This is a genomic window from Rhizomonospora bruguierae (genome assembly GCF_018397995.1).
Lineage (GTDB): Bacteria > Actinomycetota > Actinomycetes > Mycobacteriales > Micromonosporaceae > Rhizomonospora > Rhizomonospora bruguierae.
In genome coordinates this window covers 1-42146 of sequence record NZ_BBQH01000053.1, presented here as the reverse complement: position 1 = coordinate 42146, position 42146 = coordinate 1, and the positions used below count along the sequence as shown (strand labels likewise).

Here is a 42146-nt window from a genome sequence, read left to right as displayed (position 1 = left end):
CCGGCGCCCACCTACACGGCCCCGCCGCCCTGTTCGACCCCCAGTTCGACAACGTCTTCCCGCTGCCGGCCCGCGACGACGAAGGGGCGGCCTGATGCACACCACTGCGCCCGCCTACCCGATCAGCCGACCCGGCCGCGGCAGCAGCGACAGCCGGTTCACCGTCGGGCTGGCCCTCGACGTCGCCGCCGTGCTGGCCCGCCACGGCTACCCACCGCTGACCTGCGGCGCCGACCTGCTGCGCCTGCAACAGGCTCTGTTCACTCTCATCTACCAGGAGCAATCGTGACCGTCATCGACGCCGCCCTGCACGCCAGCCTCCGCACGCTGAAGCTGTCCGGCATGCTGGAAACCCTCGACGCCCGCCTCACCCAGGCCCACGCCGGCCAGCTCGGACACCTGGACTTCCTGCAAGTCCTCTGCCAGGACGAGATCACCCGCCGGGAGACCATGTCCATGCACCGCAGGCTGCGCCGCGCCCACTTCGACGAGCAGACCACCCTGGAAGGCTTCGACTTCGCCGCCAGCCCGAAACTGCCCACCGCACAGATCCGCGACCTCGCCGCCCTGCGCTGGCTCCACAGCGGCGAGTCGGTCCTGCTGCACGGCCCGGTCGGCGTTGGCAAAACCCATGTGGCGCAAGCCCTCGGGCACCTCGCCATCCGCCAAGGCGCCGAGGTCCGCTTCAACAAGACCAGCCGCGTCCTGGCCCACCTCGCCGGCGGCCACGCCGACCGCACCTGGCCCAAACGCCTCGCCGAACTCACCCGACCCCACCTACTGATCCTGGATAACTTCGCGATGCGCGAGCACACCCCGCAGCAGGCCGACGACCTCTACGAACTGATCTCCGAGCGAGCCCAGGCCGACCGATCGCTGATCACCACGTCCCAACCGCAACCCACCCGACTGGTATCCGCTGTTTCCCAACCCGGTCGTCGCCGAGTCCCTGCTCGACCGGCTCATCAACACCAGCCACCAGGTCTTCATGAACGGCCCCAGCTACCGGCCAAACAAACACCCTGGGCGCGCCGTCCCCCAGGCCACCAAGAACCCGAAGTAGCGAAGTAGCGTCATCCCACAGGGCCAGCACCGGGGGAACTGCGTGATCGCAGCCCGGGGGAATTACTCGATCGCCCACAGCCGAAGCGGTTGGTCGGTCGCTGCCACCGGGCGATGGACGGCTGCCCCTCGACGAGCAGCGGACGCACGGGGAGGCGTTCCAGCGGCTGGACGCGTTCGAGACGGCGCTGCGGCAGGCCGCGTCGCTCGGTGCGGACCTGGTCCAGCTCACCGCCGACGGGCTGGCTCGCGGCACGATCCGGCCAGGCGGGGAGTCGCGGTGAGGCCAGACCTCCAGGAACTCGGGTCGGCAGGGTGGCACGGCTACCGTGGGCGCACCCTGTAGGTCAGGTGCGTCACCCGCGACGACGGCTCCGAACGGATCGGCTCCAGCGCGATTCTGGAGGCGTCCACGCCGTCGAACAGGCGGGTGCCGGCGCCGAAAAGCACCGGTGAGAGCGCGATCGAGAACTCGTCGACCAGGCCGGCGTTCAGGTGCTGCAGGATCGTCTCGCTGCCGCCGGCGATGCGGACGTCCCGGTCGCCGGCGGCCTCGCGGGCCTGGCCCAGCGCGCTGTGGATGCCGTCGTTCACGAAGTGGAACGTGGTCCCGCCCGGCCGTTCCCAGGGGTCGCGCTGCTGGTGCGTGACGACGAACACGGGGGTGTGGAAGGGGGCCTCCTCCGGCCATGCCTGCTCGCCGAGGTCGAACATGCGCTTGCCCATGACGCTCGCGCCGGTGCGCTCGAACGTCTCCCGGGCGATGTCGTTGTCGCGCCCTTCCTCGCCGCCTTCGCCCAGGTGGAGGTTCTCCCGGAAGAACCGCTGCGGGAAGATCCACGCCTGTAGTTCCGTCCACTGTGCTATCCAGCGGTCCAGTCTCGGGTCCTGCTCCCGTTGCTCGGGCGTGGCGAGAATGCCTTCCATTGACTCGGGCGCGCTGTAGCCGTCCAGCGACATCGACACGCTGAAGAACACCTTCCCGGCCATCAGCGGTCCTCCCCCTCTTCCTTCTTCGGGGCGATTTCGGTGACGTAGGCCGCCAGGTTGCTCAGCGTCTGCTCGCCGCCCTCGATCGCGTGGTACTGCTGCACGGCCTGGTCGCGCAGTTGTTTGGTGGGGAAGACCGTGCGCATCACGATCCGGGTCGCGGTGCCGTGCGGCGCGAAGGCCAGGGTCGACTCGAAGGCGTTCGGGTCGTCGCGGGACTCACCGTGCAGCAGCGCGATCCGCTCCGGTGGGACGATCTCGGTCCAGGTGATCCACTCGGAGTAGTCGGTGCCGTCCGGCCCGTGCATCACGAAGTCCCAGACTCCGCCCTCGCGGAACTCGAAGGACCGTGTGGTGGTCGTGAACCCCTCCGGACCCCACCACCGCGACAGGTGCCGGACCTCGGTGAACGCCTCGAACACCAGCTCCCGTGGGGCGTCGATGACCCGGGAGATCACGATCTCCCGGTCGGCCGTCGCCGGCTTCGTCCGCGTTTCCTGCCTTGCCTCTGCCATCGGTCATTCCTCCTGCCGTGTCTGCTTGAGGTCCCGCACGTAGGTGTCCAGCCGGTCGAAACTCTCGTTCCAGAACCGCTCGAATCCGCCGACCCACTCGTGGATCGGCCGCAGCCCGCGGGCATCCAGGCCGTAGAGGCGCTGCTTGCCCGCCCCGCGGACCCGCACCAGCCCCACCTCCCGGAGCACCCGCAGGTGCTTGGACGCCCGCGGCTGGCTCATCCCCAACTCCTGGGCCAGGTCGGTCACCGGCCGCTCACCCGCCCGCAGCAGCGCCAGGATGTCCCGGCGCTGCGGCTCGGCGATCGCGTTGAACGCGTCCGACGTCGTCGCTGCTCGTGCCACGGCAGCCATCGTATTCCCATAACGGAATACGTCAAGCCGGGAGCCCGCCGCCGCCCGGTCTCGGGCAGGCGTCACCGGCGGGTGCGCAGCTCCCGCAACGCGAGCCGGGCGTCGTCGGCCTCCGGCCGGTCGAGGTCGTCCAGGATCGTCACGGCCTCCTCCAGGGATCGGGCCGCCGCGTCGACGTCGCCGAGCGTGCGCTGGCTCCGGGAGAGTTGGACGAGCGTCTCCGCCTCGCAGAGCCGGTCGCCGCCCTCCCGGTGCAGGGAAAGCGCCCGGCGGCAGCGGTCGATCGCCCGCACCGGGTCACCCAGCTGCTCGTGAATGACGCTGAGGCTGTCCAGGGTCGAGGCCTTGCCGTAGCGATCGCCTGTCCTCTGTTGCAGTGTCAGCGCCTCCTCGCACGTCACCAGCCCCGCGTCGGGTTCACCCAGCCGGGCTTGGCACCAGCCGACCGCGTTCAACGCGATGGCCTCGCCGTTCACGTCGGCAATGCCACGGAAGATGGCGAGGGCCCGGAGCGCCTGTGTGTGCGCCGGCGCGAGGTCGCCCCGCATCTCGTAGATCTGCCCCAGCGAAAGGTGCCCGTGCGCCTCGCCGGCCCGGTCGCCGAACTCGATGAACAGCGCCAGCGCCTGGCACAGGTGCTCATGCGCGTCCTCGAAGCGACCGAGTTCGCGGTAGGCCCGGGCCAAGCCGCGGTGCGCCCAGGCGAGTTCGAGGCGGTCGCCGAGGCGTTCGACGGCGCGCAACGCCACGAGCCTGGTCTCGGCCCATTCGTTCAGCCGTCCGCTGCGGGGAAGGTAGCCGCCGAGCGCCCACGCGAGCTGGACCGCGTGCTCGTCCAGCCCGGCGTCCACCGCCGCGCTCAGGGCGGCCTTCAACACCTGGCGCTCGGTCGCCAACCAGGCCAGCGCCTGCCCGGTGTCGCCGGGATTCTCGGGTGTCACGCCGACCGGCCGTTCGGATCCCCCCGGTTGTGGCCTCGGTGGGTGGGGGCGATGCGGATTGAGCTGATGACTCGCCGTCAGCGCGCTGTGCAGGTAGTGGTCGAACATCCGCCCGGTCGCGTCCGCACGCTCCGGCGCCCGCTCCTCGGCCTCGACGAGCTCCATCGCGTACGCGCGAAGCAGGTCGTGGAACGCGTACCGGGCCTGGGTGTTCTCGGTCAGCAGGTGCAGGCGGGACAGCTCGGCCAGCGCCACCCGGGCCTGCGCCGCGGTGACTCCGGCGATGCTCGCGGCCGCCGCAGTCGACACCTCCGGACCCGGATGGAGGCCGAGCAGCCGGAACATCCGCGCCGCCCGGGCGGTGAGCGTCCGGTAGGAACAGGCGAACACCGCGCGCAGGTCGGTCGCCAGGTCGCCGCCGGCCAGCGCGTCCAGGCGGTGCGGTGGTTCAGCCAGTTCGGCGGCGAGCGCCGCCAGCGGGAAGGCGGGGCGGGCGGCCGCCCTGGCCGCGACGATGCCGAGCGCGAGCGGCAGCCGTCCACATCGGTCGATGATCTCGGCGACGGCCCGCGGTTCGGCCGCGGCCCGGGCCCGGCCGAGGCGGCGGGACAGCAGTTGGTGCGCCTCGTCCGGCGGCATCACATCCAGCGTGAGCAGCTGCGCCCCGTCGTACGCGACGAGCCCGGTCGGCTCGTTGCGGCTGGTGACCACGACGACGCAGCCGGGCGTACCGGGAAGCAGCGGTCGGACCTGATCGGCGTCACGGCTGTTGTCCAGCACGATGAGCATCCGCCGCCCGGCCAGCCGGCTCCGATACAGCGCCGCCTGCGCCTGCGGATCCGTCGGTATCCGGGCCGGCGACACCCCCAACGCGGACAAGAAGCCGTTCAGGACCTCCGGATCCGTCGGTATCCGGGCCGGCGACACCCCCAACGCGGACAAGAAGCCGTTCAGGACCTCGCCCGGTGCGATCGGCGGGTTGGCGAGATCGAACCCGCGCAGGTCCGCGTAGAGCTGCCCGTCGCCGAAGCGGTCCACCGCCCGGTGCGCCCAATGCAGGGTAAGGGCGGTCTTGCCCACTCCGGCAGGCCCCGCGATGGCCAGGATGACCAGGTCGGCCGCCTTGGTGGTATCGGAGACGAAGCCGTTCATGCGGGCGAGGATGTCCGCCCGGCCGGTGAACGATCCGGCTCCGGCGGGAAGCTGCCGCGGTGCGGGCGGGGCCGGCCGGACGGGTTCGTCGAGCGGCAGCTCACCGGCCAGAATCCGCCGGTGCACCTGCTGAACCGCGGGGCCGGGCTGCACCCCAACTCGTCGGCCAACGCTCGGTACAGGCGCTGATAGGCGGCCAACGCGTCCGCCTGGCGGCCGCAACCTGCCCGTCACGCGTCCACTTTGCCGCCTCGCCGCACAACCGGGAAGCCGGCGAGAACGCGGATCAGAAGAGCGTCAGGGGTTCGATCGGCTCGGGCTCGGGTAACGGCTCCAGGTCGGGTAGGCGCGCTCGTACGTCGTCGTGGAAGCGGCGGGCGAGCATCGGCGCATCGGCGTTGTCCGGTGTGTGGATGAAGACGGTCGGCGAGCGGCCTTCGCGCAGCCAGTCGACGGTGGCGTCGACCCAGTGCCGCCATCCCTCGACCGTCCGTTCGGGGTTGTCGCGGCCGAGGTAGCGGACGACGGGCCGGTCGGTCAGCGCGAGCGTACGCAGCGGCGCGCGCGGCTTCTTGGTCCACGCGTCCCGCTCCGCGTCGCTGGTGGGAGGGCTTCGGAAGAAGGCGGTCGTGTCGAAGGGAACCCACTCGGCGGCCATGCCGGCGAGCACCTTTTCGAGCAGGTCTGCCGACCGGGGGTCGTCGAAGAAGGCGTGGTGGCGGACCTCCACGGCGTACCGGTACGTGCCGGGGAGGCGGCGCAGGAAGCGGGCGAGCGCGGGGACGTCGGAGGGCGCGAACGATGGGGGCAGCTGGATCCAGAGGGCGTGGGCCCGCGGGCCGAGCGGCTCGATCGCGTGTAGGAAGCCACGGACCTCCTCGTCGACGTCGGTGAGGCGGCGCTCGTGCGTGATGAGCTTCGGCAGCTTGACCACGAACCGGAAGTCGGGGTCGATCTGCCGTGCCCACGATGCCACGGTCGCTCGCTCCGGCGTGGCATAGAACGTCGTGTTGCCCTCGACCGCGTTGCACCACCCGGCGTAGGAGCGCAGACGCTCGCTGGGCGGCAGCGCGTGCGGGAGGAACCGCCCCTGCCAGGACTTGAGCGTCCACATCGCGCATCCGACATGCAGGCGCATGGCTACGCCCCTTCTCCGTGTTTCGCCAGCGGCGCCAACGGTAGTGCCCGCGATTTTCGCCGGGCCCGGGGCGGCCGGCGCCCGGGTTCGGTCTCCACCGGCCGGGCGGCGGCCGGAGCAGGAGTTGTTAAATAGTTACGTAGTTACGTAGTATCTGGGCATGGATCTTGCCGAACGCCTTGCGGACGTCGAACGTCGCCTCGCGGTGCTCGAGAGGGCGGACAGCGCGGCGCGCTCGGCCCCGGAGCCGACCGATTCCGACTTCTGGGCGCTGGAGGGGTTGAAGGCGAAGCTGGCCGAGGGCGAGGTCGCCGCTGGCGGTGTGCTGTTCACCGGGGCGGTCCGGCTGCCCACGAACGAGCGGTACGAGTGGCAGTACGGCCAGGTGGCGGAGACGCTCCTCGACGAGGACTGGTCGGATGCCGCTGAATCCCTGGCGGCGCTGGGCCAACCCGTACGGATGCGACTGCTCCGCGAGATCCTCCGCGGGTGCCGTACGGTCGCGGATCTCGCCGCCGTCGAAGGGGTCGGCACGACCGGTCAGATCTACCACCATCTGCGCCAGTTGACCGCCGCCGGCTGGTTGCGCACCGGCGGCCGGGGCCGCTACGAGGTTCCGCCCGGCCGGGTGATCCCGCTGCTGGTGGTACTGGCGGCGGCCCGGCCCTGAACCGACCCACCCGATACCGACCAACACGACCCGCGCGGGGGTTACCTGTGCAGAAGACGCTCATGATTGCGTATCGCTGGTGCTGGATCGCGTTCATCGCGCAACTGGTGGCCGGCTTTTTCGTGGACTTCTCCTGGCTGTGGGGGTTGATCCCGCTGGGACTGGCGATCGTCCTGCAGGCCGTGGTGAACCGGCGGCTCGCCCTGCAATTGCGGCGGGGCACCCGGGGCGCCGTTGAGGTCGACCCGCCCGTCGGCGGCCGTTGGTCCGCCCTGCACAGCCCCGCTGACCGGGTGCCCAGCCACGGCACGCACGGATACGGGCAGACTTACGCCATCGACATCGTGGCGGAGCCGGAGGACCGGGCCAGGCCGCGCTTCGGGTGGTGGCCCATCGTGCGCGGCAACCGTGACTTCCCGGCCTTCGGTTCCCCGGTCTGGGCCGTCGCCCACGCCACCGTCGTCCGCGCGGTCGACCGCCACCGCGACCACCTCAGCCGCAACTCGTTCCCGGCGCTGTTCTACCTGATCGTCGAGGGACTGCTCCGCGACATGGCCGGCCCGGGCCTGGTCGTTGGCAACCGCGTCATCCTCGACCTCGGCGACGGCACGTACGCCCTGTACGCCCACCTCCAGCGCGGGTCGCTGGCCGTCCGCGAGGGTGACCGGGTACGACCCGGCCAGCTGCTGGCCCGCTGCGGCAACACGGGCAACTCCAGCGAGCCGCACGTGCACTTCCAGTTGATGGACAGCCCGGATCTGGACGTGGCCCGCGGGATCCCGTTCACCTGGCGAGGGCTCGGCGTGCCCCGCAACGGTGACGTCTTCGCGATCGACGAGAGCGACCAGAGCGACCAGGGCGACGAGGGCGACGAGGGACTGACCGAGCGCCGGCCGGCGACGGGTGCGTAGGGGCCGCCCGCGAGATCCGAGCCACCGCTCTGGATTTGATCAAGATAGGGGCGTTGGCTATGGTCCGCGCTCGTGAAGAGTTCTCGCGTTGCCACCGCCGTACTGATCTGTGCCGCCCTGATGCCGCTCGCCGCCTGCACCGAAGAGGGCACGATCACGGAGCAGGCCGCGCCGTCCGTCTCGGCGCCCCTCCCCGCCCCGTCCGCGCCGCCCTCGTCGGCCGCGGCGCAAACCGCCCGCGGCGCGAGCGACAAGGAACTCTGCCAGTCGGCGAAGAAGGCGGGGGACGAGATGAAGGCGGCGCTCGTCGCCGCCCTGAAGGCCGGCAAGGACCCGTCGCCGGCCCTGTTCAGGAAGATCCTGACCGAGCTGACCGAGAAGGTGACCACGGTGGCCGCCACCGGGGTCGACGGCAAGGTGGTCACCGCCATGAATCAGTTCGGTGTGGAGGCCGCCAAGGCCGCCGCGGCCGCGGACCCGGCCGAGGCCGCCGACAACCCCGCCTTCGAGAAGGCCGGCAAGGACCTCGCCGCCGCCTGCAAGGCGGCCGGCGTCACCGTCACCTTCTGACGGGGTGTCGCGGCGCGGCTGTGGTCACCCGGCTTTGTGCTCGGGCAGGTCGCTGGGCGCCTCGCGGAGCCGGCAGAGTACCACGCCGACCAGCCGGTCGATCGGGAACGGGCCGGCGGCGCGCGAATCGTAGCTGGCCTGCGGGTTGTCGCCCAGCAGGTAGGCGGTGCCCGGCGCCAGCGTCCCGCGCAGGCCCTCGTCGCCGAGGCCCGGCCCGTCGTCCGGTCGCAGGGCGGCGACCCGCTTCACCAGCCAATGCTGACCCGCCACCTGGACCGGGCCGGTGGCCCCGTCGGAGGGGCCCTGCGGCAGCGCGATGACGAGCCGGCCGGGCCGCAGACCACGGCCCGTCGTGCGCCGAACGAGCACAACATCGCCCTGGTTGAGGGTCGGTCGCATGCTCTGGCCCTCGACGGTCACCCGCACCAGGTACCGCCGTGCCCACCACAGCGCGGCGCCGACCACCGCGATCGGCAGGGCTGTCAGTAGTAGCGCCATGGGACCTCCTGCCACCGGCACACGCGCCGCACCGGGGTGGCCGGTTGATCGTACGGAGGGGGCTGCGGCGGGTGTCCGGACACCCGCCGCAGACCGGTTAGCAGGTGCCAACCACAATGCACCCGGTGTCCTGCGGGCAGCCCAGTGCCATCGGGTTGCAGCAGTAGAACGGGTCGCACCAGGTGCAGCGCCGCGAGTAGCGGAGCCCGCCCTTGCAATAGCACATGCTCCACGCGTACCAGGTGGTGCAGGTCGCCGCGGCCGCGGTCCGCTGCGGAACGAAACGCTCCAGCAGCCGGTCGGCCATCCTTGCGATCTTTGACATCCTTTCACCTCCTTCGATGCTCGACGGGACAGGGACAGTCGTGACGGCGCCGGCCGGCCTACCGCTGCGCCGAGGTGTCGTCGTGGCTGGCTTCCCGCTCCGTACGGTCGCGGTAGCCGTCCGCTTGGCGGTGGAACAGGCGGGCGTAGTCACCGCCGGTGGCGATGAGGTCGTCGTGGCTGCCCCGCTCGACCACGGCGCCGTCGCGCAGCACGACCAGCAGGTCCGCGTCGCGGACGGTGTTGAGCCGGTGGGAGATCAGGAGACTGGTCCGCCCGGACCGATAGCGGCGGGTCTGCCGGTGCAGGTCGGCCTCGGCGTCCGGGTCCAGACCGGCGCTCGGCTCGTCGAGAATCATCAGGTCCCGGCCGGCCCGGAAGAACGCCCGGGCCAGCGCGATCCGCTGCCACTGCCCGCCGGAGAGGACCACCCCGGTGGTCGACCCGGCCTCGTCCTCGCCGCCCTGCTCGCCGAGGAACATCCGGGTCAGCAGGGTGTCGTAGCCGCGGGGGAGCGCGCTGAGCGTGTCGTCCATCCGGGCCAGGGCGGCCGCGGCGCGCAGCCGGTCGAGGTCGTCGTGACCGGCGCCGCCGCTGCCGGCATCGCCGATTCCGATGTTGTCGCGGGCGGACAGGTCATAGGCCATGTAGTCCTGGAAGACCCCGCTGACGCGGCTGCGCAACTCCTCCGGGCGCACGTCGCGCAGGTCGACACCGTCCCAGAGGATGGCGCCGCGGTCCGGGTCGTAGAACCGGCAGAGCAGCTTCACCAGCGTGCTCTTGCCCGCCCCGTTCAGGCCGACCAGCCCCACCGCCCGGCCGGCCGGGATCACCAGGTCGACCCCCTTGAGTACCCAGGGGTGTTCCGCGCTGTAGCGGAACCACACGTCGCGGAACTCGATCCCGTGCCGCAGCGGTGGAAGGCTGGCGGGCGTGGCGGCGAGCGGCAGGTCGGGCCCGGCCCGCACCACCGACAGGTAGTGTCCGAACTGGAGCGCCCCGTGGTGGGCGGCGGCGACCGCGATCACCAGCGACCCGAGCGCTCCCTGGGTGGCGGCGACCGCGCTGACCAGCAGGGTGACGTCCCCGGCGGTCAGCCGTCCCGACACGGCGGCGCTGATGGCCCAGATCAGCCCGCCGCCGGCGACCGCGGCGCCGATCGTCGCCAGCAGGCCCTCGATGACCAGCGCCCGGCGGTCCATCCGGCGCCGCAGCGCCGTCGCGCCACGCAGTTGACCCATCATCCGGTCCCGGAGGAACCCGCCGCTGCCGAAGAGCCGGATCTCCTTGGCCGCGTTCACGTTGGCCAGCAGGTCGCTGTACATGAACTGCCAGCGCTCGAGCGGGCTGAGTCGCCACAGCATCCCGGCGCGCCACCGTGACTCGCGCAGGTGGATCACGAGGGCGGGCACGGCCGTCAGCACCACGATCGCCGTCAGCGCCGGGCTGATGACCAGCAGGGCGCCGACGAACCCGACCAGGGTGAGCGAGGCGCGGGCCGCGCTGAACATGTCGGTCACCGTGCTGCCGGCGGCCGTGCTGCCCTGCTGGGCCAGTCGCAGCCGGTCCAGGAACCGCGGGTCCTCGAACGGCCGCAGCCCGGGCAGCCGGGCGACCGAAGCGAACAGCCGCTCGGTGGTCAGTACCACGAGGCGCCGGCCGATCTCGCCACCCAGGTAGCTGGAGCCGGCCGGTAGCACCGCCGTGGCCACTCCCGCGCCGGCGAGGGCGACGGCCAGTCCCACCAGGCGTGTCGTCGTCGCGGTGCCGTCCGGCGCGCCGGTCAACCCGTCGATGATCAGCTTGGTCAGCCAGGCCGCGGCGACCGGCACCATGGCCGCCGCGACCATCATCAGTACGTAGGCCGCCAGGTGCCAGCGGGCGGAGCGCCAGGCGATCGCGGTCAGGGCCCGGGCCGCCTCCACGAGCCGCCTCGGCGACCCGGCGCCCGCCGGGTACGGATCGGCGCCCCCGCCGTGTGGGCCGCTGCCGCCGGTCATGCCGCGGCGGCGTCCACCGTCGGCACGGGCCCGATGGCGCTCATCGTCGTGCCGCCCGCGGCCACCGTGCCGTCCGCGCCGAGAAGGTAGATCGTCGGGTACGCGGCCAGCTTGAACGCGGACTTCATCGCCCCGTCCGGCCCCTCCAGCACGACCTGCGCGACCGGCGTGAGCCGCTCGACGTACTCGGTCGCCTCGCCCGCGCTGCCGTCGATGACGGCCAGCACGTCCACCCCGGGCAGCGCCTGCGCGTACTCGACGAAGCGGGGCAGTTCGATGGCGCATGGCTCGCAGCCCGGCGAGAAGAACCCGATGAGCACCGGCCCGGTGAACCCCGAGGGGGACACCGTCTGCCCGGTGGTGGTCGTGGCCGTGAAGTCCTTCGGCGCCTCGCCGACCGCGACATTGACCGGGCTCGCCTGCTGCGGCAGGTTGCCGAGGAGCTTGGTGTGCTCCCGGAGCCGGCGGATGATCCCGAAGGCCAGGAGAAGGTTCAGCAGGCACAGCAATCCGACGACGACCACGGCGGCCGCGAGGTAGACCATCTAGAGACTCCTTGTTTCCGATGGCCGCACGCGGGACGTGAGGCCGACGAACAGCAGTAACCCGCTCCCGATCACGCCGGCCACGAAGCGACCACAATGGACATAGTGACGACGACGAGTGGCGCAACGGCCAACGCCGGCGCGAACGGGACCGCGGCCGGGACGGCCAGCGAGCGGGCGCGGCAGGCGCCCAGGACGTACCGCACGGCCTCCCCCGAATCAGCCGACGCTCGTTGCATACGCAAAGTTCCGGTACCACGCCATCGAGCCGCGATCCCGGAGCCGGCATGATCATAAATGACGGGAGTCCGTTGTGCTGCCCCGTCGCGGCCGGCTTCCGCGCACCCCCGAGCCGGCAACCGGCGCCCGCCTCGGTGGCGGTCGTCGATCCGCAGCCCTGCCTCAGCGACCTGCGATCAGGCGGCGGCGCGGAACTCCGCGTACCGCTCCTCGAGCCGCGTCGGGTCCGGCCGGTCCCGGTGGGAGCGTGGCACGAAGATCGCGGACTCGTGCATCGCCTGCAACCCGTGTCGCAGCATCGGTCCGTCGATCTCGATCAGGATGTCCTCGCGGACCTCGACGACCCGGTCGGGCCGGATGCCGATGATGTTGGCGTCATAGGCGGCGTGGTGGATCTTGCACATCGCCAGGCCGTTCGGTACGACGGGCTCTCCCCGGCGGTGATGGTCCGGAAGGATATGAGCGGCATCCAGCAGGGGAGCGTGCCGGAGGCGGCACAGCGCGCAGCGGGACTCGTAGGCCCGGAGCACCTTCGGCCGGAAGATGGCTTGGTGCAGGCGGTGCAGGGTGAGGCGCCGTGCGTAGCGGCGGTCCACCGCGGCACCATCCGCGGCCACGGGCGGCTCGGCGCCGAGGTCCACCGCGAACTCGTGCCGTTCCCGATCCTCCTGCACCAGATACACCGGATAGAGCGCCTGGTAGACGCCGCGAGCCACGGGAACGAAGTAGGCCAGCGGCGCGGCGCATGGCCTCGCGCAGCGCCTGGTTGTCGGCGTGGTCGGGGTCCGTGCCGCGCCACTTGTAGTACACGCTTCCGTCGGCGGCGACCCGGTCCTCGTACGGCGCCTCACCACCGTCGGGGGTGAATGTGGTCCGGATGGTGAGCGCGGCGGACAGCCCAGCCGGTTTGCGGATACCCGGCTGGACACGGTGGTGTCGGGCGAGACCCTCGCCGCGTCGGTGCCGCACGTGCTCGGCAAGGACGCCTACGCCCCCGGGGCGGCATACGCCTACTACAACTGGATGACCCCCGCCGAGTTCGACGGCTTCGTCGGCTACCTGGACAGCCAGGGCGTCTCCATCGGCAAGCCGGGTACCGACGGGCCACTGGTGCTCGCCAAGCAGTCGGCGGCCAAGGCGCGTTCCCTCCAGGCCGACGTCAACCCGATGAACAACTGGTCGAAAGTGACGGTCAAGGTCACCGGCAAGAACGGCGCCGATCTCGCCGCGATCGGGGACGCGCTCACCGGAAAGGCGGGCGAGGTGGTTACCGCCACCATCGGCGTCCGCAACAACGGCCCGGCGTCGCTCGACTTCGGCCGTAGCGATTCGGTGATCACGAAGATCGATGTCACCGTTCCGCCGGGCACCACCGCCGTGGCGGTTCCGGAGGACTGCATGCCGCTGGAGGGGGACCAGGGGGACTGGAGGCATGCCGGTAAGCCGGGTGCCGAGGTGTACCGCTGCTACCCGGGCACGTACATCGCCGTCGGCGAGGAGCAGACCGTGCGGATCGGGTTCCGGATCGACAAGGTCCTACCCAACGCCACCGGCGAGGTGACCATCAACGCCAAGTGCGAGTGTGAAGGCTTCACCGCGGACACCAATCCGGCCAATGACACCGCGAAGCTCGTCGTGAACGCGGTGCCGGGCGGTGGGGACGGTGGTCAGGGCGGCGGCGGCACCCTGCCGCTCACCGGTAGCTCGACCGCGCTGATCGCCGGCATCGGCGGCCTGCTGCTCGCGGCCGGCGCGGCCGGAATCATCATCACCCGCCGGCGCCGCACCCGCTTCATCGCCTGACCGGCGGTCCGGACAACGGCAACTGCCGGGTGCCCGCCGACTGCCACTGTCGGCGGGCACCCGGCGAGGCGCCCGGTGTAGGGTTGCCCCTCGTGTCAGAGGCATCGACCGCACGCGAACGAGCCGCCGAACTCGAACGGGAAGCCGTGACGTATCCGGAGGACCGTGGCGAGATTTTCCTGGAGGCGGCCGAGGAGTGGAAGCGGGCCGGTGAGCCGGAGCGCGCCGTCGCGCTGTGGCGCGAGGTGATCTCGGCCGGGGGCGACGACGCGGGCTACGCCCGGTACAACTGGGCCGAGATGTGCTTCGAGCAGGGCCGGGATGCGCAGGCGTGGGAGCACCTACGCGCGCTCGAAGACGCCGCGGATGCTGGCGTCGCCGGATTGGTCGCCGAGTTGCTGGCCGAGCGGGGTGATGACGAGGCCGCGCTGCGGTGGTTCGATCGGGGTATCGGCGCACTGGGCGACGATGAGGTGGCGGCCACCGGTACGTCCGGCGCCGCGCCGTCGATACACGCGCCGCTGTTCTTCGGCCGGCAGGCCTGCCGGCGCCGCTTGGGGCTGCCGGTGGACCGGTGGGACCGGGTCGCGGAGGTCGCCGACCGGAACCGCGTCGACTTCGTCCGGCGGCTGGAACGCACCGTGAGCATCGTCCGGCCCCCGCTGTCCGCGGATGCGACCACCATGCTGGTGTGGCAGCGCGCGGAGCGGGAGCGTGCCGCCGCCCGGTGGCCGTCGGTGTTTCGCGTCGAGACGGACCATCATCAGCAGGTGGAGCGGCGGCTGCGGGACGTGTGCGAGGAGCACGGACTGACGAAGGTCACGCTGGTTCTCGGCTCGGCCGATGGGTTCGCCGCCTACCTGGAGACCGAAGGGGGCGACCCGGCGGAGGAGGGGGTCCGCCTCGCGTATGCCGAGCGGGCGAAAGAGCAGGGCCGACGGCTGGTGTGGCCGCCGGGGCGGAACGAGTCCTGCTGGTGCGGTTCGGCCCGGAAATACAAGAAGTGCTGCGGCGATCCCCGGTCGGTGTCCTGATCGCACCGGAGGCGGTCATCCGGCGGAACGTCCGCCCGGATCTCCTGGCGCTCATTTCGGCGCGGCGGGCTGGCGGGTTGGGTCGCCGGCGATCGGGGTATTGGCAGGACGACAGGCGCGCCCCCCGCCGAAGGAGGTCTGTCATGGGTATCGGTGCGAGCATTTTCCTGATCGCGGTCGGTGCGATCCTCACCTTCGCGCTCAACGTCACCGTCGGTGGCATCAACCTCGACATCGTGGGCTGGATCCTGATGGCCGTCGGCGCTCTGGGGCTCATCATGACGGCGCTGATCTGGGGGCGGCGCCGCACGGCGGTGACGAACCGCCCGGGCGACTACCGGACGGTCGACCAGACCATTGAGGAACGCCGCGACGGCCCGCCCCTGTGAGCCCCGGCGCTGATCCCGCGGATCACCTGAGACTCGCGGCGCGTCCGGCCGGCTCCGGCTCGCCGATCCGCACCAGGTGGCAGCCGGCCCGCCGCTGCGCGGTCACCGTCAGGTGCAGCACCCGCCCGGCCCGGACCAGCACCGCCATGGTGTCGTTGTCCGCGATGTAGAAGCCCCGTTTGCCCTGCCGCCGCTGGGAGCCGGCGGCCAGCACCGCGGCCCGCCAGGCCGCCGCCGCCAGGTCGTCGCGGTGCCGCCGCCGGCGCGGCGCGAGGTAGCGGCCCGGCGGGTCGGACAGCAGCGCGAGCCCGGTCCGCCAGCTGTCGTGCAGGACCGGTACGAGCGCCGCCTGGTCGTCCGGGGCGAGTGAGATCTGGTAGATGGGGCGTTGCTCGCGGATTCCGGTGCGGGCGACCCGGGGCGTGGCGGGGCAGCCGAGCCGGTGCAGCAGGGCCACCAGGCGGTCGGCGGCCTCGTGCCGGCTGAATTCGACCAGCACCCCGGCGGGGCGGTGGACCTGGGGTGCGCGGGTGGGGCCGCCCCGGCCGGTCCCCGGCTGGGCGCACCTCATCAGCATGGTGGCCTCGAACGCGGCGGTGACCTGGTGATGGAAGTCCGGCGGCGCCGACGCCGCCCGGACCGGCAGTACCTGGGTCACGCCCGCCCCACCTTCGCCGGTGGCACGCTCATCGTCCGCTTCCTTCCCTCGACCGCTGCCTGCTGGACCTCTGTCCCTTTCGATCGCCTCGGGTGCCGCGAGCGGAGCGGGCGGCATCCGGTTGTCAGGGTGACCCGCCGCACCGGCCGCTGCCGCCGCCGCGACCACCGCTTGAGGGAAACTTGCGGGAACCGCCATGCTTGGCCACGAACGGTGCCGGCACCGGCAGGTCGGGAGGCGGGCGTGACGGGTATGCACAAGGTGGGGCGGGCGGGTCGCCGGCGGTGGCGCGTCCCGGCCCGGTTCCTTGCGGCCGCCGGCCTGGTGGCCGTCCTGCTGGCGAACCACCCGGTGTCCGGCCCGCCGGGGGATGCCTCGCAGGCCCGGCTGCGGATCGCCACCGGCAGCCCCGGCGCCGTTTACTACGCGTACGGGCAGGCCATCGCGAACCTGATCCGCGCGGACCTGCCGGGGGTGGCGCCCGAGGTGCTGGTCACCGCGGCCTCGGCCGAGAACGCCCGCCTGCTGACCGGCGGCGGCGCCGAGGTCGGGTTCATCCAGGCGGATGTCGCCGCCGCCTACCGGGCCGGCAGCCCGCTGCCGCTGGCCGCCGTGGCCCGCCTGTACGACGACTACCTGCACCTGGTGGTGCGCGTCAACGGCGGCGTGACGCAACTGGGCGACCTGCGGGGCGCCCGGGTGTCGCTGGGCCCGGCGGGCTCGGGCACCGAGGTGACCGCCCGGCGGCTGCTGCGCGTGGCGGGGATGGCCCCGGACGACTTCACCCTGCGCCCGCTCGACCTGGAGCCGGCCACCGCCGCCCTGCGGGAGGGCAGCATCGACGCGTTCTTCTTCTCCGGCGGCCTGCCGGTGGCGGCGGTCTCCCGGCTCGCCGCCGACCTGCCGATCCGGCTGGTGGACCTGGGCCACTGGGTGACCGGGCTACGCGCGGCGTACGGCGAGTCCTACGTCACGCGGGAGGTGCCCGCCTCGGTCTACGGCATCGAGCGGGTGGCCACCGTCGCGATACCGAACTACCTCGTGGTACCCGCGACGATGCCCGAGGGGCAGGCGTTCGCGCTGACCAGGCTGCTGATCGAGCACCGGGACCTGCTGGGCCGGGCGCACCCGGCCGCGCAGCGGCTCAACCGCCGGGTGGCGATCAGCACGTACCCCCTGCCGCTGCACCCCGGCGCCGCCCGCTACTACCGGGAAAGCAAAATCTAGGCGGGCGGGTCCCCGACCGGGGCGGGCGGCTCGGCGGCGGGTGGCTTGGCGGCGGGTGGCTTGGCGGCGGGCAGCCAGAGGCGCGCGTCCAGCCCGTGCGGCCGGACCGGCAGCAGGTCCAGCCGGCCGCCGGACGCCTCCATCAGCGCCGCGACGATCGGCAGGCCGAGGCCGGCGCCCTCGACGTTCTGGCTGGTCGGTGCCCGCCAGAACCGCTCCGGTGCCCGGGCCCGCCGCTCGTCGCTCAGGCCGGGGCCGTCGTCGATGACGTGCACGTCCGCGCCGCCGTCGGCGGGCCGCACCGACACCCGCACCCGGGCACCCGCGTCGGCGAACTTCAGCGCGTTGTCGATCAGCGCGTCCAGCGCCTGGTCGAGCCCGGTGGTCACGACGCGGACCCACACCGGCGGGGCGGGGTCGGCGGCCAGCCCGATCCGCCGCTGGGCCGCGAGCGGCTGCCAGGCCGCGACCCGGGCGGCAACCGTCGCGCTGGCGTCCACCACCGCCAGCCGGTGCTGGCCCCGCTCGGTGCGGGCCAGGGCCAGCAGCCCGTCCAGCACGTCGCCCAGCCGTTCGGTCTCCTCCAGCGCCAGCCGGTGCTCCTGCGCCGCCGCCTGGCTGGTCAGTTCCTCGCCCAGATCCTCGACCCGCAGCCGCAGCGCGGTCAGCGGGTTGCGCAACTGGTGGCTGGCCTGCGCGACGAAGGCGCGTTGTCGCTCCAGGGCGTCGGTGACGGTGTCCGCCATCTCGTTGAACGCGACCGTCAACCGTTGCAGCTCGGGCGGGCCGAGACCGGGCGGCACCCGGGCGCCGTAGTTGCCGGCGGTGATCCGGTGCACGGTGGCGTCCAGTTCTACGACCGGCTTGAGCGTCCACCGGGCCAGGATGGACGCGACCGCGATGCCGGCGACCACCGCGAGCATCCCGACGGCGAGCAGCTTGAGCCAGCTGACCCGGACCGCGGCGCGCAGCCGGTCCGTGGGCGAGACCGTGACGACGGCCCCGAGCACTTCCCCGCCGCTGCCGACCGGGCTGGCGACCACCAGCGTCCGGTTCCCCCACGGCCAGACGGTGCCCTCGCCGCCGACCTGCTCCCCGGCGAGCGCCCGCTCGATGGCCCGCGGGACCTGTGGCCCCGCGCCCTCGCGCAGCGGGTCGAAGTCCGGCCGGGAGGTGAGTACCGCGTGCCGGTCCACGTCGATGACGATCGCGGCGATGTCGTACAGCTCGTCGTAGCGCAGCAGTTCGCCGCGGATGTCGGCGGTGTCCCCGGTGCGCAGGGCCGGCTCGGCCAGGGTGGCGAACCGGCTGGCGTCGGCCAGCCGGTCGACCGTCATGCGTTCGGTGTCCCGGTTCGCGAGCGAGATCGCCAGCGGCACCTCCAGCGCGGCGAGCACCAGCAGGAGCAGCAGGACGTAGATGGCGGCCAGTCGTTGCCGCATGGCGGGCCGGCTACCCCACCCGCAGCCGGTAGCCGACGCCGCGCACGGTCTGCACCAGGCCGGGGTCGTTGAGCTTGGCGCGCAGGGACGCGACGTGCACCTCGAGCGTGTGGCCGGCGGCCCAGGTGGTCTGCCAGATGTCCAGCAGCAGCCGGTCCCGGGGCACGACCGCGCCCGTCTGCCGGGCCAGCGCCATCAGCAGGTCGAACTCCTTGCGGGTCAGGCTGACCTCCCGGTCGGCCAGCCAGACCCGCCGGGCGTTGACCTCGATGCGCAGCGGGCCCGCCGCGAGGGTCTCCTCGTTGCGCGGGGCGCGGGCCGCCCGGCGCATCACGGCCTCGATCCGGGCCTGCAACTCGGCCATCGAGAACGGCTTGACCACGTAGTCGTCGGCGCCGGCCCGGAGCCCGGCGACCCGGTCCCGCTCCTCGCCGCGGGCGGTCACCGCGATGATCGCCACGTGCTTGTCGTGCCGGCGGATCTGCCGGCACACGTCCAGGCCGTCCCGGTCGGGCAGGTTCAGGTCGAGCAGGACGAGGTCGACCGGGCCGGCCTCGATCGCCTCCGCCGCCGTCGTCGCCTGGGTGACGGAGTGGCCGCGGCGGCGCAGGGCGGTGGACAGCGCCGAAGCGACCCGCAGGTTGTCCTCGATGAGAAGCACCCGCACCCGCGACTCTCCCGGATCGACAACAAGGGTTTCCCGAGAGTCTGTCCGATGGACGCCCCGGGGGACAATCAGACAAAGTCCGGGTAGCGGGCCGATAGGGCGATCCGGGTGTGACCGCGCGACCGGCCCGCTCCACCCGAACGGCCAGCTCAGTCGAGATCCAGGCCGGTCAGGTCGGCGGAGAGCGCCCACAGGCGGGCCGCTTCGCCATCGCGCGGCGGGCCGGCCGCGCAGACGCGGCAGTCCGCGCAGTACTCGCCGCCGCGCCCGTCGAGCTGGGGTGAGGCGGCGGCCCAGGCCAGGGTCGCGGCGCCCTGCTCGGGCGTCTTGAACAGGCCGGGCGCCGGGATGCCCGCGGCGTCGATCCAGCCGGCCGCGACCATCTCGTCCGCCGTCAGGTGCCGCTGGAGCGGGGTGCGGATCCAGCCCGGATCGACCGAGAAGGCCCGCACGCCGCGCGCCGCACCAGGTGCTGGGCGAACAGGATGTTCGCCAGCTTGGACTGGGCGTAGGCGGCCCACTTGTCGTAGCCGGAGGCGAAGTGCACGTCGTCCCAGCGGATGCGCCGGTCCGGGCGGTACCCGGAGGAGACGGCGACGACCCGGGCCCCGCCCGCGGCCGTGAGGGCGGGCCACACGAGGTTCGCCAGCGCGTAGTGGCCGAGGTGGTTGGTGGCGAACTGGGCCTCCCAGCCCGGCCCCACCCGGGTCTCCGGGCAGGCCATGACCCCGGCGTTGGCGATCAGGAGGTCGAGGGTGGCGTGGCCGGCCCGGAACCGGTCGGCGAACGCCCGGACGGAGTCGAGGTCGGCCAGGTCCAGGGCGTCGACCCGGGCGCCGGCGCGGACCAGCGCGCGGGTGGCGGCCAGGCCCAGGCCGGAGTAGCCGCCTGTGACCAGGGCGGTCCGGGCGTCCGGGATGCCGCTGGCCGAGATCGCCCGGCTGGCCCGGCTCGTCCGCGAGGGCGGCGGCAACGAGCGGGAGCGGCTGGCGGTCCTGCGCGAGCACCGGCGCCGGGTCACCGAACAGATCGCGCGGCTGCGGGACTGCCTCGACCTCGTCGACGCCAAGGTGACCAGCTACGAGCGGCACCTCGCGGCGGGCGGCTCGGGCGAACCCTGGTAAGGGCGGCGGTTGCGGGATTGGCCGGCCCGGTGCGGGTAATGGCGCAGTGGTGAGTCGGGGCGACGCGAAGGGCTGCCTGCTGGTGGTGGGCGGCGCCGAGCGGAGGGGAGAGGGCGGTGAGGCCATCCTGCGCCGGTTCGTGGACCTGGCCGGCGGGCGCGCGGCCCGCCTCGTCGTGATCGCGACCGCGAGCGAGCAGCCGGAGCGGCTCGAGGACGCGTACGTGCGGGCGCTCGCCGGGCTCGGCGCCGGCGAGGTGCGCCCGCTGCGCCTGGAGAACCGGGTGCAGGCCAACGGCGACGAGGCCGCGTCGGCGGTGAACCGGGCGACCGGGGTGTTCTTCACCGGCGGCGACCAGTTGCGGATCGCGACGGTGCTGGGCGGGACCCGGGTGGACGCGCTGCTGCACCACCGGCTGCGCCGGGACGACCTCGTGCTGGCCGGCACCAGCGCCGGCGCCGCGATGATGTCGAGCACGATGGTGCTCGGCGGCGACGAGCATAGCGTCAGCACCACGAGCGTGCGCACCGGCCCGGGCATGGAGTTCCTGCCGGGCGTCCTCATCGACATGCACTTCTGGGAGCGGGGCCGGCTGGACCGGCTGCTCAGCGCCGTGGCCCTGTTCCCGCACCAGCTCGGCCTGGGCATCGACGAGGACACCGCGATCCTGGTCCGGGACGACCACTTCGAGGTGCTCGGCAGCGGCTCGGTGACGGTGGTCGACGCCGGCCCGTCCGAGGTGATCCGGGTACCGGACGACGACGTCGACCCCGCGGGCCTGATCGCGCTGACCGACGTCCGGTTGCACGTCCTGCCGTCCGGCTACACGTTCGAGCTGACCGGCCGGCGTCCCGTGGTGGTGTCGGCGGCCGGCGGCACCGAGGAGCGGGAGGAGCAGACGTGAGGGTCGTGGACACCCGGGCCCTGCGCGGACCCAACGTCTACCTCAGCCGCCCGGTGCTCGTCGCCGAGGTGCACCTGGACGACCTGGCCAATGCCACCACCGGCGACCACCCCGGCTTCGCCGGCCGACTGCTGGACGCGTTGCCGGGCCTGGCCGCCCACCACTGCGCGGCCGGGGTACCGGGCGGGTTCGTGGCGCGGCTGGACGAGGGCACCTACTTCGGCCACGTCGCGGAGCACGTGACCATCGAGCTGTCGCAGCTCATGGGGCGCGAGGTGAACTTCGGCCGGACCGAGGAGGCCGGCGAGCCGGGGCGGTACCGGGTGATCGTCGAGTGCCCGGTGGACGAGCCGCCGGAGTCCGAGGTGCCGGGCCGGCTGCTGGACCTGGCGATCGACGTGGTGGCCCGGGTGATCGGCGGCGCGGAGCCCGGTTTCGCGGCGGCCCTGGCGGAGCTGCGCGACCGGTACGCCCGGGACGCGCCGGGGCCGAGCACGCAGTCCATCATCGACGCCGCCCGGCGGCGGGGGATCCCGGTCGAGCGCACGGGCCCGCTCAGCCTGCTGCACCTGGGGCACGGCAGCCGCCGCCGGCTGGTCTGGTCAGCGATGACGGACCGGACCAGCGTCATCGGCGTCGAGATCGCCCAGGACAAGGAGCTGACCCGCCAGGTGCTGACCGAGGCGGGGCTCCCCGTCACCTCGGGTGGCGCCGCGACGAGCCTGGCGGACGCGCTCGCGCTGTTCGCCCGGCTCGGGTCGCCGGTCGTGCTCAAGCCCCGCGACGGCCGGCAGGGCCAGCACGTCTACCTCGACCTGGACGCCGCCGAGGCGGTGGCGGACGCCTTCGCCGCGGCCGGCGGCGACGTGGTCATCGAGCGGCAGGTGCCGGGGCGGGACTACCGGGTGCTGGTCGTCGGCGGCCGGCCGATCGCGGCGACCGAGCGGCTGCCCGCCCACGTCGTGGGCGACGGCAGGACGCCGGTCGCCGGGCTGGTCGAGCGGGAGAACGCCGACCCCCGGCGCGGCGACGGGCACGCCAACGTGCTGACCCGGCTCAGCCTCGACGGGCCCGCGGTGGAGCTGCTGGCGCAGCAGGGCTGCGCGCCCGAGTCGGTGCCCGGTGCCGGGCAGACGATCTGGCTGCGGCGCAACGCCAACCTCTCCACCGGCGGCACGGCCGCCGACGTGACCGACCGGATGCACCCGGAGGTGGCGCACCTGTGCGGGCGGGCGGCGTCGGTTGTCGGCCTCGACATCGCCGGCGTGGACCTGCGCCTGCTTGACATCGCCGAGCCGCCGCCCGACACCGGCGCGGACGGCGGGATCATCGAGGTCAACGCCGGACCCGGCCTGCGCATGCACCTGGCACCCAGCGACGGCCCGGCGCGACCGGTCGGCGAGGCGATCGTGGATTCGCTGTTCCCCGGCGGCGGCGACGGGCGCGTCCCGACCGTCGCCGTGACCGGGACCAACGGCAAGACCACCGTCGCCCGGCTGACCGCGCACCTGCTGGCCGGCTCGGGGCTGCGCGTCGGCCTCACCACCACCGAGGGCGTGTCGATCGACGGCCGGCTGGTACAGCGCGGCGACGCCACCGGTCCCGCGTCGGCCCGGGTGGTGCTGACCGACCCGACGGTGGAGGCGGCCGTGCTCGAGACGGCGCGGGGCGGGATCCTGCGGCGGGGACTGGGCTACGACTGGACCGACGCCGGCGTCATCACCAACATCACCGGCGACCACCTCGGCCAGGACGGGCTGGACCGGGTCGAGGACGTCGCGGACGTGAAGGCGCTCGTGGCCGAGCGGGTCCGCGACGGCGGCACGCTGGTGCTCAACGCCGATGACCCGCTGGTCCGGGGGCTGGTCGACCGGGCGGCGGTGGGCGCGGCACGCAAGCGGCTCGTCTGGTTCGGGCTCGACCCGCGCGCCCCGCTCATCCGGCAGCACCTGGGCCGGGGCGGCACCGCGTACCTGGTCGACGACAACCACCTCATCGAGGCCACCGGGGATGACCGGGTGTCGCTGCTGTCCGCCCTCGACGTGCCGGGGTCGTGGGGCGTGCCCGCCGGCTACGCCGCCGCCAACGCGCTGGCCGCCATCGCCGCGGCGCGGGCGCTCGGGCTACCGCGGGAGGCCGTGCCGGAGCGGCTGGCGAGCTTCACGACCGGGGACAACCCCGGCCGGGGCATGCTGTTCCGGCACCGGGACCGGCACGTGTTCGTCGACTACGCGCACAACCCGGCCGCCATCGCGGCGGTCACCGCCACCCTGCACGGCCTGTGGGGAGCGGAGCACTGCCTGGCGGCCGTGACCCTGCCCGGCGACCGCCGCGACGACGTGGTGACCGACGCGGCGCGGGTCCTGGCGGACGGGTTCGGGCGGGTCGTGTGCTACGAGGACGCGGACGCCCGCGGCCGCGACCGGGGCGAGATGGCCGGCCTGCTGGAGCGGACGCTGACCGACCGGCGGCCCGGCATCCGCTGCGAGCGGGCGGCGGACGGCGCCGACGCCCTGGACAAGGCGCTGGCCATGGCCGAGGCGGGCGAGGTGATCCTGCTGCTGTACGAGAAGGTGGACCACGTCCTGTCGCTGCTGGACTCGCTGCGGGCCACCCCGGTGGCCGCACCCGCCCTGGCCGGTACCGGTCGCGGCTGACCTACCGGGTGGACCGTGATGACGATGGGGCGCCTGCGCGCGGCACCGCTCGTGGTGCTTCTCGGCGCGCTGCTGGTCCCGGTGGCCGGCTGCGGTGGCGGCTGTACGAAGGCCCGGCTCACCGTGGAGCCGGTCCGGGTCAGCGACGTCCACGCCCCGCTGACCCTGCGCGCCCGGCTGACCCGGGACGGCCGGCCGTTCCCCGGGGCCAAGGTGAAGATGGCGGTCAGCCTGCTCGGGGCGGAGGACGCGCGCGGGGAGGCTCGCTTCACCGCCGTCACCGACGCCGACGGGGTCGCCACCGTGACCCGTCCCGAGGGCGTCGCCGGCCTGTCCGTGCCCGGTCGGCAGGTCACCGGCTACGGCGCCTACTTCCAGCCGTGGCGCGACATCGACGGCCGCACGTACTGCTGGTCCAGCGTGGGGGCGCGGATCACCTGCGGCGACGGGTCGTGCCCGCGCGACTCGTTCCCGGCGCCGTCACCGACCGGTTGACCGCCACCGGCCCGGCCGGGCTCACACCCCGTTGCCCTGGCGGACGGATCGCAGGTCGCCGCGGCGCAGGCGGATGTGCACCCGGCGCCCCTCGATCCGCACGACGTCCTGCCACCACACGATCAGGGAGTGCCCGGCCATCGCCCGCAGCAGCCCGTCCAGCGGCCACGGCCCGGTCATCTGGGCGTCCGCGTACCCGAGGTGGTGCGCCGCACCGATCTTGCCGCAGTCCAGCGCGACCAGCCGGTACGCGGGCTCGCCGCTGTCGCCCAGCGGTGGCCCGCCGGCCGCCAGGCGCAGGTCCCGCACGTGCCCGACCACCGCGCCGTCGGGGTCGTAGACCACGCTTCCGATCAGGTCGGCGGCCCTCATCGCCACCGGCTCAACCGGTACCGCGGGACGGTCAACCGCACCTCGGTGCGGTCCACGTCCTCGACCAGGGCGGTGGGCACCCGGTACGGGTCCCGGTCGGCGCGGGCCTGGAACCGGCGCCCGATCGCCAGCCACCAGGCGCCGAGCCGGCCGCCGATGCGGGGGCCCAGCGCGGCGGTGTCGGAGATGAACGCGGTCAGGACCGGCGGCCCGCCGTCGTCCGGCACGGTGAACTCCAGGTCGTCGACCTTGCCGACCGGCTCGCCGTCCACGTCGAAGATCTGCCGGTCGAGCAGCAACTCGTTGACCCACAGGCGCCCGTCGGTGCGCATCTCAACTCCCGCCCCCGGTCAGCAGCAGTAGTGGCACGGCCACCAGCGTGATCACCACCATCGCCAGCATGAGCAGGCTGCCGAGGGCGTTCAGCCACCCCGGGTTCACGTGCTCGCCCATGTACGCGCGGTCGTTCACCACCACCATCAGCGGGAAGTAGGTCAGCGGGACGGCGGCGGCGCCGAGCACCACCGACAGGATCGTGATGGTGAGCGGGTTGACGGTGGTGAGCAGCATCGCGGTCGCCACGGCCACCCCGGAGAGGGTGGCCAGGTGGAAGCGGGGCGCCTCGGCGAACCGGCGGTCCTTGCCCCACGGCCAGCCGAAGTACTGGGCCACGCCGTACCCGGTGGACAGCGCCGAGACCGCGGCGGCGGCCAGCGTCGCGGCGCCGAACCCGACGAGCGCGAGCACGGCGCCCACCCGCCCCAGCGCCTCGGCGGCGGGCAGCGCCACCTGGCTCAGGTGCTCGACCTGGATGCCCCGGGGGCGCAGCGCCACCGCCACCGCCGCCATGATGGCCACCGACAGCACCCCGCCCAGCGAGAACCCGACCAGGACGTTGGTCCGCATCTCGGTCAGCCGCTCCCGGGTCCAGTGCTCCTCCCGCCCGCCGGAGGAAAAGAAGATCACCTGGTACGGGATGACGCAGGAGCCGACGAGGGAGATGGCGTAGAAGAAGTACGCGGGGTGCCCCTCGCCCCGCGGCACCCACGGGTGGGTCGCGCCGTGCCACAGCGCGCCCCAGTCGGTGGGCAGGACGAACAGCGCCACCACGAAGACGATCAGGGTCAGCCCCAGCAGCCCGAAGATGTTCTCCAGCCCCGAGAACGGCAGCCGCCACACGATCAGGCCCGTGACCAGCCCGGCCACCGGCACCCAGACCAGGTAGTTGACGCCGGTCAGCAGCTCCAGCACGAAGGCGACGCCGCCGATCTCGGCCGCCACGGTCAGCAGCGACAGGGCCTCCACCGCGGCCAGGTTCGCCAGCCCGGTGCGTACGCCCAACCGCTCGCGGACCACGTGGAAGACGGGCCGGCGGGCGATGGCGGCGAGCCGGCCGGCCATCTCTCCGTAGAGGATCATCGCGCCGGTGCCGAGGACGATCGCCCAGGTCAGCGTCATCCCGAAGCGCGCGCCGGTGACGCCGCTGGTGACCAGGTTGCTGATGTCCACGAACCCGCCGATCGCGGTCAGCACACCCAAGGCCGGCCGGAAGGCCCCCCGCACTACGCGACCCGCTGCAACTCGCGCAGTTGCCGCGCCGGTTCGACCAGCGCGGCCAGCGCCCGACCCGCATCGGATGCGTTCCGCCCGCGCACGGCGGTGCGCAACTCGGCCAGCCCGGAGACCGCCGCCCGCATCGGCCCCACCGCCCGCTGCCGCAGCTCCATCGCCCGTTCGTTGGGCGGCCGGCGCTTGGCCAGGGTGTCCCAGGACTCGCTGGCGTCGGTCGCCGCCTCCGACACCACGACCCGGCTGAGGGCGAACGCCGTCCGGCCGGACAGTTCCAGCCGGGTCGCCCAGTCCGCGGCCGCCACCGCGCTGCTGACCTGCTTGGCGGTCTGCCGCACCTGGTCCCGGTAGCTGTCGTAGCTCGGCGGGTCGGTCGTCCCGGCGATGACGACCACCAGCGCCACCACCCCGCCGAGGACGCCCGCGAACCAGCCGACCCGCTTCTGCAGCCCTCGCGTGCGCCGCCACCCCGCCACGCGACGGCCTGTACCCCGGTACTGCCCGGGTAAGCGGCGACCGGTCAGCCGAGCCAGTCCAGGACGCGGGTCACGACGCTGTCGGGTACCTCGTGGCCGTCGTCGAACTCGTCGAAGGTGACGTCGTAGTTGAGCGAGCGCAGCCGCGGCACGATCCGCCGGCTGCACCGGTCGATGGGCAGAACCTGGTCGTCGGTGCCGTGCGCGACGTAGAGCCGGGGCCTGCCGTGGGTGATCAGCGGGGCGGCGAACCCGGGCGAGAACGCCACGACCGCCTCGAAGAGGTCGCCGTTGATCAGGCCGAGCGAGAGCGCGTACGAGGCCCCGTCGGAGAACCCGCCGATGACCATGGTGCCGACCGGGTAGGCGTCGAGGATCTCCTGCACCACCCGGTCGATGCGGCGCACGTCCGGGCCGAACCCGATGGTGATCATGTCCCAGGTCGCGGTCGAGGACTGCGGCGCCACCAGCAGCAGCCGCCGCTCGTCGGCGACCCGCAGCATCAGGTCCAGGGCCTGGCGCGGCGAGCCGCCGGCGCCGTGCAGCAGCAGCGCCATCCGGTACAGGCCGCCGTCGGCCGGCTCGGGCACGTACGCCTGCGCGATCATCTCCCCGCCGGGCCCGTCGAACGTGACCAGGCCGGTGCGGCCGGTCGGGGTGACGGTCGGCCCCGGGCGCACGGTGAGCCGTCCGTGCCGGGAGTTCTCCTCCGGCAGCCGGTGCGGTGGGGCACTCTCGTGGGTGATCGGCATGGGCTCGTGGCTACCCTGGCGCCGCCCGATCAACCGCGATTCGCGGCAACGGGCGTTCCGGGACGTGAACGGCTTGATTGGATCACCCGTCTCCAGAACGTTGGGTCACATGTCTGTGACCGTGGCGTCGCGCTACGTGGGCTGGTTGCTGCGCAGCAACCGTCGCCTGGGTCCGCACGCCGAATTCCGGTCGGGCCGCGACTTCGCCCGCGCCTTCCGGCCGGACTCCGCGCCCGAACTGGCGCCGTCGCAGATCACGCGGTGGGAGCAGGGCGCGACGGCGGCCGGCCGGGACGTGCTGCGCCGGTACGAGGAACTGCTGGGCGCCGAGCCCGAGTCGCTCGTCGTGCTGAGCGACACGCTGCGCCGCATGGACCCGCACGCGCCGGCGGAGACCCCGGCCGCCCGCCCGGCCGACCAGCGGCGGCTGTACGACCTGCTGGACCGCGCGCTCGCCCTCGGCGAGATGACCGGCGCGCAGTGGAGCCGGCTGACCGAACTGGTCTCGGCGCAGCCGGCCCTGGTGCTCTACCCGCGCCGGCTGTGGAGCGACCTGGCCGAGCAGTTGCTGCGCGAACTGGTGATCTCCGAGAAGAGCGCGTGGCTGCAACGGCAGGAGGCGATCAGCCGCCTGCTGGAGCACCCGGCGGCGCGCCCGCACGCCGTGGCGGCCTGCGTGGCGCTGGCCGACGACCCGTCCTCGCCGGCCGTCATCGAACCGGTGTCGCTGCTCGACGTCGTCGCGCACGAGGACGGGAACAGGTACGTCCTGCGGCAGATCGAGAACCCGGCCAGCGACCGCGCGCACTACGCCGGCCTGCTGGCCGCGGTGCGCAAGGTGCGGCACGGCCATTTCACCGGCGACGAACGCGCCCGCCTGACCCGGGCGGTGCACCACTCGATAACCGATTCCACCACCGACCCGGCCACCGCGCCGCTGCTGGCCGAGGTGGCGGCGATCCTCGGCGCGTCCGGGCCGGGCCGGTCACCGCGGCGCCGCCGCGCCACCCTCCTGTCCGATGTGGAGCCTGAGCCGGGCTCGGGGTGCCCGGCGGAGGCGCACGCGGTGAGCGAACGCATCGCCGGCCAGGCGCGGATCAGCTTCGACAACGACGGGTACGAACGCGACCCGGTGCTGGCCGACCTGGTGCGGCAGGCGCTGTTCGACCCGAACCCGGACCTGCGCCTGCTCGCCGGCATGCTCATCGCCGCCACCCCGTACCGCGACCCGGTGGCGGTGGCGCTGCTGGGCGAGCTGAAGGCCAGCCTCTCCCGCCGGGTGGAGGAGATGGCGCTGCCGGCGCTGCGCGCGCTGACCACGCTCGGCGTCGACCTGCACCGCCCGCTGATGCGGTCGATCCTGACCAGCCCCGGCTCCAGCGCCACCCTCCGGCACGCCGCCGGCTGGGCCATCCCGCACTGCCCGGGGCGGTACCCGCTCGAGACCTGGGGCCGGATCCTCTCGGCGCAGATCGCGGCCTGGTCGGCCGCGCCGTCGGCGACGACCGAGGGCGTGCTGCGCTGCCTCGCCTACGGCGTCGGCACCGACCGCCACTACGGCCTGCTCGCCGAACTGCGGCAGCGCGGGGACCTGCCCGGCACCGTCCGGCAGACCGCGCACTGGCTGCTGTCCTCGCCCGCCGGCCCCCCGGCCTGACTAAACGGCCTGTTGCACGGTGGTCGCGGCGCTGCAATCGCCGGTCCGCCCGGGGGTGGTTGCCCTTACGGTCTGTACCGGCGGCGGCGCGGTCGCCCGGGATACGTCATCGGCACGGGGGAGGGCAACCGATGCGCATCTACTGATTACCGCTGGCCGCCGCGCCGGGCGCAGGGGCTGTGGCCGAGGGGGACGCAGCCCCGCGCAGGTCCCCGAGACGGTACCCGTCCCCGTCCCGGCGTATTGACGCACATCGCGCCCCTGGGCAGACTTTTCGCCATGGCCACGGTACGTAGCGTCACATTCGAGAACCTGTACAACTTCAGGGATCTCGGCGGCCTGCCGGTCGCGCCCGGCGGCACCACCCGCACCGACCGGCTGTACCGCAGCGACTCGGTGGCGTACGCGTCGGCGTCCGACACGGCGTGGCTGGTCGAGCGGCTGGGCCTGGCGACCGTGGTGGACCTGCGCGGCGAGCGCGAGGTGGACCTGTTCGGCCGGGGTCTGCTCGCCCGCACCGGCGTGCGGTACGTCGCCGCGCCGATCGACAAACTGGCCGAGTACGACGACCTGGCCGGCTACTACCTGGGCGTGCTGGCCGAGCGGGGCGACGTGCTGGTGACCGCGATCCGGGGGCTGCTCGAGCCCGGCGCCCTGCCGGCGGTCATCCACTGCGAGGCCGGCTGCGACCGCACCGGCGTTCTGGTCGCCACGATCCTGTCGCTGATCGGCGTCCCGGACGCCGACATCTGCGCGGACTACCTGCTGACCAGCGCCGCCGTCGCCGCGATCATCGAGCGGGACCGGTGGCTCGCCACCCGGCTCAACCTCGTCGACGCCGCCGACCTCAACCTGGACTACGACGATTGGGTGCTGGCGGCCGAGACGATGCCGGCCACCCTCGCCGGCATGCGCGCCCGCTGGGGGGACGCCGCCGGCTGGGCCGCCGCGCACGGCCTGCGCCCCGAGGAACTGGACCGGCTACGCGAAACCCTGGTCGCCGCCTGACCAGCGGGGACTTGCGCCGCCCGGGGCGCCCGGCCCTCACCCGGCGGGGCTCGGACTCGGCCTCGATGCCGCTGGCCGCGTGATGACCGGCCCGCGCGCGGTCGTGCCCTCGGGCCGGGTGCCCTGATCACGGCAGACCACTGCCTTCCCGGCTGAGCGGCGTCCGCGTGGGTTTCGCCGCCCCGGAGCCGGGGTCGAGGGCGCCCCGCCCGGAGCCGGTCGGGTTTGCCGGGCCCGGAGCCGGGTAGCGGGGGGCGGTGAGCACACCCGCTGATGAGCTGGAGCGGGCGCGAGCCGCCACGGCGAACCACGCGTCGGCCCTCCGTGACCTGGAGCGGTTCCTGGCCGGGCTGCGGGGCGTGCCCGGCCCGTCCGAGATCACCGAGTACGCGACCCTGCAGGCGCGCGAGGAGGAGGCCCGGGCCGACCGGCTCGCCTCCTGCACGGCCGCCGGTCTGGGCGTGGACAGCGTGCAGTGAACGCACCCGCGCGCGCGACGGGTGCGTCGCGCCGCGCGGGCCGGGAGTCGGGCCGGGAGTGACGACCTACAGGTCGAGCAGCCGGTTCAGGAAGTCGCGGTAGCCGCGCACGGCGACCCGCAGCCGCTCGGTCTCGTCGCCCGGCGCGGACGCCCAGTTACCGAGCCGGTCGCGCCGCTCGCCCAGGGCCGCGGTCAGCCGGTCGACCGCCTCGTCGACCAGCGCCTTGGCCTCGCCCGCCGCGCCGTCCGGGTTGTCCACGAAGCGCAGTTGAACCTCGCGCCAGCGGTCCCGCAGGTCGTCCGCGGCGCCGCCCGGCCAGAGGCGGTCCGTTCCGGCGCCGGCACCGGGCGCGGCAGGGGTGGCGCCGGCGCCGCTGGCAGCAGGGGCGGCTTCGGCGGCGACAAGGGTGGCGCCGGTGCCGGCAGAGGTGGGGGTGGCGCCCGGGGTCGCGGACGGGTCACCGGCGCTGTCCGGCCCGGGTTCCTCGACCGTGTGGTCGCCGGGCACGTCGGCGGGCTCGGGCTCGCCGTCGTCCTCGTCGGCGCGGTGCCGGTCCGCCGCCTCGCCACCGTGGGCGGCACCATCCATCATGGAGGCACCGGGGACGGAGGTCGCGCCGGTCGCGGTCGGGCCGGGGCCCGCGGTCGGCGGCTCGACGAACTCGGTGTCGCCACCCGTCTCGCGGACCTTCGTCGCGCCCTCGCCGGCCCGCTGCGCGCCGGTCGGCTGCCCGCTGGCCCGTCGCCGCTCGCCGATTCGCTGCGCGCCGGTTGGCTGCGCGTTGGCCCGGCGCGCGTTGGCCCGCTGCGCGCTGGTCGGCTGCTCGCCGGCCCGCTGCTCGTCGTCGCGGTCGATCGGCTCGTCGCCGACGAGGCGGTCCTCGGCGGCGGCCTCGTGGGCCTCTTCCCGGGCCCGCTCCCGGGCCTCCCGCCGCGCCACGACGCGGCCGGCCTCGTCGCGTGCGATCTCGTCGCCGGGCGCGTCCTCGGCACCCCGGTCGGTCTTGAGGTTGGCCGCCTCGGCGGAGGCAGCCACCGCGCCCGCCACCGAGGGGGCCCCGAACGCGGTCAGCGGATCCGGCACGCGGTCGGGCGGGTGCGGTTCGTCGGGGTCGGCGGTGCCGTCGCCAGGCAGCCGCTCCAACGGGTGGCTCAGCTGCGAGTCCTTGTGGTCCTCGGTGTCGATCGTCGCGGGGCTCCGGTCGTCGGGCTGGTCATCGCGGGCACGGTCGTCGGGGGCGCGGTCATCGCCGGCGCGGTCGTCGGGCTCGTCGCGATCCGTGCGGGCGTCGCTGAAGATGCGCATGGTGGGGTCCTTCACCGCGGAGTGGTGGTGTGGTCGCTCGGCACCGGGTCCTCGCCGAGCAGGTCGGCGACCAGCGCGCGGTAGTGGACCAGCGCCCGGCGCAACTGCTCGGTGCTGGCCTCGCCGCGCTCGTGGGCCAGGTTGATGTCGTGCGCCTGGCGGTAGTGGTCCAGCGTGCGGGCGTGCTCCACGGACAGCTGCGCGACCTGGTCCTCGTACCCGCCGACCGGGTAGCCCCGTTCGGCGATCAGGCGGGTGACCAGTTCGTCGGCGGCCCCGACGGCCTCGTCCGGGGCGTCGACGAAGCGGGCTTGGATCTCCGCCCAGGCCGCCCGGTAGGTGGTCCGGGAGGAGTCGCTGAGCTCGCGCAGGTCCAGCTCGGCGTGGCGGCGCTCGCGCTCGCGCAGCTCCCGCTCGGCGGCCGCGCGGCTGTCCTGCTCGGACACCACCCGGTCGTACTCGGGGCCGAAGCGTTCGCGCAGCGAGCGGCGCCGCATGGCCAGCCAGCCGAGCACCGCCAGTCCGGCGAACACCACGAGCAGGATGACGAGAACGGCGATCGATGTGGACGTCATGGGCTTCCTCCTTCGCCGGAGTAATGCCCAGTGCGGTGCCATCGCGAAACGGCTCACCGCTCCCGCAGCGGGTCGTGCCCCAGCCGCATGAGCGCGTGCCGCCAGGTGTCGTCCGCGCCCTTGTCCGGCGGCTGGGCGGCGTGCAGCCGGTCGATCGCGTTCACCGTCAGCCGCATGGCGGCCTCGTCGTCGCGGGTCAGGTCGCCGAAGCGCTTGGCCAGGATCTTCAGTACCCGCTCGCCCAGTGGCGGCATCTCGGCGCTGCTGGCCTCCTCGGTGGACGCCTCGGTGAGTAGGAACGAGCGCAGTTCGGGCGAGGGCATGTTGACCACCTCGTGGAACCGTTCCCAGAGTTGCCGGTCGGCGCTCATACCGACGCCGCCTCGGGTTGCACGTCGACCCGCAGGTGGCTGTCCTCGGCGTCCACGGTGACCCGGCGCCCCGGCCCGAGGGTGCCCTCCAGGACCATGGTTGACAGGCGGTTGTCGATGTCCCGCTGGATCACCCGGCGCATCGGCCGGGCGCCGAACTCGGGCTGGTGGCCGCGCTCGGCCACCCAGTCGATCGCCGCCGGCGTGAACGTGACGGTGATGTGCTGGGCCCGCAGCCGCCGCTCGGTCTCGTGCAGCAGCAGTTCGGTGATCTCCCGCAGCTGCTCCTGCTCCAGCCGGCGGAAGATGATGATCTCGTCGATCCGGTTCAGGAACTCGGGCCGGAAGTGCTCCCGCAGCCGGCGCATGACCTGATCGGAGATGCCGGGGTCGATGGCGGACCGGGGGCCGGAGAGCGCGCCGGACAGGCCGCCGTCGGTGTTGCCGGGCGACTCGGTGCCGAAGCCGAGCGGCCCGGAGCGCCCGCTGATCACGTCCGAGGCGAGGTTGCTGGTCATGATCAGTACGGTGTTGCGGAAGTTGACCGTCCGGCCCTGGCTGTCGGTCAGCCGCCCGTCGTCGAGCACCTGGAGCAGCAGGTTGAACACGTCCGGGTGGGCCTTCTCGATCTCGTCGAGCAGCAGCACCGCGTACGGGCGCCGGCGGACCGCCTCGGTCAGCTGCCCCGCCTCCTCGTAGCCGACGTAGCCCGGCGGCGCGCCGACCAGCCGGGCCACGGTGTGCCGCTCCTGAAACTCGCTCATGTCCAGCCGGACCATCCGCTCCTCCTGGCCGAACAGCGACTCGGCCAGGGCGCGGGCCAGCTCCGTCTTGCCCACCCCGGTCGGGCCGAGGAACAGGAAGCTGCCGATCGGCCGGTCCGGGTCGGACAGGCCGGCGCGGGAGCGGCGCACCGCCTCGGCGACCGCGGCGACCGCCTCGTCCTGCCCGACGACCCGCTCGTGCAACTGCTCCTCCAGCCGCAGCAGCCGCTCCCGTTCCTCCTCGGTCAGCTGGTTGGCGGGGATGCCGGTGGCCTGGCTGACCACGTCGGCGATGTCCTGGGTGGTCACCTCCGGGGCCGCCCGGTCGGCCGGCGGCGCGCCCGCCTCGCCCAACTGCGCGCGTAACTCGGAGATCTGGTCGCGTAACTGGGACGCGCGCTCGTACTGCTCGTCCGTGACCGCGTGGTCCTTGTCCCGGCACAGCTGGTCGATGCGCTGGCGCAGCGCCCGCTCGTCGGTGGCCGGCGACTTGGTCCGCAGCCGGACCCGGGCGCCCGCCTGGTCCACCAGGTCGATGGCCTTGTCCGGCAGGAACCGGTCGGTGATGTACCGGTCGCTGAGCTGGGCGGCGGCGACCAGCGCCTCGTCGGTGATCCGGACCTGGTGGTGCGCCTCGTACGCGTCCCGGATTCCGCGCAGGATCGCGATCGTGTCGGACACCGACGGCTCGGACACCAGCACCGCCTGGAACCGCCGGGCCAGGGCGGCGTCCCGCTCGATGTACCGGCGGTACTCCTCCAGCGTGGTGGCGCCGATGATGTGCAGGTCGCCGCGGGCCAGGGCGGGCTTGAGCATGTTCGCGGCGTCCATGGTGCCGCCGCCCTCGCCGCCGCCGCCCGCACCGACCACGGTGTGCAGCTCGTCGATGAAGATGACCAGTTCCTCGCTGTGCTGGCGGATCTCCTCCAGGACGCCGCGCATCCGCTCCTCGAAGTCGCCCCGGTACCGGGTGCCGGCGACCAGCCCGGCGATGTCGAGCTGGATGACCCGGCGCCCGGCGAGCGTGGGCGGCACGTCCCCGTCGGCGATCCGCTGGGCGATCCCCTCCACCACCGCGGTCTTTCCGACGCCCGCCTCGCCGATGAGCACCGGGTTGTTCTTGGTCCGCCGGGAGAGCACCTCGATGGTCTGGGCGATCTCCTGGTTCCGGCCCACCACGGGGTCGATCCCGCCCGCGTTGGCCAGGTCGGTCAGATCCCGGCCGTACTGGTCGAGGGTGGGGGTCTCGGCCCGGCGCCGAGGTGCGGGGGCCGCCCGCCGCCCGCCGCCGGTCGGGCCCGGTGCCCCGCCCTCGCCCGGGGGCGGCGGGAGCAGCCGGTCGGGGCTGGCCCGGTTCTCGGCGAGGATGCGCCCGGCCGTGGACTCCGGGTTGAGCCCCAGCGCCATCATCACGTGCTCCGGACCGATGTACGACGCGCCCATCGCCCGGGAGATCTGGTGCGCCTCCAGCAGGGCCCGCTTCGCCGCCGGGGTCAGCGACACCGGCCCCGGGCGCCGCTCGCCGCCGCCCTCGCCGGTGCGCTGCCCGACCGCCTCCGCCACCGCGTCCGGGTCGGCGCCCGCGCGGCGGATCATCTCGCGCAGCGCCGGGCGCCGGCTGGCCGCCCAGAGCAGGTGCTCGGTGCCCACGTCGGAGCGGCCGGTCTCGGCGACCTGGCGGGCGGCGTCGGTGACCAGCTCGCGGGCGTCCTCGGTCATCAGCCGGGTGATGTCGACCCGGTACACCGACTGCTGCCGCTCGGCGTCGCCGAAGAACCTGGCGAAGAACTCGTCCAGAGGGCTCGTCATGCCGGGCGGTTACCCGGGCCGACCCCAAGCATGCCCGGCCGGCGGGCATTCAGCCGGCGTCGACTACCTCCCCCAATCCGGTCGCGGTCAGCCCGTCCCGGACCGTCGCACCGTCACCCTCGACGACGATCGTGAGCGCCTCCGGGTTCAGGTGCCTGGCCGCGGCGGCGGACACGTCCGGCACCGTCGCGCCCAGGTACTGCTCGCGCAGCGTCACGAAGTAGTCGTCCGGCAGGTCGTGCAGCGCGAGCGTGGCCAGCGCCGCGGCGATCGCGCCCGGGGTCTGCATGTCGACCGAGAGCTGACCGGCCCGCCAGGTGCGCGCCAGCGCCAGCTCCTCCTCGGTGACCCCCTCGGCCCGGGTACGGGTGATCTCCGCGACCGTGTCGGTGAGCGCCGGACCGGTGACCGCCGTCTGCACGGCCGTGTTGACCCGGAAGGTCCCGAACCGGCGCGCCTGCCCGAACTCGGCCCGGATGCCGTACGTGTACCCGCGCACCTCCCGGATCAGGTGGTTCAGCCGTGACGAGAACGCGCCGCCGAGCACCGTGCCGGCCAGGGTCATCGGGACGAAGTCCGGGTCCGCCCGGGGCGGCGCGTGGTGGCCGAGCAGCAGCGTGGACTGCACCGAGCCGGGCCGGTCGACCAGCAGCATCCGGCGGGCCACGTCCGCCGGTGGGGCGATCGGGCCGGGGCGGGGCTCGTCCGCCGCGGTCACGCCGGCGAACGCCGCGGCACCCAGCGCGGACAGGTCCAGCCGGTCCAAGTTTCCGGCGACCAGCAGGGTGCCCGGCCGGGTCAGCCACGCGGCGTGGAAGTCCAGCACGTCCTGCGCGCCGATGACCGCGATCGACTCCGGGTCGCCGTGCGGCGGCCGGGCGTAACGGTCGGTGAACAGCGCCCCGCGCAGCGCCGCGTCCGCCCGGGGGCCCGGGTTCGCCCAGCGCATCCGGGCCGCGGTCAGCTCGTCGTCGCGCTTGCGCTCCAGGTCCGCCGGCTCCAGCAGCGGGGTGCGGACCGCCTCGGCCAGCAGCGCCACCGCCTCGGCCAGCCGCTCGACCGGCACCTCCACGCTGATCCGCATCGAGTCCCAGTCGACCGACGTGGCCAGGCCGGTGCCCAGCCCCTCCAACGCCAGCGCGTACGCCGCCGCGTCCCGCCGCCGGGTCCCCTCCTCCAGGGACTCGGCGAGCACGGACGCCACGCCCGCCCGGTCCGCGGGCTCGCGCCCGGCGCCCGCGTCCAGCAGCAGCGTCGCGACCGCGAGCGGTTGGTTCGGCAGGTGCGCGGCGACCACCGGGCCGCCCGGCTGCTCCCGGGTGATCTCCGGGAACCGGTACGGCCGCGCGTCGCCCGGCTGCGGTGGGGTGGCTACCAGCGCCTCGACGGCGGTCATGCGCTCTCCTCCGGAAGGTAGGTCAGGGTGACCCGGGCGTCCTCGTCCAGGATCTCGGCCGCCACCTCGGCGACCCGCTCGGCGGTGACCGACCGCCACCCGTCGAGCTGGGCGGCGACCCGCTCCGGGGCCCGGAACAGCGTCGCGTACCGCCCCAGCGTGTCCGCCCGCCCGCCGAGCGTGCTCACCTGGCGCCACCACGAGCTGGTCAGCAGGGCCTTGGCCCGCTCCAGTTCGGCGTCGGTGACCGGCTCGGTGACCATGGACGCCACGACCTCGACCAGGCCCGCCTCCAGGTCGGCGGCGGGCACCCCGGGCCGCGCGGTCGCGCTGACGATCAGTGGGGCCGGGGCGTGCGCGAGGTCCACACCGTACGAGCCGATGTTGTCCGGCTGGGCCAGCCGCCGCCCGTCGGCCAGCCGCTGGAACAGCCGGCTGCCCCGGCCGGAGCCGAGGACGGCGGCCAGCACGGTGGTCGCGTCGTACCCGGGCGAGCCGAACGGGTGGCTGCGGTACGACAGGTAGACCCGCGGTGCCGGCACGGCGCCGGTGACCTCCTGCCGCACCGCGCCGCCCGCCTTGGGGAGCCCGCCCTCCGGCGCCGGCGGAATGTGCTCGCGCGGTGGCAGCTGGCCGAAGTACTTCTTCGCCAGCTCGTACACCCGCTCCGGCTCGGCGTCGCCGGCCACGGTCAGTACCGCGTTGTTCGGCGCGTAGTAGGTGGTGTGGAAGTCCTTGAACGTCTGTAGGTCCGCCGCGTTCAGGTCCTCCATCGACCCGATCGTCGCGTGGTGGTACGGGTGCCCCGGCGGGTACAGCAGCGGCAGCAGGCGCAGCCACGCGTCGCCGTACGGCACGTTGTCGTACCGCTGCCGGCGCTCGTTCTTGACCACCTCGCGCTGGTTGTCCAGCTTCTCCTGGGTCAGGGCCGGCACCAGGCCGCCCATCCGGTCCGCCTCCAGCCACAGCGCCAGTTCCAGGTGCTCGGCCGGCAGCGTCTCGAAGTAGTTGGTGCGGTCCGGGTTCGTGGTCGCGTTCAGCGAGCCGCCGGCGCCTTGCACGTAGCTCATGTGCTCGGTCTTGCCGACGTGCACGGAGCCCTCGAACATCAGATGCTCGAACAGGTGTGCGAAGCCGGTCTGGCCCGCCGGTTCGTGTCGGGAGCCCACGTCGTACCAGAGGTTCACGGCGACGACGGGGGCGCCGTGGTCAGGGCTGGCGATCACGCGGAGGCCGTTGTCGAGGGTCGAGGTCTCGATGGGCCACGGGAAGCCTGTCACCCGTTATTTATATCCGTAGGCTTGCGGGGGTGAAGCTCAAGCTGGACCTGCACGACATCTACAACCGCGGCCAGGACATCGACCGCGCGCTGCGCGGGATCATCGACGAGGCCGTCCGCACCAGGGCCAGCGTCGTGGAGATCATCCCGGGCAAGGGCTCCGGGCAGCTGAAGAAGCGGGTGCTCCGGTTCCTGGACAGCAAGGAGATCAAGCCGCTCTACCACCGGGTCGAGAAGGACTCGAAGAACTTCGGCCGGCTGTTCGTGCACTTCCGCTGGAAGTAGGGACTACGGGCCTACGGGTGGCAGGCTACTACGCCCTCGCCGCCGACAGCGTCGCTTCGGCTGATGTCGATCCATGGCAGAGGGAGGGTGGCGACCGCTACCACCAGCCGGTGGTGATCCTGACCCGGCTCGGCGTCGACCGTGCCGCCCACGACGCCGGGTTGGGTCGGGCGTCGATGGTCGACGCGTTGCGGCGAGTCGCGGCCGCGCCGAGGCCGTCGGCGTACGGGTCCTCATCGATTGCGAGACCGAAGCCGCGCGTGACTTTACCCGGGCTGGCCACATTCGAGACCGGCCCCGCCGACCCGATGTAGCTGCTGCTGTTAATGAAGGACCTGCGCCGCGTGCTCGGCGGCTGACAACCCCGGGCAGTCGGTCGTAACAGCGGGTGCGCCGAGCATGGCGTCCCGAGCCCGGTGTGGCACGGAGCCGCCGGGCTACAAGCGGGGCCGTACCAGACGTGTAGGGCATGCGCGGCGATGATGCGCGGCTGCCCGTAGAGCGTCGTTGTTGGCAACTTAGTGATATTTAAGCCTATCTCATTGACTATCGGTAATGTGGTGCTTACTGTTCCGTCACTGCGGCGATCCTAACGGGGAAGTCGGTGGGCCCGGTGCGCCAGCGTCTGCGTTGTTACCTGTCGTCCCTGGTGGCGGGAGTGGTGGTTGCGGCCTCACTGGTTGCGGTGCCTGATTCCTCAGCTGCGACCGCTGCGCAGGCCAGCTGTCGTGCCGGCGCGTCCGATGAGGCTGCGGCGCTTCGCGCCGCGACCGCCTGCCATGGCCGGGTCGAGGTCCTCTCGGAGCTGGCCGAGCGGACCCGGGTGTTCGCCAATCCCAGTGGGACGTTGACCGCTGAGACGTCCGCGCTCGTCCAGCGGGTGCGGATGGCAGGCGGCCGCTGGGTCAAGCCCGACCCGATGCTGCGCCCGGATGGAAACGGCCGCGTCGTCCCCATCGCCACCTCACTGCGGATTTCCTTCTCCGCCGGTGGCGGTGGACCCGTCGCAACCATTGGCGACGGTGCCGCCGAATTGGAGCTGAGCTGGCCGGGAGGGCAGTTGCCAGCGCCGGAGCTGTCCGGCGAGAGCGCTACGTATCCCAACGTGTTCCCGGGCGTTGACCTGGTGCTGACGGCGCAGGTCGAGGGATTGGCCGAGATGCTGGTGGTGAAGGATGCGCGGGCCGCTGCCAACCCCGCGCTGACCGCCATCCGGTTCGGCACCGTGGCGCGGGGGTTGCGGCTGCGGCAGGACCCGGCAGGCGCATTGAGCGCTGTCTCTGATGCGGGCGCCACGTTGTTTGGCTCCGGTACCCCGGCCATGTGGGACTCGGCCAAGCCGGCTGGAGAGAGGCAGGGCCGGGCCAACCGGCTCGTCGTGCCAGGTGCGGCCCGTGCCGCCATGCCGGTGCAGCTGATCGGCAGCGACCTCGTCGTGCACCCCGACCTGGCGATGTTGCGGGACAAGGCGACGAAGTTCCCGGTCTACATTGACCCAGGGCTGGGCAAGAACGCCTGGACGATGATTAACAGTACGTATCCCACCCAATCCTACTGGAGCTACGATAAGCAGGATTGCCCGGATCCGTACAGCTCGATCCAGTGCGCCAAGGTCGGTTACACGAACACGCCGACCGGCATGAAGTATCGGTCTCTGTTCGCGTTCGGCATCTCGGGGCTGCTGAACAAGCATGTGCAGGACGCCAAGCTGTCGATGGACACGGTGTATTCGTGGACGAATACCGACTACGGCACGCAGGTGCGGGTCACCGGCGGGATCAGCTCGGGCACCACCTGGTCGAACAACGCCGCCAGTTGGGGTGCGGTGGTTGCCACGGCGAAGAGCCATGCGCACGACAGGGTGCGGCGGCGCACCGAGTGGGGCGTGACGAGCGCCGTGCAGACCGCATCGGGCGGCACCTCGGGCACGTTGACCTTCGGGCTGATGGCGGTCGATGAGACAAACGTAAACTACTGGAAGAAGTTCGACGCGGGTACGGCGTTGCTGACCGTTACCTACAACTCATTCCCGAACGCGCCCGACACCATCACCGTGACTGACCAGCCCTGCGTGCGCGGCGCGTTCCGGCCGTACGTGCGTACCCTCGCTCCGGCGCTGAAGGCGCGACTGTCCGATCCGGACGGGACGGCGCGGCAGCTCAAGGGCACGTTCTACTGGTGGAACTACTCTGGTGGGTCGCGGACCAGTACCAACTCGGTGGCGCAGGGCTCGATTACCTCGGGACAGTACGCAAATGTCACGATCCCCGCAGGCAAGTTGGCCGATGGAGGCGTCTACGTCATCCAGGCGATCGCCAATGACGGTATCGACAATAGCCAGTACTCGACGACCTGTGAGTTCCAGGTCGACGTGACCGCACCGGCCGCACCTAGCGGCGTGACGTCGACGGACTATCCGAACGACGGGCAGTTGCACGGCGGGGTCGGCATGGCGGGCACGTTCGTGCTGAAGCCACCGACCACGGTGCCCGCGGACTTCTACGGATACGCGTGGACCCTCGACCCGGGCATCAGCGCGGCGGCCGCCACGCAGGTGACCGCCAACGCCACCGACCACGCGGCCTCGATCACCATCACGCCCGTCAGCGACCAGACGTTCAACCTGCGGGTGTGGTCGCGAGACAACGCCGGCAACTATTCCGCTGCCTACATCTATCAGTTCACCGTGCGGGCCGGGACCGGGCCGGACGCGCGGTGGACGTTCGATGGCCAGGACGGCATCGACGACACTGGCCACAACAACACACTCGCCATTAGCAGCGGCACCTGGGCGGCCGGACGGGGCGGTTACGGCAAGGCGTTGGTGGGTAACGGCACCGCTACCTCGGGCGCGACGACCGGGCCGATCGCCACCAAGGACCCGAACACGGGCGGTCCGATAACCGTCCACTCCAACCAGAGCTTCACGGTCGCGGCCACCGTCCGGCTGGACTCGACAGGTGGCTCCGGCCAGCGCGTGATCGTTGCCCAGGACGGCAACCGCACCTCGCCGTTCCTGCTCGGCTACAGCGTGACGGACAACAAGTGGCGGTTCGCCGTCGCGGGCAGCGATGCGGACGCGCCGGCCACGGTGTCGGTGCTGTCCAACGCGGCGGCGGCGACCGGCGTGTGGACGCGGCTGATCGGCACCTACGACGGCACGAGTCACGCGCTCCAGTTGTACGTTAATGGAGCCCTGCAGACGGCCACCGCGAACGGCGCGACGTTTGACGCGACCGGGCCGGTGACGATCGGCCGGATGCGCTCGGCCGGCGCGGCGGCCGGCTTCTTCCCCGGCGCGATCGACGACGTCCGGGTCTACGGCCGGAAGCTGTTGAGCACCGAGCACGAGTTCAACGTCCTGCAGCTGCCGAACCCGCCGCTGGTGTCGTTCCCCAGCGGGACCACGGCGTACGTCGGCGCCTCGGTACCCGTAGCGATCAGCGCCGGTGGTGACACTGCGGTGACCGGGGTTCAGTACCGGGTGGGTGCATCCGGCACAGCGACCGCTGTGCCGCTGCCAGCCGCCGGTGGGCAGACCACCGTCAACGCCACCTCCACGACGGTCGGGACGCCCACGCTGATGGTGCAGGGCATTGACATGGCTGGAAACAAGTCACCGATCGCGTCCACCGTGCTCAAATTCGACGAGGCGCCCGCGCTTACGGGCAAGGTGACCGACGCCGTGACCGGCACAGCGTTGGCCGGTGTCACCGTGACCTTGACTCCGGGTGGA

46 protein-coding genes are annotated in these 42146 nt (G+C 73.1%); 19 read left to right on the top strand and 27 right to left on the bottom strand.

What is annotated here, in order from left to right:
* Nucleotides 1-94 precede the first annotated feature (94 nt).
* The gene (locus KJS59_RS23785; RefSeq protein WP_213455192.1) at nt 95-289 is read left to right on the top strand and encodes a hypothetical protein; all 195 of its coding nucleotides are present in this window, start codon (nt 95-97) and stop codon (nt 287-289) included.
* Nucleotides 286-1071 (top strand): ATP-binding protein, encoded by a 786-nt coding sequence (locus KJS59_RS23780; protein WP_283775867.1) that lies wholly within the window; start codon nt 286-288, stop codon nt 1069-1071. Before KJS59_RS23785 ends, KJS59_RS23780 begins: the two co-directional genes overlap by 4 nt.
* A 315-nt stretch (nt 1072-1386) precedes the next feature.
* On the opposite strand, the gene KJS59_RS23775 is transcribed toward KJS59_RS23780, so the two are convergent.
* The 5 genes from KJS59_RS23775 to KJS59_RS23750 form a co-directional block, all read right to left on the bottom strand.
* Nucleotides 1387-2052 (bottom strand): dihydrofolate reductase family protein, encoded by a 666-nt coding sequence (locus KJS59_RS23775; protein ID WP_213455191.1) that lies wholly within the window; start codon nt 2050-2052, stop codon nt 1387-1389.
* Nucleotides 2052-2567, bottom strand: a complete 516-nt coding sequence (locus KJS59_RS23770) for an SRPBCC family protein (RefSeq protein WP_213455190.1) — start codon at nt 2565-2567, stop codon at nt 2052-2054. Before KJS59_RS23770 ends, KJS59_RS23775 begins: the two co-directional genes overlap by 1 nt.
* A gap of 3 nt (nt 2568-2570) precedes the next feature.
* Nucleotides 2571-2912: an ArsR/SmtB family transcription factor gene (locus KJS59_RS23765; protein ID WP_213455189.1), complete on the bottom strand. Its 342-nt coding sequence runs from the start codon at nt 2910-2912 to the stop codon at nt 2571-2573.
* Nucleotides 2913-2983: 71 nt separating this feature from the next.
* The gene (locus KJS59_RS23760) at nt 2984-5140 is read right to left on the bottom strand and encodes a tetratricopeptide repeat protein (RefSeq protein ID WP_249714791.1); all 2157 of its coding nucleotides are present in this window, start codon (nt 5138-5140) and stop codon (nt 2984-2986) included.
* A gap of 160 nt (nt 5141-5300) precedes the next feature.
* On the bottom strand, nt 5301-6128 hold the full coding sequence (locus KJS59_RS23750; protein WP_213455194.1) for a DUF72 domain-containing protein: 828 nt from the start codon (nt 6126-6128) through the stop codon (nt 5301-5303).
* Nucleotides 6129-6312: 184 nt separating this feature from the next.
* On the opposite strand from KJS59_RS23750, the gene KJS59_RS23745 reads away from it, so the two are divergent.
* The 3 genes from KJS59_RS23745 (at nt 6313) to KJS59_RS23735 (ending at nt 8303) form a co-directional block, all read left to right on the top strand.
* Complete coding sequence (locus KJS59_RS23745) at nt 6313-6822, top strand: ArsR/SmtB family transcription factor (RefSeq protein WP_213455186.1); 510 nt, start codon at nt 6313-6315, stop codon at nt 6820-6822.
* Nucleotides 6823-6884: 62 nt separating this feature from the next.
* Nucleotides 6885-7733 carry a M23 family metallopeptidase gene (locus tag KJS59_RS23740; RefSeq protein ID WP_213455185.1) on the top strand — a complete coding sequence of 283 codons (849 nt, stop codon included), beginning with the start codon at nt 6885-6887 and terminating at the stop codon, nt 7731-7733.
* A 72-nt stretch (nt 7734-7805) separates the two neighbouring features.
* The gene (locus tag KJS59_RS23735) at nt 7806-8303 is read left to right on the top strand and encodes a hypothetical protein (protein ID WP_213455184.1); all 498 of its coding nucleotides are present in this window, start codon (nt 7806-7808) and stop codon (nt 8301-8303) included.
* Nucleotides 8304-8327: 24 nt separating this feature from the next.
* Here KJS59_RS23735 and KJS59_RS23730 read toward each other — a convergent pair whose 3' ends face one another.
* The 6 genes from KJS59_RS23730 to KJS59_RS23710 form a co-directional block, all read right to left on the bottom strand.
* Complete coding sequence (locus KJS59_RS23730) at nt 8328-8801, bottom strand: S26 family signal peptidase (protein WP_213455183.1); 474 nt, start codon at nt 8799-8801, stop codon at nt 8328-8330.
* A gap of 97 nt (nt 8802-8898) precedes the next feature.
* The gene (locus KJS59_RS23725; protein WP_213455182.1) at nt 8899-9126 is read right to left on the bottom strand and encodes a hypothetical protein; all 228 of its coding nucleotides are present in this window, start codon (nt 9124-9126) and stop codon (nt 8899-8901) included.
* A 58-nt stretch (nt 9127-9184) separates the two neighbouring features.
* Nucleotides 9185-11125: an ABC transporter ATP-binding protein gene (locus KJS59_RS23720; protein WP_213455181.1), complete on the bottom strand. Its 1941-nt coding sequence runs from the start codon at nt 11123-11125 to the stop codon at nt 9185-9187.
* Entirely contained in the window at nt 11122-11670 is a 549-nt protein-coding gene (locus KJS59_RS23715; protein WP_213455180.1) for a TlpA family protein disulfide reductase, read from the bottom strand. Before KJS59_RS23715 ends, KJS59_RS23720 begins: the two co-directional genes overlap by 4 nt.
* 71 nt (nt 11671-11741) lie before the next feature.
* The gene (locus KJS59_RS31880; protein ID WP_283775866.1) at nt 11742-11876 is read right to left on the bottom strand and encodes a hypothetical protein; all 135 of its coding nucleotides are present in this window, start codon (nt 11874-11876) and stop codon (nt 11742-11744) included.
* A 210-nt stretch (nt 11877-12086) separates the two neighbouring features.
* A complete protein-coding gene (locus KJS59_RS23710; RefSeq protein ID WP_213455179.1) occupies nt 12087-12626 on the bottom strand; it encodes an HNH endonuclease in 540 nt (179 codons plus the stop codon).
* A 217-nt stretch (nt 12627-12843) separates the two neighbouring features.
* Here KJS59_RS23710 and KJS59_RS23705 point away from each other — a divergent pair, with 217 nt between their 5' ends.
* The 3 genes from KJS59_RS23705 (at nt 12844) to KJS59_RS23695 (ending at nt 15136) form a co-directional block, all read left to right on the top strand.
* Nucleotides 12844-13713: an LPXTG cell wall anchor domain-containing protein gene (locus KJS59_RS23705; protein WP_213455178.1), complete on the top strand. Its 870-nt coding sequence runs from the start codon at nt 12844-12846 to the stop codon at nt 13711-13713.
* A 92-nt stretch (nt 13714-13805) separates the two neighbouring features.
* A complete protein-coding gene (locus tag KJS59_RS23700) occupies nt 13806-14747 on the top strand; it encodes an SEC-C metal-binding domain-containing protein (protein WP_213455177.1) in 942 nt (313 codons plus the stop codon).
* A gap of 143 nt (nt 14748-14890) precedes the next feature.
* Entirely contained in the window at nt 14891-15136 is a 246-nt protein-coding gene (locus KJS59_RS23695) for a DUF6458 family protein (RefSeq protein ID WP_213455176.1), read from the top strand.
* Nucleotides 15137-15158: 22 nt separating this feature from the next.
* Here KJS59_RS23695 and KJS59_RS23690 read toward each other — a convergent pair whose 3' ends face one another.
* Nucleotides 15159-15794: a hypothetical protein gene (locus KJS59_RS23690; protein ID WP_213455175.1), complete on the bottom strand. Its 636-nt coding sequence runs from the start codon at nt 15792-15794 to the stop codon at nt 15159-15161.
* Nucleotides 15795-16046: 252 nt separating this feature from the next.
* Between KJS59_RS23690 and KJS59_RS23685 the strand changes: the two genes are divergently transcribed.
* On the top strand, nt 16047-17021 hold the full coding sequence (locus KJS59_RS23685) for a TAXI family TRAP transporter solute-binding subunit (protein WP_213455193.1): 975 nt from the start codon (nt 16047-16049) through the stop codon (nt 17019-17021).
* On the opposite strand, the gene KJS59_RS23680 is transcribed toward KJS59_RS23685, so the two are convergent.
* The 4 genes from KJS59_RS23680 to KJS59_RS23665 form a co-directional block, all read right to left on the bottom strand.
* Complete coding sequence (locus KJS59_RS23680; protein WP_213455174.1) at nt 17018-18463, bottom strand: sensor histidine kinase; 1446 nt, start codon at nt 18461-18463, stop codon at nt 17018-17020. The genes KJS59_RS23685 and KJS59_RS23680 overlap by 4 nt on opposite strands.
* Nucleotides 18464-18473: 10 nt before the next feature.
* A complete protein-coding gene (locus KJS59_RS23675; protein WP_213455173.1) occupies nt 18474-19130 on the bottom strand; it encodes a response regulator transcription factor in 657 nt (218 codons plus the stop codon).
* Between the two features lie 149 nt (nt 19131-19279).
* Nucleotides 19280-19582: an SDR family NAD(P)-dependent oxidoreductase gene (locus KJS59_RS23670; protein WP_213455172.1), complete on the bottom strand. Its 303-nt coding sequence runs from the start codon at nt 19580-19582 to the stop codon at nt 19280-19282.
* Nucleotides 19525-20103, bottom strand: coding sequence for an SDR family NAD(P)-dependent oxidoreductase (locus KJS59_RS23665; protein WP_213455171.1), 579 nt, complete (start codon nt 20101-20103; stop codon nt 19525-19527). Before KJS59_RS23665 ends, KJS59_RS23670 begins: the two co-directional genes overlap by 58 nt.
* Here KJS59_RS23665 and KJS59_RS23660 point away from each other — a divergent pair.
* Genes KJS59_RS23660 through KJS59_RS23645 form a run of 4 tightly spaced genes read left to right on the top strand, consistent with a single transcriptional unit; the run spans nt 20048 to nt 24310 of the window.
* Nucleotides 20048-20254: a MerR family DNA-binding protein gene (locus KJS59_RS23660; RefSeq protein ID WP_213455170.1), complete on the top strand. Its 207-nt coding sequence runs from the start codon at nt 20048-20050 to the stop codon at nt 20252-20254. The genes KJS59_RS23665 and KJS59_RS23660 overlap by 56 nt on opposite strands.
* Nucleotides 20255-20303: 49 nt before the next feature.
* Nucleotides 20304-21158 carry a cyanophycinase gene (locus KJS59_RS23655; RefSeq protein ID WP_213455169.1) on the top strand — a complete coding sequence of 285 codons (855 nt, stop codon included), beginning with the start codon at nt 20304-20306 and terminating at the stop codon, nt 21156-21158.
* Nucleotides 21155-23815, top strand: a complete 2661-nt coding sequence (gene cphA, locus KJS59_RS23650; RefSeq protein ID WP_213455168.1) for a cyanophycin synthetase — start codon at nt 21155-21157, stop codon at nt 23813-23815. Before KJS59_RS23655 ends, cphA begins: the two co-directional genes overlap by 4 nt.
* An 18-nt stretch (nt 23816-23833) precedes the next feature.
* The gene (locus KJS59_RS23645; RefSeq protein WP_213455167.1) at nt 23834-24310 is read left to right on the top strand and encodes a hypothetical protein; all 477 of its coding nucleotides are present in this window, start codon (nt 23834-23836) and stop codon (nt 24308-24310) included.
* A gap of 21 nt (nt 24311-24331) precedes the next feature.
* On the opposite strand, the gene KJS59_RS23640 is transcribed toward KJS59_RS23645, so the two are convergent.
* The 5 genes from KJS59_RS23640 to KJS59_RS23620 are packed head-to-tail and all read right to left on the bottom strand — an operon-like array spanning nt 24332 to nt 27479.
* Nucleotides 24332-24688: a hypothetical protein gene (locus KJS59_RS23640; RefSeq protein ID WP_213455166.1), complete on the bottom strand. Its 357-nt coding sequence runs from the start codon at nt 24686-24688 to the stop codon at nt 24332-24334.
* Nucleotides 24679-25014, bottom strand: a complete 336-nt coding sequence (locus KJS59_RS23635) for a hypothetical protein (RefSeq protein ID WP_213455165.1) — start codon at nt 25012-25014, stop codon at nt 24679-24681. Before KJS59_RS23635 ends, KJS59_RS23640 begins: the two co-directional genes overlap by 10 nt.
* Nucleotide 25015: 1 nt before the next feature.
* The gene (locus KJS59_RS23630; RefSeq protein ID WP_213455164.1) at nt 25016-26245 is read right to left on the bottom strand and encodes an NRAMP family divalent metal transporter; all 1230 of its coding nucleotides are present in this window, start codon (nt 26243-26245) and stop codon (nt 25016-25018) included.
* A complete protein-coding gene (locus tag KJS59_RS23625; protein ID WP_213455163.1) occupies nt 26245-26727 on the bottom strand; it encodes a hypothetical protein in 483 nt (160 codons plus the stop codon). The genes KJS59_RS23630 and KJS59_RS23625 overlap by 1 nt, the downstream gene beginning before the upstream one ends.
* A gap of 44 nt (nt 26728-26771) precedes the next feature.
* Nucleotides 26772-27479 carry an alpha/beta hydrolase gene (locus KJS59_RS23620; RefSeq protein ID WP_213455162.1) on the bottom strand — a complete coding sequence of 236 codons (708 nt, stop codon included), beginning with the start codon at nt 27477-27479 and terminating at the stop codon, nt 26772-26774.
* 109 nt (nt 27480-27588) lie between these two features.
* On the opposite strand from KJS59_RS23620, the gene KJS59_RS23615 reads away from it, so the two are divergent.
* The 3 genes from KJS59_RS23615 to KJS59_RS23605 all read left to right on the top strand — a co-directional run bounded on the left by KJS59_RS23615 (nt 27589) and on the right by KJS59_RS23605 (nt 30623).
* Nucleotides 27589-29136, top strand: coding sequence for a hypothetical protein (locus KJS59_RS23615; protein WP_213455161.1), 1548 nt, complete (start codon nt 27589-27591; stop codon nt 29134-29136).
* 279 nt (nt 29137-29415) lie between these two features.
* A complete protein-coding gene (locus tag KJS59_RS23610; protein WP_213455160.1) occupies nt 29416-30144 on the top strand; it encodes a tyrosine-protein phosphatase in 729 nt (242 codons plus the stop codon).
* Between the two features lie 257 nt (nt 30145-30401).
* Nucleotides 30402-30623 carry a hypothetical protein gene (locus KJS59_RS23605; protein WP_213455159.1) on the top strand — a complete coding sequence of 74 codons (222 nt, stop codon included), beginning with the start codon at nt 30402-30404 and terminating at the stop codon, nt 30621-30623.
* 66 nt (nt 30624-30689) lie between these two features.
* Here the strand turns inward: KJS59_RS23605 and KJS59_RS23600 are convergent, their stop codons facing one another.
* From KJS59_RS23600 to KJS59_RS23575, 6 genes are read right to left on the bottom strand one after another with little or no spacing between them, the layout of a single operon-like run.
* On the bottom strand, nt 30690-31931 hold the full coding sequence (locus KJS59_RS23600) for a hypothetical protein (protein ID WP_213455158.1): 1242 nt from the start codon (nt 31929-31931) through the stop codon (nt 30690-30692).
* Between the two features lie 11 nt (nt 31932-31942).
* On the bottom strand, nt 31943-32506 hold the full coding sequence (locus tag KJS59_RS23595; protein WP_213455157.1) for a hypothetical protein: 564 nt from the start codon (nt 32504-32506) through the stop codon (nt 31943-31945).
* 53 nt (nt 32507-32559) lie between these two features.
* Complete coding sequence (locus KJS59_RS23590) at nt 32560-32877, bottom strand: DUF3140 domain-containing protein (RefSeq protein ID WP_213455156.1); 318 nt, start codon at nt 32875-32877, stop codon at nt 32560-32562.
* Entirely contained in the window at nt 32874-35450 is a 2577-nt protein-coding gene (locus tag KJS59_RS23585; protein WP_213455155.1) for an ATP-dependent Clp protease ATP-binding subunit, read from the bottom strand. The genes KJS59_RS23590 and KJS59_RS23585 overlap by 4 nt, the downstream gene beginning before the upstream one ends.
* A 49-nt stretch (nt 35451-35499) precedes the next feature.
* The gene (locus tag KJS59_RS23580) at nt 35500-36846 is read right to left on the bottom strand and encodes a M16 family metallopeptidase (RefSeq protein WP_213455154.1); all 1347 of its coding nucleotides are present in this window, start codon (nt 36844-36846) and stop codon (nt 35500-35502) included.
* Nucleotides 36843-38126, bottom strand: coding sequence for a M16 family metallopeptidase (locus tag KJS59_RS23575; RefSeq protein WP_213455153.1), 1284 nt, complete (start codon nt 38124-38126; stop codon nt 36843-36845). Before KJS59_RS23575 ends, KJS59_RS23580 begins: the two co-directional genes overlap by 4 nt.
* Nucleotides 38127-38155: 29 nt before the next feature.
* On the opposite strand from KJS59_RS23575, the gene KJS59_RS23570 reads away from it, so the two are divergent.
* The 3 genes from KJS59_RS23570 to KJS59_RS23560 form a co-directional block, all read left to right on the top strand.
* Nucleotides 38156-38410 carry a Smr/MutS family protein gene (locus tag KJS59_RS23570; RefSeq protein WP_213455152.1) on the top strand — a complete coding sequence of 85 codons (255 nt, stop codon included), beginning with the start codon at nt 38156-38158 and terminating at the stop codon, nt 38408-38410.
* Nucleotides 38411-38427: 17 nt separating this feature from the next.
* On the top strand, nt 38428-38724 hold the full coding sequence (locus tag KJS59_RS23565; RefSeq protein WP_213455151.1) for a hypothetical protein: 297 nt from the start codon (nt 38428-38430) through the stop codon (nt 38722-38724).
* Between the two features lie 299 nt (nt 38725-39023).
* The coding region (locus tag KJS59_RS23560) for a LamG-like jellyroll fold domain-containing protein (RefSeq protein ID WP_213455150.1) at nt 39024-42146 on the top strand (3123 nt) is incomplete at its 3' end.

Coding starts and splice junctions, on each gene's coding strand:
- KJS59_RS23680 (WP_213455174.1), bottom strand. CDS start 18,463: ATGCGGCAACGACTGGCCGCCATCTACGTCCTGCTGCTCCTGCTGGTG.
- KJS59_RS23775 (WP_213455191.1), bottom strand. CDS start 2,052: ATGGCCGGGAAGGTGTTCTTCAGCGTGTCGATGTCGCTGGACGGCTAC.
- KJS59_RS23600 (WP_213455158.1), bottom strand. CDS start 31,931: ATGCGCATCTTCAGCGACGCCCGCACGGATCGCGACGAGCCCGACGAC.
- KJS59_RS23715 (WP_213455180.1), bottom strand. CDS start 11,670: ATGGTCTACCTCGCGGCCGCCGTGGTCGTCGTCGGATTGCTGTGCCTG.
- KJS59_RS23590 (WP_213455156.1), bottom strand. CDS start 32,877: ATGAGCGCCGACCGGCAACTCTGGGAACGGTTCCACGAGGTGGTCAAC.
- KJS59_RS23730 (WP_213455183.1), bottom strand. CDS start 8,801: ATGGCGCTACTACTGACAGCCCTGCCGATCGCGGTGGTCGGCGCCGCG.
- KJS59_RS23610 (WP_213455160.1), top strand. CDS start 29,416: ATGGCCACGGTACGTAGCGTCACATTCGAGAACCTGTACAACTTCAGG.
- KJS59_RS23635 (WP_213455165.1), bottom strand. CDS start 25,014: ATGCGCACCGACGGGCGCCTGTGGGTCAACGAGTTGCTGCTCGACCGG.
- KJS59_RS23745 (WP_213455186.1), top strand. CDS start 6,313: ATGGATCTTGCCGAACGCCTTGCGGACGTCGAACGTCGCCTCGCGGTG.
- KJS59_RS23615 (WP_213455161.1), top strand. CDS start 27,589: ATGTCTGTGACCGTGGCGTCGCGCTACGTGGGCTGGTTGCTGCGCAGC.
- KJS59_RS23720 (WP_213455181.1), bottom strand. CDS start 11,125: ATGACCGGCGGCAGCGGCCCACACGGCGGGGGCGCCGATCCGTACCCG.
- KJS59_RS23770 (WP_213455190.1), bottom strand. CDS start 2,567: ATGGCAGAGGCAAGGCAGGAAACGCGGACGAAGCCGGCGACGGCCGAC.
- KJS59_RS23580 (WP_213455154.1), bottom strand. CDS start 36,846: ATGACCGCCGTCGAGGCGCTGGTAGCCACCCCACCGCAGCCGGGCGAC.
- KJS59_RS23725 (WP_213455182.1), bottom strand. CDS start 9,126: ATGTCAAAGATCGCAAGGATGGCCGACCGGCTGCTGGAGCGTTTCGTT.
- KJS59_RS23740 (WP_213455185.1), top strand. CDS start 6,885: ATGATTGCGTATCGCTGGTGCTGGATCGCGTTCATCGCGCAACTGGTG.
- KJS59_RS23620 (WP_213455162.1), bottom strand. CDS start 27,479: ATGCCGATCACCCACGAGAGTGCCCCACCGCACCGGCTGCCGGAGGAG.
- KJS59_RS23585 (WP_213455155.1), bottom strand. CDS start 35,450: ATGACGAGCCCTCTGGACGAGTTCTTCGCCAGGTTCTTCGGCGACGCC.
- KJS59_RS23595 (WP_213455157.1), bottom strand. CDS start 32,506: ATGACGTCCACATCGATCGCCGTTCTCGTCATCCTGCTCGTGGTGTTC.
- KJS59_RS23660 (WP_213455170.1), top strand. CDS start 20,048: ATGCCGCTGGCCGAGATCGCCCGGCTGGCCCGGCTCGTCCGCGAGGGC.
- KJS59_RS23750 (WP_213455194.1), bottom strand. CDS start 6,128: ATGTGGACGCTCAAGTCCTGGCAGGGGCGGTTCCTCCCGCACGCGCTG.
- KJS59_RS23645 (WP_213455167.1), top strand. CDS start 23,834: ATGACGATGGGGCGCCTGCGCGCGGCACCGCTCGTGGTGCTTCTCGGC.
- KJS59_RS23695 (WP_213455176.1), top strand. CDS start 14,891: ATGGGTATCGGTGCGAGCATTTTCCTGATCGCGGTCGGTGCGATCCTC.
- KJS59_RS23785 (WP_213455192.1), top strand. CDS start 95: ATGCACACCACTGCGCCCGCCTACCCGATCAGCCGACCCGGCCGCGGC.
- KJS59_RS23685 (WP_213455193.1), top strand. CDS start 16,047: ATGCACAAGGTGGGGCGGGCGGGTCGCCGGCGGTGGCGCGTCCCGGCC.